The following is a 57,671-nucleotide window of genomic DNA, read 5'->3' as shown; positions in this document are numbered from 1 at the left end:
TCGAAATTAAAAAGCTTAGTGATTCAGGAAAGATTTTACCAAATGTTGAATTCACAGTCTTCACTGAAGATGGAAAAGAAGTGAAAAAAGTAGTAACAAAAGAAAATGGAATTGCAAACGTTGAAGGTCTTACGTATGGTAAATATTATTTCTTAGAGACAAAAACACCTAATGGATATATTGGAAATAAAACAAAGTATCCTTTTGAAATTAAAGAGCACAATAAAACACTTACTTTTACAGTGGAAAATACCGAAGTGAAAGGTAGTGTAAAATTACTAAAAGTAGATAATGAAGATATTAGTAAAAAATTAGAAGGTGCAGCATTCGAGCTAAAAGATGCAAGTGGAAAAGTAGTTGGGGAATATAAGACAGATAAAAATGGTGAGATTAACGTCAAAGATTTAGCGTATGGTAAATATTCATTTGTAGAAAAGGCTTCTCCAAATGGTTACGTTCTTGTTAAAGAACAGATTGTGTTCGAAATAAAGGAAAATGGAAAGATTATTGAGCTATTGGCAGTTAATCATCTTATCAAAGGTGATCTAGAAATTACAAAGGTAGATGTAGCTGATGGAAATAACAAGCTTCCAAATGCAGAATTTACGATTTATAACGAAGCAGGAAAAGAAGTAGTAAAAGGAAAAACAGACGATAAAGGAATCGCTAAATTTGAAAAGTTACCATTTGGAAAATACACATATAAAGAAACTGTTGCACCAAAAGGTTATGTATTAAATGAAGAAACGTTCTCTTTTGAAATTAAAGAGAATGGTCAAATCATTAAACACATTGTCAAAGATGAAAAGATTCCTTCAATAGAAACAAAAGCTACTGATAAAACAGATGGTACAAAAGAAATGCACACGTCTAAGTCTGTAACAATCCAAGATAAAGTGGAATACAAAGACCTACAAGTAGGCAAAGAGTATACTTTAAAAGGTAAATTAATGAATAAAGAGACTAATAAACCATTAGTTGTAAATGGTAAAGAAGTAACTGCTGAAACGAAGTTTACACCAAAAGAAGCAAATGGTTCTATTACACTAGATTTCACTTTTGATGCAACTGGTTTAGAAGAAAAAGAAGTAGTAGTATTTGAAGAGTTACTGAAAGACGGAAAAGTTGTTACGACACATGCTGATATCAATGATAAAGGTCAAACAGTTAAGTTCGTTAAGCCATCAGTAAAAACGACAGCAACAAACAAAGCTGATGGTTCTAAAGAGTTAGACGCTTCTAAATCTGTAACAATCCAAGATACAGTGGAATACAAAGACTTAATTGTGGGTAAAGAGTACGTTGTAAAAGGCAAACTAATGGATAAAGCAACAAACAAGCCATTATTAGTTGATGGTAAAGAAGTAACAGTAGAATCTAAGTTTACTGCTAAAGAGAAAAATGGTTCTATCACACTAGATTTCACATTTAATGCTTCTGCATTACAAGGTAAAGAAGTAGTCGTGTTTGAAGAACTGTATCAAGATAATATATTAGTAGCTATTCACGCTGAAATTGAAGATAAGGGACAAACAGTGAAATTTAAAGAGGTAAAGCCGGAACAACCTAAACCAGAACAGCAAAATTCAGATAAAAATACGCCAACACCAGAGCAGCCTAACGAGCAAGTAAAAGAACAACCACAACCTAAGCAAGAAATTCAATCTAAAATTGGATGGTTACCGCAAACAGGTACTAATCTTACAAGTTGGATCTCTATGGTTGCAGGCGCATTACTGTTAATTGTTGGTGGAGTTATTTTCTTGAAACGTAAAAATGCATAGAAATTAAAAAATAAGCACATCTGTTTTTTAACAGGATGTGCTTATTTTTTTACATATCTTTGATTTAAAATACAATTTTTGCAGGATCAATTAAATTGATTTCTTGTTATGCAAACACATTTTCAGCGAAAATAACGTCTTCACTATTTTGCGCAGGACAGACTTTATAAAAAATGGCTACGTTTCCTGATTTTGAAATAATCTTCTCAAATTGCAATCCTGCTTTTCTAAAAGCTTTACTGCATCAACAATAGAAGTAATTGCTAAAAAGGTTATTCAAATGAAATTTATAAAAGCTTGATAGGCGATACCAAGTGAAAATACCGTAGCTACTATATGTGCAGTCCATTTGGGCATATTTAATTTCAATACGGTATTGTACAAGATTCCATATACGATACAAATAATTAATATAAATGCAATGAATTGAAGAACTAATAAAAATAGCGGTTGTCCCATTTATTTTCACTTCCTTTATTTAATATATTAATATAATTTATTTAGAAGTGAAAGTTTTATTTCTATGAATTTCCAAAAATGTGATATGAAAGGAATAGTGGTAATCACAAGAATTACTGCAAAACTATAATGTAACTAAAAGTATTATTACGAGATCAGTAAAGTAGTAAAAAAGGTCGCCATTCAAGGCGACCTTCTTTACTATGCGTTATACCCAAATAATTTTAAATCTTCTCCTGAATCTGAAATGATTTTCTCAAATCGTAATCCTACTTTTTCTAAAAGCTTTCCTGAGGCAATGTTATCTATAGAAGTAATTGCTACAATTCGTTTCATGCCGAGCTTTTGTACACCGTATTCGATTATCGCAGAAGCTGACTCGTAGCCATATCCTTTTGAACGGAATGTTTCTAAAAAGGCAAATCCGATATCAACGTCTTCTAATGAATCTCTTTTAATAAGGCCACACATACCAAGTGGAGTGAGATCTTCTTTTCGTTCTACTAAGTAAAGGCCAAATCCGAGTTTGTTATACATATCGATGGGACCGTTTACAATATAATTTTTTGCATCTTCTAAGTTTCTAACCCCTTTGTCACCGATAAACTGAATCCATGCAGGATCGTTTACTAACTCAAGAATAAAAGAAGCGTCTTTTATATCAAACCAACGAAGATTTAGACGTTCGGTTTCAAGAACTATCAATTATTACACCACCTTTAAAAAGTTATAACAATTAGTATGGATTGTGTAAAACAAAAGTGCAACATATTTTAATGGGGGTGTTTGTTCACATAAAGTTCGTTTGTTTTGTATAGAGAGATATTTTATAATTAGGATTGATTGTAAAGAGTGAGATACTTATACAATGACTCCTAGGTGACTAGGAGTTTTTACTATATAACTATCATTATTACTAAATATGACACACTACACATTCTACTCAAGGAGGTACATAATGAAGAAATTATATAATGCATCGTTTACGTATTTGATTATCGGTTTATTATCAGGGATTTTCGCTAGGGAGTATGGTAAGTATAAAGGGATTTTAGGATCTACTTTGTTAAATCTTTTGCATACACATACACTTGTACTTGGCTTTTTCTTCTTTTTAATTGCTTTAGGATTAGCAAAAGTATTCGCGTTTCATGAAGTGAAAGGGTTTAATAAGTGGTTTGTTTTACATAACATTGCATTAACATTAATGTTAGGTTCGCTAGCAGCGAGAGGGCTTCTTCAGTTAAATGGAGCTGACTTTAAAGGGTTAACTTATATTGTAGGGTTTTCTCATTCGTTGATGGCAGTTACTTTAATTTGGTTTATGTTGTTAGTAAAGAAATCGTTTAAAATGTAGTAAAAAAGAACTTGTAGCGTGTGCTGCAGGTTCTTTTTTGTATGTTCAAATTTAATAATCTTATTTTTCTAATTATTTAGTATAAAGATGGTATACTTGTTTTAAAATTAAAAAGGAGAGTTGATTATGGAAATAACAATTGAACATGTAGTAAATGAATTAAAAGGCATACTTCCTGAAGATCGAGTAGTAATAAATATGACAGTACGAGAGTTACATAGTAAAGATGAATCTTACCATAGTAGTAGTTTACCTGATGTAGTTGTTTTTCCAAAAACAACCGAAGAAGTTAGCGCGATAATGAAAATAGCGAGTCAGCACGGAACAGCTGTCGTTCCATTTGGAGTAGGATCCAGTTTAGAGGGACATGTAATCCCTTACGAAAAAGGAATTACAATGGACTTTTCTCTTATGAACAAAATACTTGAAATAAGAGAAAAGGATTTTCTTGTGAGAGTACAGCCAGGGGTGACGCGCTCTCAGCTTAATAAAGAATTGAAAAAGTATGGATTATTTTTTAGTGTAGACCCAGGAGCTGATGCAACGTTAGGAGGAATGGCTGCTACAAATGCGAGCGGAACGACAGCGGTAAAGTATGGGGTAATGCGTGATCAAGTTCGAGATTTAGAAGTTGTTCTTGCTGATGGAGTAGTAATACATACCGGGAATTTAGCGGCGAAGTCATCATCAGGTTATCATTTAAATGGTATTTTCGTAGGCTCAGAAGGAACACTTGGATGTTTCACGGAGTTAACTTTAAAAGTATACGGTATACCAGAACATGTTATGGCTGCGAGGGCATCGTTTCAAACTATAAATGATGCAGTAGAAGCTGTAATTAACATATTACAAGCAGGTATTCCAATCGCGAGAATTGAACTCGTTGATGAATTATCTATGAAACAAGTAAATCATTACAATGAAACAAGTTACAGAGAAGAACCGACACTGTTTTTAGAGTTTCACGGCAATGAAGCAGGGTTAAAGCAAGATATTGAATTTACGAAAGAAATCGTTCTTGATCATAAATGTATAGAAATTGCGTTTGAGATGGAAACAGCAGCGAGAAATAAACTGTGGGATGCAAGACATAACTTAGCGTACTCTTACGTGCATAGTTATCCTGGTAAAAAGCTAATGAGTACAGACGTATGTGTGCCAATTTCGGAATTAGCTGGAGCGATTCAACATGCGAAAGAGGTATTAGATAAAGTAGGGCTTATTGGCGGTATTCTCGGTCATGTTGGGGATGGGAATTTCCATGTACTCTTAATGATTGATACAAATGATAAAGAGGAAGTAAAGAAGGCAGACGAAATAAATGAAAGTATCGTTCAGTATGCTCTTAAACGAGGAGGAACATGTACAGGAGAACATGGCGTTGGAATCGGAAAACGAAAGTATCAAGAAGAAGAACATGGGGCGGCATTATGTGTAATGGAGAAAATAAAGAAAGCTCTTGATCCGCAAAATATTTTGAATCCGAATAAGGTGTTTCAATTAAAAGATAGGGGCTGAGTGGATGAAAGTACTAGAAGCGATAAGTAATATAGCTGGAAAGTATTTTGCATTTTGGTGCTGCACTCCCAAGTGTATTAGCGGCAGTATGGCATAACATTGCAGGGCCAATATTAGCAACCATCTGGTTAAAAAATGCAAAGAATACTTTCAGCGATGAAAATGTATTAATAAATATAGAAAAATAGGAATGATAAATAATGCAAAAACGTATTGTACATTTCGAAGGAATGGTTGTATTTTTAGCCACGATTTATATGTATTCGATATATGAGTTTAGTTGGATTATATTTTTTGTATTCCTTTTAGCGCCAGATTTATCTATGTTAGCGTATGGGATCAATAATTATGTTGGTGCTAACATTTATAATTTATTTCACACATATATCATATCCATATTAATTGTTCTAATAGGTGTCTATTTTAAGATAGATACCGTTATAATGATTGGCTTAATATGGACAGCACATATTGGAATGGATCGGATGTTTGGATATGGATTGAAATATGAGACGGATTTTAAGGATACTCATATTCAAAGATTATAATTGCTTTTGAGGAGAGGGATACGTTGAAACAGAGAATTACTATCGAAGAATATAACATCAAATGGGAAAGTGAATTTAATAAGCTACAAACTCTCATTAACGATGTGATGGAAGACAGCATTTTATCCATTGAACATGTTGGGAGTACATCTGTTAAAGGGCTTGCATCAAAACCAATACTAGATATTGATGTTGTAATAGAAGAGTACGAAATTTTTCATGAGGTAGTAAAAAAACTTGAGAAGATAGGGTACTATCATCAGTTAGAATGGAGCTTTAAAGGAAGAGAGGCATTTGGAAGAAAGGATATGTTCGTTCCATGGAACGAGGGAAATACAGTTTGGATGGAACATCATTTATATGTGTGTGATAAAAATAGTGAAGAGTTGAGAAGGCATATAGCGTTTCGAGATTACCTTCGTGAACATACTGAAGTAGCTAATGAGTATGGAAACTTGAAGGAAGAGTTAGCAAGAGAGTCGAAAAATCGATCTAGTTATATTGAGGGTAAGACCGTATTTATTACAAATATATTAGAAAAAATAAACTAAGGTAGCATGGAATACATGCTGCCTATTGTTTTGAAATAGAAAGCTGCCATTATAAAACAAATACAAACTGGCCCTGTTGATTGATGCGGTTACTAAATATAATAGGAAATAAAATAGAAAAGAGCGGAAAAGAGGGAGCTTATGTACATACCAAAATATTTCGTAATACAAGATGAAGAGATGAAGTACGAAATAATGGAACAAAATAGCTTTGCGACATTATTTTCTCAACATAACGGAGAACCATATGCAACGCACTTGCCGTTGTTATTAAATAGGGAGACCCTTACTTTACATGGTCACTTCGCACGGCCGAATGAACAGTGGAAAGATATTGGGACTCAGCAAGTACTAGCTATATTTCAAGGACCACATAGTTACATCTCTCCGTTATGGTATGAAACAAACAATGCAGTACCAACATGGAATTACGTTGCAGTGCATGTATATGGTGAATTAGAAATTGTTGAGGATGAACAGGAATTAATTGACTCTCTTCAAGAATTAGTACATACATATGAAGATTCAAAGAGCACGTACTCATTAAACGATGTAGATCCGAATTATATGGCAGGATTAAGTAAGGGAATAGTTGGATTCAAAATAAAGATAAATAAAATAGAAGGAAAAGCGAAGTTAAGTCAAAATCATTCTGTAGAGAGACGGAATTTAGTTGTGGAGAAACTTGAGAAAGTTGGTAGTGAGGAGAGTAAGAGGATTGCGGAGTTGATGAGAAAATAAAGCCTACATCAAAGAGAAATATTCTAAATAAGCGTATTTAAAAAGACCTTCTTAATTGAAGGTCTTTCATTTTTTAAAGTGCTTTTTCAGTTGTTGTTGAGTTGTAGTCTTTACTTACGTCAACGGATTGAACAAGGTCAGGTCTTTGTGGTGCAGGGGTGTCCCCAATGTTTAATGCTACATATCCTAACTGTGTTTTCGGTGTTTCTGAGGTGAAGCTTAACCCAAGAGTTGTGATGCTAATAACAGCTAAGCCAATGATGCTCAATTTAATCTTTTTCATTATATCAAAGCTCCCTTTTCTTCATGTTTTTTTCTTGCTTGATTGGCCATGTAAAAGTATTGACTAGCTTTTATATGGTCTTCTTTTTCATAAAACATATTTGCTAGAACATCAGTGTACTCTTGTATACATTCCCAAAGGTTTTCTGTTTTAAAGTAAGAAATTCCTTCCAAAATTATCATTTCTAAATCATTTATAGAAGTTTTATTATTTAGTTCTCTTAAAATCATGAAACGATATTGAAACTCTTTGTTTTCTAGTTTATTTGAGATGTTTAATCCTTTTTTTATAAGTTCTTTAGCCTGGGTATATTCTCCAAGCTTGTAGTATTCACGTGCTTCAACAAAAAGTGCTTTAAAGTGATTTGGTTGCTTAGTTGTAACCTCTGAAATATGACGCATTGCTAACTCTGAAAGGTTTTGACTTGCATATAGCCAAGCTAAATTATGTCGTACTCTTAATGATAAAGTCTCCTCTGAATACTTCTGTAGAATATTTAATGCTGAATCAAGTCTAATTTCAGCTTGTTCAAACTGTTTTAAATCAATACAAGATAAACCAAAGATGTTATCACACAAAGCAACATTAATTTCACAGTTTATATGTTTTGAAAAAATCGCTTTAGCTTCATTTGCAGATTGGATTGCTACTAGTGGTTGATATGTTTGATAATAATAGGCAGCTAAGCGGTAGTTAAATTCAGCATTCTCTAGTTCGTCAGATACGTGTATTAGCAGCTTTTTAGCGTTCTCGAAAAGGTGTTTTGCTGCATTGTAGTTTCCAATAATTGTATTGTGAATAGCCTTAAAAAAATGATAATAATAAGAAAATAGCCCATTCTCTGGAAGTGGGAAAGAATCAATTTTATTAAAATCATCTTTATTAATATTTAAACCATCTGTTAAAATTTTGTATCTGAAATTAAAAAGTGAATAATACAATTGTAGGTTTGTATTTTCTTCTGAATTAGAGATGGTATTTTCAATATCTTTTTTTATTTTTGTTGCATGGGTAGTTTGATGCTGTAACATAGCTCTATACCAGTCATTAAATAATTTTGTAATTTGTTCATTACCTTGTAGTTGAACGTTCATGAAATCCCCTCACTTTTTGAATATTCTTATAAAATATAGTATCAAAAATAAAAATATTTAGAAATGATGTTTTATATTTCTCAATATTTGTTTAACAAGCTTACGAGTAAGTCTATTGGAATAGTGTAGAATTTGTTTTGAACTAAAGAAATGGCATCGGGGGATGTGCATTTTAAAGTTTTAGTTGAGTGGGGGGATATAAAAAAGGTGCGTTCACACAATTTATATGAACGCATCTTTTTACATATTAAACAATCAAGTGCCACAAAAAGTACGATAAGGGCGATTCGTCGGTGCAGGTGGAATGCAGTATTCTTCTTGATCTGTAGAATACGCATAAGGGTTTGATAAAGCTTCAAGAAGTTTCTCCATTACGCTATAGTCGTCATTTGTAACAGCTGCTTCTAATGCTTCTTCTACACGGTGGTTCCTCGGGATGATTGATGGGTTATTATTTTTCATCATCTCGTAGGCGTTTTCTTTCGATTGTTCTTGTCTGTCTAATCGAGATTGCCACAGTTTGTACCATTCTTTAAATTCAGGACTTTCAAATAGAGCTGTATTTTCGATAGCATCAAGAGTTAATGAACGGAATGTATTTGTGTAATCCGCTTTATATTTCTCCATCATTTTTAAAAGTTGCTCAATAAGTGAGTGATCTTGTTCTTCGTTGCTAAATAGTCCTAATTTCTTTTTCATTCCAAGGAACCACTGTTTTTCATACTGTACGCTAAATTTCGAAATTTCGTCTTGAGCGATTTTTAATGCTTCTTCTTCATCTTCGTGCAGAATTGGTATTAAAGATTCAGCTAGTCGTGCGAGATCCCATGCGGCCATATATGGTTGATTTCCATATGCATAACGACCTTGTGTGTCAATAGAGCTAAATACAGTTCCTTGGTCGTAATTGTCCATAAATGCACAAGGACCGTAATCAATTGTTTCGCCACTGATCGTTATATTGTCAGTGTTCATTACGCCGTGAATAAATCCAACAAGTTGCCATTTTGCGATAAGACTGGCTTGTCTTTTAATGACTTCTTGTAGTAATGCAGTATATTGGTTTTCATGAGATTCAATTTCTGGGTAATGCCTTTTTATCGTATAGTCAGCTAGTGATTTCAGGTCCTCTATTGAACCACGAGCTGCAGCATATTGAAATGTACCGACGCGAATATGGCTACTAGCTACTCTAGTTAAAATTGCTCCAGGTAACTTTGTTTCACGATAGGTTGGTTCACCGGTTGTGACAACTGCTAAACTGCGGGTAGTTGGAATATCGAGTGCATACATTGCTTCGCTAATAATATATTCACGTAGCATCGGACCGAGTGCAGCACGGCCATCTCCTCGGCGTGAATAGGGAGTAGGGCCAGAACCTTTCAGTTGAATATCGAAACGCTCACCTGAAGGAGTAATTTGTTCGCCAATTAAAAGAGCACGACCGTCGCCTAACATATTAAAATGTCCGAATTGATGGCCAGCATATGCTTGAGCTAATGGATGAGCTCCTTCTGGGAGTGCATTACCAGCGAAAATAGCAATTTCAGCTTCCTTTTTCAGTTCTTCAGGGGTCAAGCCAAGAGATATCGCTAATGAATGGTTTAGTTTAACTAACTCCGGTGAGCTTACGGGAGTAGGGGGGATTTCTGTATAAAATGATTGTGGTAAAGTCGTATAACTATTATCTAAATTCCAACCTGTTTCATTATTTTTAGTCATTGTATCTCCTCCTTTTTGTATTTTAAGTTATGTATTTGTACGTATGTATTCTTTGTAAAGTTAACTAAAAGTATAATATAATATTTCCCCTTGCAATCTATTGTAAGGACTTCATTGCACTATGTCTATTTAACAGCAAATTTAAAACCTCCATTTTAAGAAAATGGAGGTTTTATTATTATTTAATTTTTACAATTATTTTTCCTTTTGCTCTTCCAGACTCTGAATATTCCATTGCTTTTTGCGCATCTTCAAAAGGGAAAACTCGATCGATTACCGGTTTAATTTTTCCGGCTTCAATATAGTTTGCAATAGTACGTAATTGATCCCCGCTTGGCTTCATAAATAAAAATGAATATTGAGCATTATGCTTTTTTTCAAGTGCAGTAAGTTTTTTGCTGGCTAATGAAAATAAGAGAGTTTTAAAGAATCCTGAACCAAATTCTTTACCGAAGCGAGCATTCGGCATACCTGAAACGGAAACAATGTTTCCTCCGCTTTTTATAATATTGAATGATTTTTCAAGTGTTGCACCGCCGATTGTATCAAATACCGCATCATAATTTTTTAGTATATCTTCAAATTTTTCTGTTTTGTAATTAATAATTTCATCTGCGCCAAGAGACGTTACTAAATTTGCACCAGCTTCACTAGCAGTCGTTGTAACAGTAGCACCCATTATTTTTGCTAGCTGAATAGCGAAAGTACCAACACCACCGGATCCAGCGTGAATTAAAATCTTTTGTCCTTTTTGTAATTGCATGATGTCATGTAAAGCTTGATAGGAAGTTAAGCCAACGAGTGGAATCGAAGCCGCTTCCTCAAAACTTAGATTTTTTGGTTTTAAAGCAATATCATCTTCATGAATGTCTATATACTCCGCGAAAGTACCAATCTTATTTTTTCTTGGACGAGCATATATTTCATCACCGACTTTAAAACGAGTCACTTTTGATCCAACCTTCGTGATGACACCGGAAAAGTCATTCCCAAGGATTAGAGGCATTTCATATTTCAGTAACATTTTAACTTTTCCATCACGTATTTTAAAATCAATTGGGTTAATACTAGCTGCATGAATTTCTGCGAGCACTTCATACTCATTAATTTCAGGAGTAGGTACCTCTGCCATACGCATTGGGACTTTTCCATATCTATCAATTATCATTGCTTTCATTTCTTATACCTCCAAGTTTTAATAAAAGTTTTGCAATAGCTTCTCAATATCTAATACAAGATTTTTTAATAAACCTAATTTTGTACGTATATCAATATAATAAAAATTCTTTGTACCTTCTTTTCTCATTAAAATAATGCCAGCTTCTCGTAAAATCTTAAGGTGATGTGATACTGCTGGACGGGAAAGGTGTGTTTGCTTCGTGATTTCTCCTACACGTAATCCTGTTTGACATTCCGTTTCCATTAGTACTAATAAAATAGCTTGACGCGTTTCATCACCAATTGCCAATAATACTTTTTGAGAATCAATAAAATCTTTCTTTATAATATTTAATTGTTCTTGTTTATTCATTTCAATCACTTTGCCTCCAGGTAATTAGTCGAAAGGTTTAAGATGATGAACCATTACTTCGATACGGTAATGCTACATGATTGTTGTATGAGGTGCAATATTGAGAAAGAAAATCGAGACGAATGAATTTTTTATTGTTGAAAATTATAGGGAGATAGAAAAGGGATTGGAAGGACTACATAACACAATAGATGAGGTTTTAAAAACAAAAAATGATGTAACAATAAAATAAGCGGTCGTAACCTTGTATAATCCATAAGGTTACGACCGCTTATAATGTTTGTATTATTTTTGAATTTTACGATAGAACATGGTTCAACGTAAAGTACATTCTTTTGTTTTACACTTTCATACAGACACAATTCAGGTGGATTATAGATGTATGAAAAGGTAAAAGGAATTTTGGGGCGTAATCTATCTATATGATAATTCAAAATGAAATATAAGTCTATATTTTAATGTTTTTTTTGATTATATTTATGTCACTGAGCTCAGAACAATGATTTGGAGGGGAAATATATGAAATCGAATTATGTACCAGTTTTAATTGTTGGAGGGGGATTATCTGGGTTAGCGTCTGCGTTATTTCTTGCAAAACATAACATTGAGTACTTACTTATTGAAAGGCATCCCTCTACTGCCATTCATCCGAAAGCAGGCGGTCTTACTTTACGTACAATGGAGTTATTTCGAGAATTAGGCTTGGAAAAAAGAATTAAATTGGCAGGTAAAGCATTAGAGAACTGCCGAGGAAGAATAGCGGTTCATACAATAGCTGAGGCGAATAAAGAAGAATTGGAACAAATGAGAGCGACACAATACGGAAACGATGAAGAGTTACTTCAAAAAATAGAAAAGATTAGTCCATCAAAACAAACTGCATGTTATCAAATTATTTTAGAAGAGATGATGTTACAAGAAGCGAAAACATTAGGCGGGCAACTATCTTTTTATCATGAATTAGTTTCATTTGAACAAAATGAAAACGGGGTAAAAGCAAAGATTCGAAATCGTGAAACAGAAAAAGAAAGTGTCATACATTGTGACTATGTAATTGCAGCAGATGGAGCGAAAAGTAAAATACGTGAGCAGTTAGGGATTAAAACTGAGGGGCGTGGAACCATTGGTGGCTATTATATGAATATTTATTTTGAAGCAGACTTAAGTGAGTTTATACAAGGAGACGCATTCGGTTTTTCTATGGTACTTCATCCAGAGGTTCTTGGTGCACTGATCTCAGTAGATAACGTAAAAAAATGGATTTACCATGTAGCCTACGATCCATTAAAAGGAGAGGGACCAGAGGATTTCACGATGGAACGTTGTAAACAAATTATTGAAATAGCAATTGGAAGTACAAATGTTGAGTCAGAAATATTAAGTGTTTTACCGTGGGAAGCGGCCGAAAGTACAGCAATGAAATTTCAAGGAAATCGAGTCTTTCTAGTTGGAGATTCAGCACATATTATGCCGCCAACAGGCGGATTTGGTTCAAATACAGGAATACAAGATGCGCATAACTTAGCTTGGAAATTAGCGGCTGTTATAAAAGGGAAGGCAAAACCAAAATTGTTAGAAACATATCATGAAGAGAGACACTCTGTTGCAAAATTAACGACAGCTTATGCAAGTAGTTTACTGTTTCGTGCTGCGAATAGAGAGGAAGGCAGTTTGAATAATATGGATGGTTTAGCTGTTACAGTTGGATATCAGTATTGTTCAGAGGCAATTATAAATAATTCAGTCACTCCACATAGAATGGATAGCATAGAGTTGAACGGAAGACCTGGAACGCGAGCGCCACATTTATGGGGAACGTATGAAGGGAAGAAAGTTTCTACATTAGACTTATTCGGTAACAGTTTTGTATTACTTACAGGAGTAGAAAATAGTTCTTGGGCTGAGGCAGCACATACTGTTTCAGCTAAATTAGGAATAAATATAAAAGGGTATCGTGTTGGCTTAAGTGGAGACTTTATTGCTCCAGAAGATATTTTTAGCAAATTATATGGTATAGAGAATGGAGGTGCTGTATTAATTAGACCAGATGGCTTTATAGGATGGCGTTCAGAAAAAGCGGTAGTAAATCCAGATATAGTATTGGACGAGGTAATGGGAAATTTATTATGTGATTTTTAAGTAACTACGGAAATATTGTTTTATGTGCTTCACTGCACTGAAAAAAATATTCACAAATTTCAATAGGTTTGATATGATTAAATTCGACAAGTTAATAGAGGCCGGAGATATTTGAGAAAAGCCATAAATTTATTTAGGGATACAGGAGTGTAGCCTAAATAATTTATGGCTTTTTTTATTGAATGAACCGTACAAAATAGGGAGTTACATGTGAAAAGGAGGGCTATAGAAATTAAATAGGATAATACTAGTTTTCTATATTAATAATATAGAAAATATTTGTAAGATTGGAATTTTAATATAGGTTTATAAAAATAATGAAAGTGTGTCTTCTGTTTCGTGTAAATCTCATTAGCTTGTTGAAATTTGCAACGTAGGAAGGGTTAGAAGAATGAGAAAGATTATTAGCGTTTTAGTTATTTTCTTTATGACTGGAAGTATCTTTGCTGGGGGAGCTGTTCATGCGAAAGCAGAAGGAAAGCATGAATGGAATACGAATAAGTTTTTAAATATTGCACATCGCGGAGCAAGTGGACATGCACCTGAGCATACTTTTGCTTCTTATGATTTAGTGAAAAAAATGAAAGCGGATTATTTAGAGTTAGACATTCAATTAACAAAGGATGGCCAATTAATTGCAATGCATGATACAGCAGTTGATCGCACTACAAATGGAACAGGCGAAGTACGCGATAAAACGTTAAGTGAAATAAAGAGTTTAGATGCAGGATCATGGTTTAATAAAGCGTATCCAGAAAAGGCTAAGCATGAGTATGTTGGGCAAAAAGTTCCAACTCTTGAAGAAATTTTTCAAAAGTATGGAAGAAGTATGAAGTATTATATTGAAACAAAATCACCAGATGTGTATCCAGGAATGGAAGAGAAATTGTTGGCGTTGTTACAAAAATATAATTTAGTAGGTCAAAACATGTCTTCTAGCCGTGTTATGATTCAATCATTTAGTAAAGATAGTTTGAAAAAGATTCATAGTATGAATGAAAATATTCCATTAGTTCAATTGCTTTGGTATTATCCAAATGAAAACAATGAAATTGTTGAATGGTCTGGCATTACACAGGAACCGAAAAGTGTAACAAATGATGATTTTCAAGAAATTAAAAAGTATGCAGCTGGTATTGGACCAAACTTACGTAATGATAACGGGGAACTAATTATTGATGAGTCATATATGAAAATGGCTAGGAAAAATGGACTGTTAATTCACCCTTATACAATTAATGAGAAACCAGATATGAGACTGTTAATCAAATGGGGTGCTACAGGAATGTTTACAAATTATCCGGATCGATTACATAGTGTATTGAAGGAAAAATAAGTGGAACAGGGTATACCAGTGTTTTAGGTATACCCTTTTTAATCTAACTCTCCGATAAACAGAATCTCTTTTTCATAGCATTCATCTGCATCATAAATAATTTCTTGAAAGTGAAGCGTTTTGAAGGAATGACAAACTGACATTTCCCATGTCTCCCAAAAATCAATTTCATTTGAAAGAAGAATCCATTTTTGAAATTCACTATCTCTATTAAAGAAATTATGAAAGTAGTCCTCATTTTTAAATATAATGATTTGCGAATCCCAAAAATTATTTATAGAAATCAAAACAACAACTCGATATGTATGTGTATCCCTAGGTTTTATATTTATTAAATGATTTGCTTGATTTAATAAGGTTTGAATACATAATCGTTTTACTTTTCTAGCCGTTTTACAAGAATCTATAAAAGCTTGAGAAACTGGCAATAGCATATTCCAATATTCATCGTTATAGAAAGTAGAAGGGAACGGTTTTGTATGTTCCTCAATTCGCTTTATCATAGTGTTTGTTTTTCGTTTCATACCACGTATTTTCTTTTCACGCATTGTGAGTCATCTCCATAAATTTTTGTAATGCAGCAGAGTGATATATATCTTTTCTAGTAATAAAAGTAGTAGGAACTTTTTTGAAGCTATTTGGCAAAGGGTTGAATGATATGTCATGTTGATGACCATTTAAAATAGACTTCATCATAATTGCTATGCCTATACCTGATTTTACACATGCGAGAATCGCTTCAATTGTTCCAAACTCTAATACTCGCTTAGGTGAAATTCCTTCTTCTTGAAGCCAATCTTCTAATAAATTTCTATAATAGCAACCATGACTAAATGCAAGTAAATTCATGTCTCCTATGTCTTTAAAGGAAGATAAAGGCTTTTTGCTAATGAGAACTAATTCTTCTTCACGAAATATATTTGTATGAAGTTCAGCATGCTGAGTAGAGCCAGCTATAAACGCTCCGTCCAGTTTTCGTTCTAGTACAAGCCTAATCAATTGTTCCGTCGTATTTGATTCTAAAATCAATTCGACTTTTGAGTATTTCTCATAATAGGCCGTTAATATAGATGGAAGTCTTACAGCGGTTGTAGATTCTGTACATCCAATTTTTAAAGTGCCTCTTGGTTCGATCCCATTACTTTGAACTGCTTTAACAGATTGATCCATTAAGTAGATAATTTGTTTGGCGTATGTTAATAAAATCTCACCGTTAGAAGTTAAAGTTACACCTTTTCCGTTTCGGTAAAATAAAGGCACACCTAATTCGTTTTCTAGTTGTTTCATACGCATTGTTACGCCAGACTGTACATAGTTTAAATTTTTAGCTGCGTGAGATATGTTTTTTTCTTTCGCAACTTCGTAAAATACAGTTAAATCTTTTATATCCAAGTATCATCCCTCCAGAAAAGGTATCATTTTTTTTGATGAATTACATGATAAATCTTTATTTTATATGATATCAGAACTTTCATACAATGGAAGGGGATGGAGGGATTATTGTGTTAATGGAAGAAAGGGTGAATAGTACTTATAAGTGGGTTATGTTAATTTTTGCGACGGTTGCTCAAACAACAGCGACACTTATAACGTATGGTGTTGGAGCGTTTGCTTTATTTTGGAAAGAAGAATATACACTTACGAATACGGAGATTGGATTGTTAGTAAGTGTTGTAAATATAGGACCGCTATTTTGTATGCTTTTTGTCGGGCGGCTACTTGATCAATACAATGAAAAGTTGTTAATTTCGATAAGTTCATTTTTACTAGGAGGTTCGTTTTTACTGACTAATATGGTCAATGGATTTAATGGGTTACTCTTTGTACTTTTATTAGTAGGAACGTTTTATAGTGTTTCGCAGCCAGGAGGAAGTAAGGTGATAATGAAGTGGTTCTCAAAAGAAAATCGCGGGTTAGCGATGGGGATTAGACAAGCCGGTATACCGATTGGTGGTACATTAGCGGGAGTATTGATCCCGTTTCTTACAATAAAATATAATATGGCCTATGCGGTAAATAGTATTGCATGTATTTGTATAATTGGAGGGTTTTTATTTTTTATATTTTATAAGGAACCATATATTCAAGAGAAAGTTAAACAAGAACGTAGTAAACTTTCTTTTTGGATGCAGTTAAAAGAAGTGATGTGTAAAAAAGAGTTATATGCAATTTATATAACTGGCATTTGTATGATTTCATTGCAAATGGTGTTAGTTGCGCACTTTATAAAATTTTTAGTATTGGAACAATCAATCACGCCAATTTTAGCTGGAAAAGTATTTTCCGTTATGTTCTTTTCTGGAATGGTTGGTAGGGTTATATTAGCAGCTACTAGTGATTTATTTTATAAGGGGAATAGGCGTACCCTCTTATTTATAACTGTTTGTATTTCTATTTTCTTCATTCTAATATTAGTAATGAGCATACATACAATAACGAATGTATTGTATGGTGTAAGTGCATTGTTAGGGTTCTTTGCAATTGGATGGTTTAGCCTTTTCATAACTGAAGTTGCGGAATCAGCAAGTGAAGAATCGGTAGGGATGACAGTGAGTTTTGCACTTACATTAAATCAAATTGCCATTATTGCTGCGCCTGCTTTATTTGGTTATATTGTAGATAAGAAGGGATATACGTATGCGTGGTTATGCATAGTTGTATTACTTCCTATTTCAGCGGTTAGCTTATATAGGAAGTATAGAAAATGAAGGAATGTTAGCAATGTAAATTTTTTATGAAGAAAGTCTAAAGAAATGTTGAATGAGCGACATTTCTTTTTTTATTTGTTGTATAATCAAAATGTAAATGAGATTCGTTTTCAATTCCGTTCATTACCTCTTTTGAAATTACCTGTAATTTTAGCCATAATTAGCTGTTTTTCTTTATCGTTATTTGCATGATTTATTTTATTTAAAAATTTTTCAGCATCATTTCCTTTTAATACCATAATCTGTTTTCCGTAATATTCAATTAATACCATGTTGTTTTTTGTTATCCGATAATGAAACATCTTATCATCTAAACGATTGCGTTTATCGGTGTTTTTCATATTACATCTCCATTCTTTTTAGTATGTAACAAATGTTACAAAAGAATTTGAAATTATAGTGTAATGCATCCGATTGTATGTTGGAAATTTTGCAAGAAAGAAATACAATAGAGAGTAGTCAAAATTGAAAATGAGAAAAAGGAATCTAGTTTTAACAGAGTGAATATTAAATAATATTATAATATACTTGATAATTAAAAGATATAAAATAGAATGGATGTACGTTAAGTGAAACTAGATAAAAGAGGGTTCCTAGTATGTTAAAGAAATGGTTAATCGTTTTCTTTATTTTTGCAGTTTTTTGTGGAAGTATTGTTACACTAATACATGCAAATAAAGGAAAAAAATATGATGCAAAGGCATTTTCTAATGTAAATAGTAAGCAAAAAGATGTTAAGCAGGAAATTGATGCGAATGAGAAAAAGCGTTATGAAATTGCAGCTGGAAAACTAGATCAGTACTTAAAAGATAAAGGATTTAATGGGAGTGTTCTTGTAGCAAGTAAAGGTCATGTCATTTTACGAAAAGGCTACGGTTATGCGAATGTGAAAGATCAAGTATTAACAACGCCAAGAACGAAATATCGCATTGGTTCTATTACGAAAACAGTTGTTGCAATATCTATTATGCAACTAAAAGAAAAAGGGAAGTTGAACATTGAAGACAATGTAAATAAATATATCCCATCGTTTCCGGCAGATAAAAACATTACGTTACGAAACTTGTTAACACATACGTCTGGATTACCAGAACAGGGACAAGGTAGTGTTGACGCAGCATCACGGTTAAAATTAGTAACGTGGATTGGGGCACAAACGTTACAATTTCCAGCAGGGACAGGATGGAAATATACAGATTATAATTATATGGTGCTTGCATATATTGTAGAAAAAATATCGAATAAACCACTTGCTGAATATGTGAAAGAAAATATTTTGACTCCCGTTGAAATGAATGAATCTGGAATGGGCGCAACACTTCCAGAAGATATTTTCTTAGCAGAAGGGTATACGAAAAAAGATAATAAGTTAATAGCCACGCCGCGCTTAAAAATGAACTGGCTGTATGGTTGTGGTGAAATGTATACGACTGTTGAAGATATGAAAAAGTTAGATGAAGCTATTATGGATGGTAAACTACTTTCTAAACAAAGTGTATCAGATATGTTTTCTGCATCACCTGCAAGAAAATATGGATTTAGTTTCTATATTTACCCAGATTATTATCATAACCACGGTGTATTAGCTGGCTGGAACACTTTTAATAATTTTAACTGGGATAAACGAACGTTTGTCATATTATTTTCTAACGTCCAAAATGGTATGAATGACGCATTTAATCAAGAATTTAGGAAAATGGCGAATGATTTAATAGAAGGAAAATAATTATAAAAAATCGGTATTGATATGTAATTATCAATACCGATTTTTTTATTTTGTAAAGTTTTACTTACTGAATAAAGTGAAACTTTATTCAGTGGAGGGGCTTTGTTCATCCCCACTGAGTAGAAGCCCTCATCAATCGGGCTTTTACGGACAGCAGGGCCCCCACCTAACTTTTTTGCTTCCGCTGAATTTTGAGGTGAGGGTCTTACTGCACATAAATAGCGGGGTAAATAGGTAAGAAAGGTGATTGACATATGAATAAATCTAAATAGGTAGTTAAATGCTAAGTAATGCAAAGAACAATTGGTAATTTTTACATTGATAAAAAAGCTTGAGCTTCACACTATGTGAAGCTTTATATTATTGGAGACAAGAACAGGAGGTTGAAAAAATGAAAAAAGCAATAAAGTTTTGTTTAATAGCTACATTATCTACAACAATTATTAGTGGATGCTCTTTTGAGGGTAACAATGAAAATGTTAAAGGGAAAGAAGGGGAAAAAGTAGAGGTACAGAAAAATGCTGGGAAATATACGATGCCAGATGAAAAAGATAAACATGAAGGTACATGGCTGCAATGGCCACATGAATACACATATGGTGAAGAGTATAAGAAGGAAGTTGAACCTATTTGGGTTAAGATGGCAAGTGCTTTAACTGAGGGTGAGAAAGTCCACATTGTTGCATATGACCAGGAAGAAAAAGAAAGAATCAATAACCTTTTAACAGATGAAGGGTTAAATATGGAGAAGATTGATTTCTTTATCTCGCCTACTGATGATGTATGGGCGAGGGACAGTGGACCAATTTTTGTTTATGACAGCAATAAAAATCTCAAAATATTAGATCCAGCATTTAATGGTTGGGGGAAGAAAACACCTTATAAAAATGATGCTCAAATACGTAAGAATGTGAGTAAACAATCAGGAATTGAAAGAATTGATTGGGGGAAATTTGTCCTTGAAGGCGGCGCAATTGAATTAGACAGCAATGGGACTGCGTTATTAACTCGAAGTGCGGTAACGAATAAAAATAGAAATCCTGATTTATCAGAAAAGGAGATTGAAAAATATATAAGTGATCTTGGGGTATCAAACTTTATTTGGTTAGACGGAGTACCTAATTTAGATATTACGGATTTTCATATTGATGGATTTGCTAAATTCCATAATAAATCTACCATTGTAACGATGAAAGAAGATGACCTAGCTGAATGGGGTTTATCCAATAAAGATATGGATACATTGTTAGATGCCAAAAATGCTTCAGGACAGAAATATAAGTATGAATACTTGCCGCTTAGTAAAGAAAAGGTTGCTTTAGAGAATGGAAAAACTCTCGATTATAAGGGATCGTATATCAATTATTATATTGGGAATACAGTTGTATTAGTGCCTAATTATAATGATCCGAATGATAAAATCGCAAACGATACGATTCAGAAGTTATACCCAGACCGTAAAGTAGTCGGTATTGATGTGAGGGAGTTGTATAAAAACGGCGGTATGATACATTGTGTGACACAACAACAACCAATTGCATTGAAGTAATTAATTGTAATTTCGTTGTGCTGCTATATAGACAAAATAGGTGGAATCTTATTACCTATTTTGTCATTCCTTATTATTTATAAAAATAAATTTAAATATAATGATAAATGAATTGTAGTGTATATTCGCTTTTCGTTTTATATGGTAAAGGAGAAAAATGTTTGTGTTAAAGAATTTTAAAATAGTGTTTTCGTATTTCCCTATCGTTTTACAGTACATTTTAAATGTAGCTTTAATTTGCTTAGGGGTTGTTCTAAGTGTGTTTCTTATGAAAGAAGTCATTCAGTTTATGCAAGAACTGAAATTGGATGGTAATGAATCTAGTTATCATTTAATTGATAGTATCGTCGTATTCTTTCTGTACTTCGAGTTCATCGTAATGATTATAAAGTATTTTCAAATGAATTTTCATTTTCCATTACGATATTTTATATATATAGGTATAACAGCTATTGTGCGTCTCATCATTATAGATCACGATAGTCCGTTAGATTTATTGTTATATGCCTGTGCAATCTTTGTATTAATTAGTGCATTGTTCATTGCGAATTCTAAAATGATGCGTCGGGATTTAGAATAGTAAACATTTGTTGTTGAATTAAATAAGATATTTTATCTTTTTGCAAAAAAGGAGTAACGGTATTGAAAGAAATAATCTTAACCAGCCTCATAATGATAGGGTTTATGATTCTATTATTTAATTGTATACTTTCATGATTTAAAAGAATAAAAGGTTAATAGAGAAAGAGGTTTTTGTAAATATGGTTCATTACAATAATCAAAATAGTTTACATCAAATATTTACATTAAAAGGGACAATTATAAGAGATATTTTCCCACAAATCGTATTATATACGTGTATTTCAACGATAGTAGCTGTGATTAATTATTACTATACAGAAATAAATATAAATCAGACTCCTTGGGTAATCGTCGGAGGAGCTTTAGGATTACTATTAGTGTTTCGTACGAATACTGCCTATGATCGGTACTGGGAAGGTAGAAAGCTGTTTGGCGCGATTGGTGCTTGTACTAGAAATTTAGCAATTAGTTTTTTGTGTCATTGGGATTCTAAAGGGAAGAGTATGGAGCAGGAAAAAATAAAATTTTTACATCTATTAATTGCATTTCCAAAGTTAGCGAAAGGACACTTGAGAGAGGAAAAAGATTTATCTGAAGTGAAATCATTGCTTGCTGTCTGTTCTGAGAAGGAAAAAGCATTTTTGGTTGAGTCCAATCATTTACCGATTAGTATAGTTTTTATGTTGAAAACTATACTATCAAAAGGTTTGAAAACGGGGCAAATTCATCCAAATGCGATAATTAGTATGGAAACAGATTTGAATACGTTACTTACATCTGTGGGTGGATGTGATCGTATCAAAACAACACCTATTCCTTTTGCATATTTTGCTCATATAAAAATTTTATTGATTATATTTTGTGCAACTTTACCGATTGGTCTTGTTGATAGTCTCGGATGGTTTACAGTACTTGCGACTACGTTTATAAGTTTTGCATTCATAGGTATTGAAGCAATAGGGGTTGAAATTGAAGATCCCTTTGGTCAGGATCCAAATGATCTTCCGCTAGAAGGAATTTGTATAGGAGTAGAAGCGCATTTGGTGAATCTATATAATCAAAATGATCTATTAGAAGTAATGGGTTTGAATCTTGATAAAAAAATCATTTAATCATTTATTGTTGTTTTAAAATAGGTTATTTAAAAACTTGTCAAGAGTCAATTTAAGGCTTAACGTCAGCTTTATATTTTTTATATAAATATATAATATTCCTCCATGCTATAATCCATTCATGAAATGTACATGTTGCATGAGTTGGAATAAAAAAGACATGAATTGAGGATTAGTTGGCTTTGTGAAATCAATTATGTAACTACTATTAAAAAGCGAGGTAAATAATATGGAACAAAAACATAATGGCATTATTTTTACTGCAATACCAGACGAATCGAATGAATATTATCAACCATTTTATGAAGACTTGATTTACTTTAATGAATGTTTAAATGAAAAGAAATCAATTGCGGATCAACTTATATCTTTATCTGTTGAAGAACAAGACTTTCATACGAGCTGTTTTGAGTATGATGATATTTGGCTAAGAGATGTTGCACCGGTTGTCACAAATCATCTAGTTAAATTTAAATATCGACCAAATTATTTGCCAGATGATCAAGGGCGATATTTAGATCAACAGTTTAATAAATGGTTGAAAAAGAATGACTTTGAATATGTGAAATCCCCATTAATATTAGATGGTGGTAATCTTATTTGGAATAAAAAAGATACCGTAATATTAACAGAACGTATATTTGATGATAACGATGATTGGACAGAAGAGGAAATTATTGAGCAGTTAGAATGGGATTTAGATGTGAGCCGAGTTATTATTATTCCTGCTGAAGAAGGGGATGTACTAGCACACGCAGACGGAATGGTTAAATTTATTGATGAACATACAATGTTTATTAGTGATTTTTTAGGGGATCATGAATTTAGATATAGTGTTCAAGAGATTATTCAAGAACAAATGCCAGAAGCTGAATTTATAGTTGTTCCTTCATCATATACAGAGAAAGGACAATATGATCAAGAGATAGCATCAGCAAAAGGGTTGTATATAAATATGTTAGAATCATGTGATGCTCTTTATGTTCCTAAGTTTGGACTAGCTAAAGATGAGGAAGTTTTACGATATATTCAACAGTATACGGAGAAGCAAGTTATTCAAATTCATGTAGGAGAAATATCAACAATGGGAGGCGCAATGAATTGTTTAACGTGGTATTGTCCAAGCCATTTGTTACCTTCAAAAATGAGAAGATTAAAAAATCAGAATGAAGATTTTTCAATGAAGAAGATTTTTGATTGGTTTTAATAAATAAGTAATGAAAAGAAAATCTATTCAAGGAGTATTGATATGTATACCATCGCTGAGTTTTCTCGGATTTGTAAAATGAGTACGCGGATGTTAAGACATTATGACAAAGAGGAGATATTAAAACCGGCATATGTGAATCCGGTTAATGGGTATAGGTATTATGAACAAGAGCAGCTGGAAGTAGCGTTGAAAATCAAAAAGTTAAGGGAGTATAAATTTCCTCTTCCAAAAATTAAAATTGTTTTGCAGTCATCAGATCAAGATTCGTTTGTTCAACATATACAATCACAAATTATCGAGTTGTCTCATGAAGTGAAGCAAAATTTACAGGTTATTTCAGAAATGAATGAAATGGTAAAGGTGAATAGTAGTCTAAATATTGCTCGTCATAGAAATTACGATATATTAATGGGAATGAGGAATGAAGTAACGATAATTACTCAAAGAGTAAAAATAGATATAGATGATATGGATGATTATTTTTATGACTTATATGAAGAGGTACAAAAAAAAAATTTTCAAATAGTCGGTTCACCATCTGCAGTCTTTTATGATGAAGAATATATTCCAAGTAACAGTGATATTGAATTAAGAATCCCGGTTATGCAGGGGAATGATGAAGACGTAGCACAAGAGTATGAAATGAAACAACTAAGTCCACATCATATCGTTACTACTATGCATTATGGAAGTTACGACTATATAGGTTACGCTTATATAGCGTTAGAAGAATGGATTGAAAGAAATGGGTATGTGATAATTAATTCGCCATATGAGGTTTATATAAAGGGACCTGAATGTGATTGTTTAGCAGAAGAGTATGTGACACAAATTTGTTTTTTAGTTACGAAAATAGAATGAGAATAAGGATTGACATTAACATTATGTCAATCCTTATTCTATGTATGAAAGCAATTTATCATAATAAAAAGGAGAGAGAATATGAGAAGAACAATCATGATTATTTGTCTCGTTCTAAGTATGGTATGGATTTCCGCATGTACTGCTGGAGTAGGAGAAGGTGAGAGTGGTAGCGCTGTACTACCAAGTCAGTTACCTAAAAATGTAGTGTTTAAAAATGGTACAATCTATACTTCAAATGAAAAGCAAGACATCGTAGAGGCTGTAGCCGTTAAAGAGGGGAAAATTATATTTGTTGGTTCAAACAAGGATGTAGAGGAATTTATAAATGAAGATACGAAAGTGGTGGATTTACAAGGACGTTTTATCCTTCCTGGTTTTGTGGACAATCATAATCATATATTTGAAGCAAAATCACCAGCAGCAGGAAATTGTAGTGTCTCACCAGATGCTTCTCTGCAAAAACAACGCTCGTATTTAAAGGCTTGTAAAAAAGGTGTGAAAGATGGCGAATGGATAAGTGGAACGGGGTTCAGTTTGGAAGCGTTGTTAAAAGATATGGACGAAAAATCAGAGCAACAAACCCCATTACAAGTTCTTGATGAGTTATTTCCTAATAATCCAGTATTAATTATGGAAAGAACCTCCCATTCTGTATGGGTTAATTCAAAGGCACTCGAGTTAGCTGGAATAAATAAAGATACAAAAGATCCACAAGGTGGAAGGATTATTCGGGATTCCGAGACAGGAGAACCGTTTGGTATTCTTTATGATACAGCAGGAGATATCGTGATGGAAAAAGCATGGAATTCTCAACCAAATCTGTTTGAAAAAAATTATGAAGGTTTATTAGACGGTTTAGATGAGGTTGCAAAGAATGGTATTACTACAGTTGGTGATGGACGTCTTTATTGGAAGCGAGGCTGGTTAGACGTTTGGAATAAAGTAAATGACGAAAAAAAGCTAACGTCACGCGTAGTACTTCGACCATGGGTATATCCAAATTTAAACGAAGCAGAACAAATGGAGTATTTCAAAAAAATTAAGCGTGATGATGTGTCATCCCGTATGTTTATTAATCAAGTGAAAATGTATAGTGATGGAATTAGTATTAATAGCACTGCTAAAACACTAGAAAAATATAAATTTGAATGGTTTACAGGAACTCCGTATGGGTTGAATTATATTCCAGAAGAAAAAATGAAATGGTGGTTAACCGAATTAAATAAAATTGGTTACGGTGCACTTATTCATACAATTGGAGATGCTGGGGTAAGAGAGAGTTTAAATGCGATTGAAGCAGCGAAAAAAGAAGGTGCAAACCAGCCTTATACACTTACGCATGTGGAAATGGTAGAAGATAGTGATATAGATCGTTTTGCTAAGTTAGGTATTAGCGCTGATTTTCAAGTAGATCATGATTTTACGGAAGATCCAAAACAAAGCTGGGCAAGTACGTATTTTACAAATCAGCAAATGAAACGAATTATGCCGTTAGGGCGAATTTGGAAAACCGGTGCGAATGTATCACTTAGTAGTGATTGGGATGTAAACGAACTGAATCCACTTGTGACGATTTCAAATGCATTAAGCATTGATGAAAAGGGCTTGTCTGATGTATACGCAGCTATTGATGCCTATACAATTAAGCCAGCTAAAGCGCTAGGTCTTGATAACATTACAGGTTCGATTGAAGTAGGCAAATCAGCTGATATGGTATTACTAAATGAAGATATTACTAAAATGAGTGCCGATAAGATTCCGAATGCGAAAGTTTTAGTGACGGTTTTACAAGGAGAAGTAGTGTATCACAAGGAGAAATAAAGAGTCACCTTATAAAGTTGCTACAAGTAAATGAATATATTCCTGTTGACCTTAACACGATGTCAAAGTATAGACTGGACATACATTCATATAAGGGGTGAACACGTATGAGAAATATAGAAAATAGTTTGTATTATATGCCTGCGGAATGGGAGAAACATGAAGGTACATGGCTCCAATGGCCACATGATAAAACACATAGGGGTGAAGGTTACAGAGCTAAGTTAGATGATATTTGGATATCGATGGCAAAGGAGCTTCACTATGGAGAAAATGTCCATATTGTTGTATGTGATGAAGAAGAAAAAATACATGTCCAATCGAAGTTAATGGAAGCTAACGTGAATATGAATAAAATTGATTTCTTAATTCAAGAAACTGATGATATTTGGATAAGAGATAACGGACCAATCTTTGTAAAAGATAAAGAAGGGAACCGCTATCTAACGCACTGGATATTTAATGGTTGGGGAGATAAATACCCGTACGAAAACGACGCTAATATTCCGAATAAAATAAGTGAAATGTATCGCATTCCAAAAGTTGAATCTAGTGTCTGTCTAGAGGGCGGGGGAATTGAGATAAACGGAAACGGGACCTTAATGGCGGCGGAAACGTCTATTATAAATGAAAATCGAAATCCTACACTAAGTCAGAAAGAAATTGAAATGGAGTTAACGAAATATTTAGGAGTAACGAATTTTATATGGATAACTGGTATACGCGGAGAGGATAATTATGATGAAGATACAGATTATCATATTGATGGCGCGGCACGGTTTGTAAATGAAAATACGATATTGTATGAATACGATCCTTTCGGTGAAGGAGAGTCATATCTTTTGGAGGCGTACGAAAAGCATTATCAAGAATTGCGACAAGCAAGAAATATAGATGGCAAGCCATTTCAGCTCATTCCAGTACCAGTAACAAGAAAATTGGTAAAAGAAGCAGATTGTAAAGGATCGTACTTAAATTTTTACATTGGTAATGAAGTTGTATTGGTACCTATATACGGTGATGAACATGATAAATTAGGGCTTCAAATCATTGAAGGTCAATTTCCAGGGAGAAGAATTGTCGGTATATATGTTAACGAATTGTATGCATACGGTGGTATGATTCATTGTGTGACGCAGCAGCATATAGAATAGAGTAATTCAAATAAAAAGCATGCAGAGCATATACTCTGCATGCTTTTTATAATGTTGAAAACTCCTCAACAAGTTGAGTGAATTGTTTCAATGCACTTTCAATCGGTTCTGGCGTTGTTAAATCGACGCCAGCTTTTTTCAATAAGTTTAATGGGTAGTCTGAACTTCCACCTTTAAGGAATTCAATATAATTTTTCTGAGCATTCGGATCACCGCTTAATAGTTTATCAGCGATTTGAATGGCAGATGCGAATCCAGTTGCATATTTGTATACGTAAAACGGGCGGTAGAAATGAGGGATTCTAGCCCATCCGTATTTTACTTCTTCATCAAATACAAGTGAATCACCGTTATATTCTTTAAATAGTTTTTCATAAATTTCACTGAAGACTTGTGCATTTAATGGTTTACCTTGTTCCGCCATTTCATGTGTGATTTTTTCAAATTCTGCAAACATAATTTGTGTAAAGAAAGTACCTTTGAATTTTTCAATAAAATGGTTAACTAAATAGTTACGCACGTTCGTTTCTTTTGCTTCTTTTAATAAATAGTGAATTAATAACACTTCATTTACTGTAGAAGCGACTTCTGCCACAAAGATAGAATAATGTGCAGAAATTCTTGGTTGGTATCCATGTGAATAGTGCGTATGCATACCGTGCCCGCATTCATGAGTAAGAGTGAACAGGCTATTTAAATCATCGTGATGATTTAAAAGAATGAAAGGATGAACACCATATACACCAAAGTTATAAGCACCAGAACGTTTTCCTGGTGTTTCTCTTACGTCTATATATCGTTTATCTTTAAAACTTTTTAATGTCTCAATATATTCTTCTCCTAAAGGAGCTAGTGATGCAATCATAATGTCAAATGCTTCACTATATGGGATGTCTTGTTTTGCACCTTCTACTAAATCGACGCCTAAGTCGTATTGTCTTAGTTCATCTACGTTTAATTTTTCTTTTCGAATTTCATTGTATGTATGTAATGTTTGAATGTTTTTTTTCGTTGTATCAATAAGGTTTTCATATACTTCTTTCGGAACCATATCGCCAAATAATGATTTCTCTAGCGCTGATGGATAGTTTCTTAGCTTCGAAACGGTAACATTATTTTTAATAGCAGCGGATAAAGTAGATGCGATGGAATTCTTTAACTGAACATATGGTTTGTAATATGCTTTATAAGCTTCTTTACGCTTTTCACGATTCGTATCTTCTATTAACTTTGCATACATTCCGCGTGTTAAGTTCACTTTTTCTCCATCGTCAGTCGTCACTTCACCAAATAATATATCTGCATTATTTAACATACCAAATGTGTGCTGTGGAGAAGAAAGAGCTTCACCCATCTGTGATAAAATTTCTTCTTGGTCCTTATTCAATACGTGTTTTTTATAACGGTATAATTCAAACAAGTCTTCTTTATAATATTGTAAGCCTTCTGTTTCTTCTATGTAAGAATGTAATGTGCTTTCGTCTATGCTAAGTAAGAAGGGGGAAAAGAAAGATTTAGCTGCACTTACTTTTACGTGTAATTGTGATACTTTATCGACAAGAGATTGCGCGTCAGTATCGCGTGTATCAAGGTCAGATTGTAATCGTGCATAAGCGAACATTAAAGATATTATGCTAGAAATTTCTTCACTCTTCGTTAAATAAGCTAATAAACTATTGCCATCGTGAATATTGCCATTAAACTCGTGTAATTCCTTCGTTAATACTTCAATTTTATGAAAATCACTTTCCCAATCTTCAATTGTATGGTAAATGTCTGTTAAATCCCATTTTTCTATATCAGCTACTTGTAATCGATCTTTAAGTTCTGTCATAATCATTTCCTTTCTAAACATGTAGTTATATTTCTATATAACTATGAAATACAACAAATTGCAAAAAATCCCTGCTGAAAATTGAAAAGCCTTGCTAAAATAACAAGGCTTACATACTTATAGTGTAATTCCAAATTTTGAATGTAAAAGGTTTGTAAATTGCATGTCTGTAACGGTTTCTTTCGTTTTTCTACCATTTTTCGCTACTGTAAGGCTATTTTTCGTTAAAGAGGCATGCCCATCTTCAGTTAGTTTTACAATAAGAGGTAGTTTATTAAAGGGTGACCCTTCATGTTCAACGATAATTTTTTGTGCTGTATTTGCTTTTTCTTCATCCACTTCTTCTATATAAAATGCATAGCCTAACGTCCAATCATCAGCAGAAGATTGATCCAAGAACTCATTGTTTTTCCGCATCTCTAAAATGTAGTTTCCCTTTTCGGTCATTTCTTTACGAATACGATAATCTCCTGTAACAGAGTGAATGACTTCACCTGAGAAAGGGACAGGGGCAAGAGGTAAGTATGATCCGAATCCTACTTCAATTAAATAAAGTTCATTATGATGTGTTAAAACGGTTGCGATATGGCCAGAATCAACAGCCCATATGGAGTTTGCAGCGTTATAAACTGTTCCTGAAACGAGATGAACATCGAATCCAGCATCTTTCAGGAAGTAATACATAGTAGGATTGAGTTCATAACAAAGACCGCCACGGTTATTTACTAAAATTTTCTCTTTCAAATTTTCTTTTGATATTTCTTTAAAATTCTTTTCGAGAATATTTAAGTTTTCAAAAGGAACAGTTTGTGCCATTGCGTACATAATGTTAGATAAATCTTCAAATGAAACTGTGTCTTTTTCTTCTATATGTAATCGTGCGAAAAATTGTTTTTGAAAGTCTGTCATCGAAATCCCTCCGTTATGCTTTTATAGGTAAATTGTAAACAATCTTGAATAGGATGTGAAATTAAAACTACGTTGAACATTTGAAATTAGATTAAAAATAATATGGGAGAGTGAGAGATTGCTACTTTACTAACGGTGGGACGAATATTATAATAATTCTGATAAAATATGCAAACGCTTTCTTGGAAGGGGATGGTGTACAGATGTTTAAAAGAATAACAATAGTCGGATTGTCGGTTGTTATGTTTTTACCTAGTATATATGAGGGGAGTAAAGCATATGCAGACACAGTTAACAATGGAACGTTAATGCAGTATTTTGAGTGGTATGCTCCGAATGATGGAAACCATTGGAATCGTTTGCGTACTGATGCTGAAAATTTAGCGGAAAAAGGAATTACATCTGTTTGGATACCACCTGCATATAAAGGAACTACGCAAAATGACGTAGGATATGGAGCATATGATTTATATGATTTGGGGGAATTCAATCAAAAGGGAACAGTGCGGACGAAATATGGGACGAAAGCACAATTGAAATCTGCAATTGACGCTTTACATAAGAAAAACATCGATGTATACGGTGATGTAGTTATGAATCATAAAGGTGGGGCTGATTATACAGAAACTGTCACAGCAGTTGAGGTAGACCCGAGCAATCGAAATGTTGAAGTATCAGGTGATTATGAAATTAGTGCGTGGACGGGATTTAACTTTCCAGGACGTGGAGATTCTTATTCTAATTTCAAATGGAAATGGTATCATTTTGACGGAACGGATTGGGATGAAGGAAGGAAATTAAACCGAATTTATAAATTTAGGGGCATAGGTAAAGCATGGGACTGGGAAGTGTCTAGCGAGAATGGGAATTATGATTATTTGATGTATGCGGATCTTGATTTTGATCATCCAGATGTTGCGAATGAAATGAAAAAATGGGGAACGTGGTATGCGAATGAATTAAATTTAGATGGTTTTCGTTTAGATGCTGTTAAACATATTGATCATGAATATTTGCGCGATTGGGTAAATCATGTTAGACAGCAAACAGGGAAAGAAATGTTTACAGTAGCTGAATATTGGCAAAATGATATCCAGACTTTAAATAATTATTTAGCGACGGTTAATTATAATCAATCTGTGTTCGATGCACCACTTCATTATAATTTTCATTATGCTTCAACAGGAAATGGAAATTATGATATGAGAAATATTTTAAAAGGAACGGTAGTTGCGAATCATCCTACACTTGCGGTTACTCTAGTTGAAAATCATGATTCACAGCCTGGTCAGTCATTGGAATCTGTAGTGAGCCCTTGGTTCAAACCGCTGGCATATGCATTTATTTTAACGCGTGCAGAGGGGTATCCTTCTGTTTTCTATGGTGATTACTATGGTACAAAAGGAAATAGTAACTATGAAATTCCAGCGTTAAAGGACAAAATTGATCCGATTTTGACGGCACGAAAAAACTTTGCATATGGTACGCAGCGTGATTATTTTGATCATCCGGATGTGATTGGCTGGACAAGAGAAGGTGATAGTGTACATGCTAATTCTGGTTTAGCAACATTAATCTCTGATGGACCAGGAGGGGCGAAGTGGATGGATGTTGGAAAGAATAACGCAGGGGAAGTATGGTACGATATTACGGGTAATCAAACAAATACTGTAACAATTAATAAGGATGGTTGGGGACAATTCCAAGTAAGTGGAGGATCAGTTTCCATATATGTTCAGCAGTAATTTGGTGATGAAAAAGAAGAGGTAGACTGAAATATAAGTCTACCTCTTCTTTTTATATTGTGCATATTTATCCCGCTATTTGTGGTCAGTCCGATTGGTGAGGGCTTATTAAAGTTTCACTTTATTTTTCCTGAATCTTTATTGTAATAAAAGAGTTAGTCGACCTTTATAACAACAAGAGAGGCATTGGAATATATAATGTCACCCGTGGCTTCTCTTATTCGTACTCGAAGAACGTCCCCTTGATTTAAAGGTAGTAAATCAGTTCTGGCGGATGTAGCTCTCACCCCAGAAGCACCACCAACTCGCGTTTCAATTGCGAATTGAATGGAATCGTTTATTGTAAGATTTAATATACTAGACGATATAGCTTGTATTACAAATACAATTGAAAAGGATACAGAGTACACGCCAGTGGTATCAATTGTAATAGAATTATTTAATGGATTTAGGGTAGTTCCACTAGCAGGTCCTGGAATGGTAAAATTAATATTTGTATTAACTACTGCTGAAAAACCGATTCCTACTTCAGAAGTTATTGTGCCAAATATGGGAAGAATCCCTAAACCGGTTGCGCCAGTAGGACCAGTTATTCCGATTCCGGTAGAACCTGTAACCCCAGTAGGACCAGTTATTCCGATTCCGGTAGAACCTGTAACCCCAGTAGGACCAGTTATTCCGATTCCGGTAGGACCTGTAACCCCAGTAGGACCAGTTATTCCGATTCCGGTAGGACCTGTAACCCCGGTAGGACCAGTTATTCCAATTCCGGTAAAACCTGTCGCGCCGGTAGGTCCTGTGATTCCAGTAGGTCCGGTGGGGAATGTAAATGGTGGAATTGATGGTAGTGTGGGACCGATTAAATTTGGTTCCAGAGCAGGTCCGTGTAAAATACTATACTCTTCATTCATATAGTAAACCTCCTATCATTGCTTGTCATAATTATTAAATGTATTTGGGGAAGGAAATGACATTCGCAATAGCGGAGGCGCTTCTTATAATTTCTCTTCAGCGAATATAGACCTAATTTAAGCAATATTGAAATTTATAGTTACGTACTACTAAAGTATGACACCTTTACTTCTCACGTAACATATAGTATGATGATTTCAATAAATTAGATTTCAATGACTATAATATAAATTAATGAGAGGTGCTTTTTGTGAGTGCGGTAGGTATTAAATAGGAAAAATTTAATGAAATAAATCGGATAAGACCAGGGGATTTTTATGTACATCATACCCCTAATTTTGTCATGCATTTATTTCAAAACCTATGAAGATACCTACAATACTTTATAAAGCGTGTAATAAGGGACTGCCATCTATTTTTTATGGCTTATTTCCTCATACGTTATTACACATGCCTTGTAAATGTAAAAGCTGCGGTATCCCCGCAGCTTTTTTGTATATGTTTTTATTGTATAATTATGGAATTTTATATATGACTCATTGGAATCTAATGAGTAGGTATCTTCATTTATGATAAAAATCAATCATAGTGAGGAGAAACAAAATGAATACGATGACTTTTGAAAAGTTACAATATAACGAATTAAAGGATATAGTGAAATCTTATTGTGTAAGTGGATTAGGTAAGGAATTATTAAACAAATTAGAGCCGAGTACGAGTATAAAAGTAGTGAGAAATCGGTTGAATGAAACGACAGAAGCACGAGCTATATTAGATGCAGAAGGGCATGTTCCTTTCTTCGGCATTTCTAATATTGCTAGTACAATTCAAAAATTAGAAAAAGGGATGATTTTAGATCCAGAAGAATTAGTAAGTGTTTCAGACTTTTTACGTGGGTGTAGAAAGATTAAAAAGTTTATGTTAGATAAAGAATTTTTTGCACCAGTATTAGCTTCTTATGCAAATTCAATGACTGAATATAAAAGTATTGAAGAGGAAATTAACTTTTCAATTAAAGGAAATAGTATTGATGCAGCTGCAAGTAAAGAGTTAAAACGAATTCGAAATAATATCGATTCTGTAGATGGGAAAATAAAAGAACGTTTAACGAAGTTTTTAAATAGTAGTGCAAATAAGAAATTCATTCAGGAATTCTTTATTAGTAAAAAGGATGACCGTTATACGATTCCAATTAAATCTTCCTATAAAAACCAAGTTGCCGGAAGTATTATTGAAGCCTCGGCAAAAGGTTCTACTGTATTTATAGAACCGCATACGGTTACGAAATTGAATGCAGAACTAGCAGGTTTGAAAGCAGAAGAAGCGGTTGAAGAATATCAAATTTTAGCGACTTTATCAGGGATGGTATTAGAAAATATTTATAGTATAAAGATTAACATGGAGCTAATTAGTCAGTATGATATGGTATTTGCGAAAGCGAAGTTTAGTAAATCGATTGATGGAATAGAACCGAAGTTAAATGATCATGGCTACATTCATTTAGTGAATTGTAAGCATCCACTTTTAACAGGGCAAGTTGTACCCTTGAATTTTAAAATTGGTCAAGAGTATCGTAGTTTAATTATTACAGGGCCGAATGCGGGCGGAAAGACAATTGTGTTAAAAACGATTGGATTGTTAACATTAGCTACAATGTCAGGTCTTCATATTGCAGGAGATAAAGGGACAGAAATCGCTATTTTTGAAAATGTATTTGTAGATATTGGTGATAATCAAAGTATCGAAAACGCACTAAGTACATTTTCATCTCATATGAAAAATCTTTCTGAGATTATGAGGATGTCAAATAATAATACGTTACTTTTATTTGATGAAATAGGGAGCGGTACAGAGCCAAATGAAGGTGCAGCACTTGCAATTTCTATTTTAGAAGAGTTGTACTTTGCGGGATGTATTACCGTTGCGAGTACGCATTACGGAGAAATTAAACGATTCTCAGAAATGCATGATGACTTTATGAATGCAGCGATGCAGTTTAATAGTGAAACGTTAGAGCCGCTTTATAAATTAGTTATCGGAAAATCAGGAGAAAGTAATGCACTTTGGATTGCGAATAAAATGAACGTAAAAGAACATGTACTGAAAAGGGCGAAAGAGTACATGGGAAATAAAGAGTACGCTTTAGAAAAAGTGAATGAAAGTAAAATTAGAAAACCGAAATTCGTACAAGAAAAAAGAGAATCTCATTATGAGTACAAAATAGGCGATCGTGTTAATTTATTGGATCATGATGATTTTGGTATCATCTATAAGGAAAAAGATAATTTTTATAACGTTGTTGTATATTATAACGGTGAATTCGTTGAAGTAAATGTAAAACGTATTACTTTAGAAGTAGCAGCGAAGGAGTTATATCCAGAAGGATACGATTTAAATACACTATTTGTTGATTATAAAGAAAGAAAAATGCAACACGATATTGAGCGCGGATCGAAAAAAGCACTGCGTAAAATTCAAAAAGAAATAAGAAAGAATAGAGGATAAGTTAAAATGGTAACGATTAGACAAGAACAAAAAAATGATTATAGAAAAACAGAAGAAGTCGTAAAAGAAGCATTTTTAAAGGAAGAATTTAGTGATAAAACAGAACATGAACTTGTAAAACGTATTAGAGAATGTGACGCGTTTGTTCCAGAGTTATCAATTGTTGCGGTAGATGAAGATATAGTTGGTCACATTATGTTATCGAAAATTACAATAGAACAAGATGGAACTTCTGTAGAATCGTTAGCGCTTGCACCAGTTTCAGTTGCTAGGGGTCATCAGAAAAAAGGAATTGGTGGAAAACTGATTGTAGCTGCATTAGAAAAAGCGAAAGAACTTGGATACGGATCAGTTGTAGTATTGGGACATCCAGAGTACTACCCGAAATTTGCTTTTAAGAAAGCAAGTGAGTGGAATGTAAAAGCACCGTTTGAAGTGCCTGAAGAGGTATTTATGATAATGGAATTAACAGAAAATGCTCTTCGAGGTGTAGAAGGAATTGTACAATATTCGAGTGCTTTTGCTGAGTAGGAGTACCGGTTAAGAAATGTAATCATAAAAGGTGCTATCTTTTTGTATGGATATACAGAAAGATAGCTTTTTTTATTAAGCGGATCTACTGACGTATATTTTGCTCAATGAATAATTGAGGTGGTAAAATTGATATAGAAACGTAAAGGGAGAGAATGAAATGAATAAGCGAGAAACAGATAGCAATGAGAATGTAGTGACGTTATATGTTACAAGACACGGTAAAACAATATTAAATACGAATCATCGCGCGCAAGGTTGGGCAGATTCTCCTTTAGTAGAAAAAGGTGTTGAAGTTGCCACAAATTTAGGAACAGGATTAAAAGATATTCATTTTATGAATGCATATAGTAGTGATAGCGGCCGCGCAATTGAAACTGCTAATTTAGTATTAAAATATAGTGAGCAATCAAAATTAAAACTTGAGCAAAGAAAAGATTTGCGAGAATTAAATTTCGGTATTTTTGAAGGTGAAAAACTTGAGAATATGTGGGATGTGGTTGGAAAAGCTGCAGGCGTTGCATCACCAGAAGAACTTATGAAGTTTTCTATTCAAGAAGTGATTAATCTTATTAGAGTAGCAGATCCTACGAAACAGGCGGAAGATTGGGACTTATTTTCTACTCGTATAAAAACAGAGATAGATAAAATTAGTGAAGAAGCTGCTGGAAATGGTGGCGGTAACGTTTTAGTTGTCGTTCATGGGCTTTTGATTACTACCTTAATAGAAATGTTAGACAGTAGCAAAACAAAACTTGGAGTGGAAAATGCTAGTGTGACGAAAATTGTATATCAAGATGGAACATACACAGTCGAGTCTGTTGGAGATATGAGTTATGTTGCAAAAGGGAAAGAAAGTGTTGAAATATAATTAAATCTCCAATAGAAATAAGAAAAGGAAGGTAGAGAAATCTAACTTCCTTTTCTTATTGGAATGATTATGGAATTAATAAAATCTTTCCTGTACTTTTTCTGCTCTCTAATAATTTATGTGCAAGAGCACCATCTTGTAAGGCGAATGTAGTAGGACTCGCGATATTTACTTTTCCACTAGTGATCCAATCGAATAATTGAGTAGAGCGCTGCTTACGTTCTTCAAAAGTAGTAAGCACGTTCCAAAGGTCTCCACCAGTTAAAGTTTTTGAAGTATCCATAAGCATACGCGGATCAACTGGCGCAGGATTACCACCAGCCATTCCGTAAAATACGACAGTACCGCCAATTTTAGTAGCGTTAAAACTTTCCCCTAATGTAGAACCTACTGATTCATACACAACATTTACTCCAGTTCCATTAGTCATTTCAAGTACTTTCATATGCCATGCTTCGGTATATAAAAATACGTGATCGGCACCAGCTAATGTAGCTATCTTTGCTTTTTCTTTTGATGATGTAAGACCAATTACTGTTCCGCCCTGTAGTTTAATCATTTGAATAAGAAGTTGACCGACGCCACCAGCTGCAGCGTGTACTAAAGCTATATCACCTTGTTTTAGTTGATAGCTATCGTGCGTTAAATAATGTGCAGTTAATCCTTGTAATAAGACAGAAGCGGCTGTTTCAAAAGAAATAGAATCTGGTAGTGGGATTACTTTTTCAGATGGAACGGCAACTAGTTCTGCATTTGCAAATGGGACGTCCGCAAATGCAATACGGTCTCCTAGGTTGATAGTAGTAACGTCAGCTCCTACTTTTTCAACAATTCCAGCTCCTTCATAACCTAATACATAAGGCGGATTGCCAGCAAGATGATAATCGCCGCGGCGTCTATAAATATCAGCGAAGTTTAATCCGATTGCTTTCGTGCGGACAAGAATTTCATTTGGACTTATGATTGGATCGTGTATTTCTTTATAGTGTAGAACATTAGCGTCTCCGAATGTTTCGAAACAAAGTGCTTTCATATGGAATACCTCCATTTATATTGTTTATAGATGTTCTTTATCATACAATACAAATATCAATAGACAAAGAGGATTATTTCGATGGAATCAATCGGAAATATCGATTGAAAAGAGGGATGATAAATGGAGATAAAACAATTAATTACCTTTAAAATAGCCGCGGATACTTTGAACTTTACACAAACTGCGAAGAAATTAAACTTTGCTCAATCGAGCGTAACAGCGCAAATTAAAACGTTAGAAGCTGAGCTAGGTACGCCGTTATTTGAAAGATTAGGAAAACGTCTTTTCTTAACTGAAGCAGGGAGGAAGTTTCAATTATATGCTGATAAGATGATTGGACTTAGTAACGAAGCGAAAATGGCTGTGAAAGATGATGAAGAAATAGCTGGTACGTTAACGATTGGTGCACAAGAAAGTCAGTGTACATATAGGCTTCCATCTATATTAAAGAGATTTAAAGCACAATTTCCTCAAATAAAACTTATATTTAAACCAGCACATTCTAATAAAGATGCGAAGGAACAATTAATGGAGGGAAAAGTCGATCTTGCATTTATTTTGGATGAATGTAAAACAGAAGATGCTTTACATGTGGAGCCGCTTATGAAAGAAGAATTAAAAGTAGTAGCTGCTCCAGAGCATCATTTACTCCAGCAAACTTCCGTTTCTATAAAAGATTTAGAGAAGGAAACACTTTTATTAACAGAACTAGGGTGCTCATATCGGACTTTATTTGAGGAGTTATTTCGTGCGAAAGACATATATCCAGCAAATAAGATTGAGTTTGTTAGTGTCGAGGCAATTAAACAATGCGTCATTGCAGATTTAGGTGTTGCTGTGTTACCAACCATAGTAGTAGAAAAAGATATGCGAGAAGGGACGATAAAGGAGTTAGTTTTAAAAGAAACAATTCCTCCGATTTATACGCAAATCGCTTGGCATAAAGACAAATGGATGACAGTGCCACTGCAGCAATTTATTGATGTAACAAGAGAGTTTTTTACAACGGATTAAGTGGAGAAATATTTGTTTTCTATAAAAGAAAAAATAGCAATTTTGTATAAAGAACCGATGCTTGCATGTAACAAGTATCGGTTCTTTTATGTTTGAAATAAAGGATGCTATAAAATGTGTATTTCTCAACTTTTTTTCTTAAAAGGATAAGTAAATTTCTTTGTATATTCCAATAAACGTAAGGGAATTTACAACATTTTTTCGTTTCTGTAAGATGCCTCTAGGAAGCATGAAAGGAGGGGCGTACATAGGGGGATATTGTCTTTATTATATGTACTTATTTTGAGGGAGGAGATTTAAAATGTTTAAAAAGTTAATGAAAGTATGTGTGTTAAGTGTAGCGAGTGTAGGGGTATTATTTACTTTTCAAGGAAGCACATTTGCAGCTACCGATCTGAGTAGTTATTATGACGGAAAAAATCCAGCAACAACGAAAGTATACGGAGGCAGTACAACATGTGATGCAGATGGATTTAATGCAAAGTCTACAGCGGTGTATGAAGGGAGTAAAAAGGTTGGGACAGTGTATTTACGTTATAGCAATAGATGTCATGCAGCATGGGCTAAGTTTGTATTAGATCAACCAGCACCAGCTGTTTCTGGAGGAGTGTATGCGTACGCTGTTGTGAATAAATATAAAAATGGTGTATTCCAAAAATCAGTCACTTCTAATCAGGGGAACGGCACAATAAAAACAGGTCAAACGAGCACGTATACAGGAATGGTATTTGATTTAACTGCAGATTTTGGATACACAGCAGATGCTGAAGCGGTTACGTTTAATAACGGTTACGGAAAAACAGCACGTTATTAAGAAAGGAGTGAAATGATATGAAACTTTTAAAAAAGACGAGTGCATGTTTATTGCTATCTTTACTCATTGTAACTAGTATGTTTAGCACGACTAATAGCGATAAAGTATACGCAGAAGATCATTCATATGATGGGAAAAGTCCTTACTATAACAGCTGTGATCAATCCGCAGTAACGAAAGAAAAGAAGTGGATTGATTCAAATTCTTATGTAGAATTAAAATTTAGCACGAAGTGTAAAACAGCGTGGGCAAAAGTTACTGTAACTCGCCTGGCAGTTTATAATAATGAAGCTGATGCAAGGATTGTTAGAAAAACAGATGGAAAGGCATACACTTGCGGAAGTGCTGGAGGAAATGGTGTTGTAAATAAAGGGCAAACATCATGCTATACACCAATGGTATATGATTTAGATCCAAGAAAGGCACAAGCACAAGGGAAACATGCAATTCCGAATAGTGATGCATATAATTATGCGGAGACTATTTGGTATTAATACGATTATACATGTTTTAAGAGCTGTTATTTGATATAAAAATGAAAGAGCCTTACTGCATTTTATTGTGGTAAGGTTCTTTAAATTTGTTTAATAGATTAACTGCATCCATTTACAAAGGTCTCTCTATATAATCGCTTTTAAGTATGGCCATAATAATTTCATCTGAGTATGTATCGTTATAAAATAAAGATTGACGTAAGGTTCCTTCTTTTACAAAACCAACTTTTTCATAAGCTTTAATTCCGCGTAAATTATGGCTAAATACTTCTAACTGTAAACGATTTAATGATAGTTGTTCAAAAACAAATCTTAAAACTATTTTAATAGCTTCCGTTCCATAGCCTTGTCCTGTTAATGCTATTGAAAGTATTGATATTCTGAATCCTGCTCTTTTGTTCTCCTCATCGATATCTAAAATCGACAACTCTCCAATCATCTTGTCAGTACTTTGTAAACAAATAGCGAAATCATAGCGACTTGAATAATTATTTATATGATCTATATGTTTCGTAATTTGCTCCAATGAAAAAGTGGACTTAGTTCCAGTCATATATCTTATTTCATCATCCATTGTACTTTCTAATATAATAGGAGCATCTAGCTGACAAAGAGGCCTTAAATAAATTCTCTCGCTCTCTAATCTCATTATAATTTTCTCCTTTAGTTAGTAATTGAATGTATAAATACTTAACTTTCTTCAATGAGTTACATAAAAAATATGAATCTTAATTCGATGTTACATGAATTTTATAATGGCATGGTATACCTAAAACAAATAATAAATGTTTTATACACAACAAAATGTATCAACGAGTTTTTTGATCATACTATTATTCTTGCTGCTCATTCCGCTTTTAAATGAACACGAATGTATTAACTAAGGTCTGTATTAGGAGGAGTATATCCAAGGTGACGAGCCATAGATACAATTTGTCCTTTATGGTGAAATTCATGCGTCTCCGTATGAGTTAAAAGCCATAGCGGAGTTGTGCTCCAAGGTTCTTTTTGCCATTTCACTTCATTTGCTATATTTTCGAGCCAACGGTCATTGTATTCATCTAAAAAACGTTGTACAGTCTCATCTACTAACTTAAATCTAGCGCGAACTTTTTCCACATTTGCATGCTCAATTTCGTAATCGCTAGCAAATGAAAAATCTGCTCTTTTTTGCTTGAATGCGAATGATCCAAGCCAGTATCGATAGCAATCGGCTACATGAATATGAGTCTTTATAATGCTACCGCTTCCGAAATTAGAAACTGTGCTATGTAATTTTTCTACTGGGATTTCTTCCAAAAACGAAAATAGAGTTTCTCTTGTAGAGCTAATAAGATTATATTGTTGTTTTAAAATATGTAACATGCAAGTACACTCCTCTTTTATTAACATAGTAAGTAATTCTATATTTACGAGGAGTGAACCTTTTTATTATTTTTAATAAGCATATTAGATGTATTTCTTATTTGTTTCTGATAGATTAAACAAGGTGAAACTTTAATAAGTTGAACATTCTTAGTTCATAATAAATTGTACATCAAGAAGGGGAACGATAAAATGAATAGACTAGTGGGTTTAAAACAATTTGAAATAACGCGCGGGGCGTTACTTAAATTTATGGAAACGTTAGATGATAAAACTGTGGATACGCAGCCAGAGGGTTTTAACAATACAATTCGTTGGCATATCGGTCACGTGTTAACAGCAGCAGAGACTTTCATGTTCGGAAGAGAATTTAAACAATTGCCAACTGAATATCCAGGTATGTTTGGATATGGATCAAGACCATCTAAATGGACGACAGAAGGACCATCGTTAGAAGTGTTAACGGCTCAATTAAAAGAACAAGCAAAACGTATTAACGAAATTCCAGCAGAAGCATTTGAAAATAAACTGCCAGAGCCATTCCTAGGATTGGAAACAGTAGGGGAGCTTTACGGTATGATGCTTTATCATGAAGCTGATCATATTGGGCAAATGAAGGCGATGGAACGTATTATTAAAGCTCTTTAGTCTTAATTGCATATAACAAGCAATACAGTTGTAATGTTAAATAATATATACAAAAAAGGTAGATAAATTATTATCTACCTTTTTTGTATAACTTCTTGAAGGATTAGAGAATTTTATAATTTTTTATGTTGTGATTATTATACGTATATTCCTAAATATGGAATATACGTATAATAATAGAGAAGAACTAGAAATAGGGGTGAATACTATGATTACATTAGAGCAAAAGTTGGAGCAATATAAACATACATATGTACAGTTAAAGGGAGAACTAAAATGGAAAACGAGTGATTCTCGAACAGGAATGATGATTGCTGCTATGTATGCAGGTAGTGATAAATTGTTTGATCTCGGACGTTTTTTAGAAATTAGTAGTTATATTAAGAATCAGGTAGGGATGTTTTCATACTTAAAGTCTTATCATCGTTTTGTAGTGGCCGCAACATTAGATATTCACTTTACAGATTACAAGGAAGCTTTTCGGAAGTTTTTAGATTTATATGAACAATTGGTCACTGGTGGCTTTAGCCGGAGTATATTTACTTATCTCGCAGCAGCTGTGCTTTTAACAGAAGAAAATGAACAGCATGGCGCGCACATTCAGCGTTCGATGCAAGTATATAAACGCATGAAAAAGGATCACCTCTTTCTTACAAGTACAAATGATTATCCGCTCGCAGTTTTATTAGCAGGACAATCAGAGCATGTAGAAACACTTATGGACCGAGTGGAACGTCTTTATCAGAAACTAGCGACAGCTGGTTTGCGTAAAGGGAATGATCTTCAATTTTTGAGTCATATTCTTTCACTAAAGAAGGATGTCAGGGAAGAACTATTAGTTGCAAAATATACAAATATATGGAATTTGTTAAAGCAAGAAAAGGTAAAAGTAAAACAGATGCATTACCCAGCTATCGGGCTACTAGCGTTACTCGAGGACGGAGAAAAAGAGATTCATTCTATTCGAGCATTTATTGAAAAATTGCAGGGGGATAAATTGTTCCGTTGGCATACAGATACAACTATTCTTATTGCTATTCAACTGTTCGTAAGTCAGAAAGGTGAGGAAAGTAAAGCTACTAACACAGGTTTACAAACAATGATAGAAGTCCTCATACAAGCACAACAGGCAGCCATGATGGCAACGATTGCCGCTTCATCTGTAGCAACATCTTCTGCCAGTAGCAGTTCATAATGTGTAATTGCTTATACTCTTGTAAATTATAACTCCCTTGATAAGGACGGTTTAAAAAATATTACTAAAAACAGTTAGCCCATCACTCTCTAATGAGTGATGGGCTAACTGTTTTTACATAATCAGCATTATCTTTTTGATTCCTTCAAATGTTTGAGCTGCGTGACAATCATAATGCTAATAACAACGAGTAAAAACCATGAACTAATTTTGCTTAAGTGAACGAGATTCCATGCTTCCCGTTGATTTGGATATTGCCATGCTCCGAAAAATGTTGCGATGTTCTCTGCAATCCAAATGAAGAAACCGATAAGGAAAAAGGAGAGAACGAGTGGTATTTTATATGTAAAGCCTCGTAATGAAAATTCCACAAATGTCCGAAAGAAAACGATGAATAGAAGTAAAGTTAAGAACCATCTAAAATCGTATAGAAAATGATGCGTGAAAAAATTGAAGTAAATCATTGCTCCTAATGGCACGGTAAAAATAGCTTTCGGCCAATAATGCATTTGTAAATGTAACCTTCTCCACGCTTGGCATATGTAACTTGCGACACTTGCGTACATAAAGCCGCTGTAAAGCGGAACTCCAAAAATCTTTGAATACGCCTCTTCAGGATAACTCCATGAACCGAAATGAACTTTATATATTTCTAGTAAAAGGCCGATGAGGTGAAAGACAGTAATTACTTTTAATTCGTCTTTCGTCTCAAGTCCAGTCTTGTACATAATCCACTGCATAAGAAGACATGCGATGAGTATGAAATCATAGCGATATAACCCTGGAATAGAAACGATTTTTGAAAGGGCTAGTGTTAAGAAAATAACGACTGGGAATAAGCAAGATAATGCTTGCTCGTAAGTGAAGTGTAGTAGTTGTTTTATATAGAACATTGTGTCACCTTCGGGATTTTTATTAGAAAAATCAAAATAATTAATAAGTATACTACAATTTAAAAAATAATCCAGTAGTCTATTTTGCATGTATTTGTAAGTTTTAGAAGGGAATTGTAATGAGTATTTTAATATTTAGCGAAGTGAAAAAATAGTTTGCTATTTAAAAAAAGTGGGGATATAATATCTAAATGAAAATGATAATTATTATCAATAATAATTATAAATAAAAAATAATTATAAAAAACAACTGAATATAAAGGATGAAATGAAACATGTTACATAAGTCTACTGTACATGCTGGTAATAACCGCTGGATACATATTAAGTTCATATGTTTCATGAGCTTAACAATTTTATGTTTAATTGGATCTATATTTTTAGCCATTTCATTTGGTGCAAAAGATATTCATTTACAAACGGTGTGGGCAGCGATTTTGAATTACAATCCGAAATTAACGCAGCACCAAATTATTTATGAATTAAGGCTCCCGAGAGTAATTGGTGCAGCAGTTGTAGGGGCAGCTTTTGCGGTTGCTGGTGCTGTTATGCAAGGTATAACACGAAATCCTTTAGCTGATGCAGGTGTACTCGGAATAAATGCAGGTGCGATGTTTGTAGTGGCACTTAGTTTTGCTTTTTTTCCGCATATGCCGTATTCCTATTTAATGATTGTTTCCTTTATTGGAGCAGTCTTAAGTACAGTACTTATTTTTGTTATTGGATCAGCAACATCAGGCGGGTTAACACCAATGAGATTAACGATTGCTGGAGCAGTTATGGCAGCGCTTTTACATTCATTAAGTTCAGGTGTTGCGATTTATTATGATTTAAGCCAAGATTTAGCGTTTTGGTATGCTGGTGGTGTTGCAGGGGTTAAGTGGGAACACTTGAAATTTTTAGTTCCTATTATTCTTATAACGATTATTTTCGCGACAATGCTAGGGAGATCTATTTCACTCATATCAATGGGGGATGATGTTGCTACAAATTTAGGAGTGAAAACGAACCGAACGAGAATACTAGGGATGATTATAGTAGTTATTCTGGCAGGTGTTTCTGTTTCAGCTGTTGGTTCTATTGGATTTGTAGGACTAGTTATCCCGCACATTGCTAGAAAATTAGTTGGTGTTAATTATAGACTCATTATTCCTATGTCAGCATTATTAGGAGCTATGTTATTAGTTGTAGCTGATTTAGGGGCAAGAACAGTAAATCCTCCTAAGGAACTTGCGATAGGGATTATGGTAGCTCTTGTTGGAGTTCCGTTCTTCCTCTATATAGCACGTAAAGTTGGGAGGGAGTTATAAATGAAAGATCTTTTTAACACGGATAAAAAGAGAGCTATTACTGTAACTACAATCTTCGGATGTATAAGTATCGCTGTAATTTTAATTAGTTTAAATACAGGGACACTGAGTATAGCGCCACTTAGAGTAATTGAAACACTTTTGGGTTATGGTAATTTTGAGAGTGCAACCGTGCTATATGATTATCGTATGCCAAGAATAATAATCACGATGTTAGCCGGTATCGGTCTTGGTATTTCCGGTGCGATTTTGCAAGGGTTATCACGTAATGCACTTGCAGATCCTGGTATTTTAGGGTTGCATTCAGGTGCATCTTTCGGTCTTATCGTATTTGTTACTCTCTTTCATTCTATTAATGAGAGTGCATCCATTTTAATACCGTTATTTACATTTGGCGGAGGAGTATTAGCTGCATTTCTTATTATTTTACTTGCGAGTGATCGGTCAAAAGGTTTACTTCCCATTAGACTTATTCTCGTTGGTATTGCAGTTTCAGCTGGCTTTAGTGCAATTTCGCTATTTTTCTCTCTCAAGTTAAATGATGAGACGTATACATTCGCTTCTAGATGGCTAGTTGGTAACGTGTGGGGAAGGGATTGGATTCATGTCCTTGCATTATTACCTTGGATTTTCATACTAACCCCTTATGCGTGGCTAAAATCTAAAACGTTAAATGCATTGTCACTAGGTGATAGTGTAGCAGCAGGACTTGGTGTTTCTGTTCAAAAAGAACGGTTATTACTTTTAGCTACAGCGGTTGGATTATCTTGCACAAGTGTATCGATGGCAGGAGGAATTGGTTTTATCGGTTTAGTTGCTCCGCATATCGCAAGGAAGTTAGTAGGTACTACATATCAACACTTTCTTCCTTTAGCTGGCATTATCGGAATGATTATTTTAGTGCTAGCAGATACGATAGGTCGTTCTATATTTGAGCCAAATTCTATTCCAGCTGGTGTAGTAGTGGCAGCTTTAGGAGCACCGTATTTTCTTTATTTACTTACAAAAACAAAATAAATACTTCAAAGAGGAGAACATATGAAAAAGAAACTTACTATTTTATTTAGCATGATGTGTATTTTAGTATTAGCAGCATGTGGTCAAACGAAAGCTAATGAAGAGGCAACGAAAAAAACGGAAAAAAGTAATGATCCAAAAATTGCTTCAATGTCTATTCATTTAACGAATGATTTACTTGCATTAGGAATTACACCAGTAGGTTCTGTTATTGGTGGAGATTTAAAAGATTTCTTACCGCACGCTAAAGAGAAGTTGAAAGATACGAAGAAGCTTGGTGTTGTAACAGATCCGAATATGGAAGCGTTACTTCAATTAAAGCCAACTGACATTTATGTTGATGAAAAATATGCTGGTAAAGATGTAGCGAAATACGAAAAAATTGCAAAAACACATTCTTTCAATTTAGATGAAGGTACGTGGAGAGAGCATTTAAAACAAGTTGGTAAACTTGTAAACCGTGAGAAAGAAGCAGATAAATATATTCAAGATTACGAAGAGCAATCAAAACGAGTAAAAGGTTTAATAGATAAAGAGCTAGGTAATAACGAAAAAGTAATGGCAATTCGCGTTACTGCAAAAGAATTGCGTGTATTTAGTACGAAAAGACCGATGGGACCAATTTTATTCCAAGACCTAGGGTTACAACCTGCAAATGGTGTAGAGAAAATCGATGTAAACCGTCCTTTCGAAGTCATTTCACAAGAAGTATTACCTGACTTTGATGCAGATGCTATTTTCGTTGTTGTAAACAGAGACGATAAAGCAAAAGCTGCATTTAAACAACTTCAAGAAACACCAATCTGGAAAGACTTAAAAGCAGTTAAAGGCAAGCACGTATACATTATCAATGACCAACCATGGCTTGACTATTCTGCTTTAGGAAACAAAATGGCAATGGATGAAGCGGAGAAAATGTTTACGAAATAATATCGATTCGTCGTTAGGAAGATCCTCTAAATTTAGAGGGTCTTTTTTTATTGTTAGAATAAATGAAAAATTATACAATGAATTTAATTTAACGTAGAGGAGATGTGCCAATGTCAGCGCTTATTGTAAGTATCCCGTTTATAAAGCAGTTTATGGAACAAGGGGATAAATAGGCTAAAATAAGTATCCCCGTTATTAAAAAAGGGGGAGTTTGAAATGACAATGAATCTTTTTCGAAATAAAACGATTAAATTATCAGCTATGAGAGAAACAGATGCTGAAGTAATGGCTATGTGGCAAGAAGATAGTGAGTATTTAAGAAATGTTGATACAGATGTAGCATTCCCGCAATCTTTAAATGAAATAGCAAGTGATGGGTTATTAAAAGGACGAAGATCGAATAGTGTTTCTTTCATGGTAAGGGCAGTTCAAGAAGATCGCTTAATTGGTTTTGTGGCGATTCATGGTATAGAGTGGAATAACAGAACAGGTTTATTAGCCATTGGTATAGGAGATGCGAATGATAGAGGAAAAGGATATGGGAAAGAAGCAATACATCTTATTTTAAAGTATGCTTTCTATGAATTGAATTTACACCGCATCGGTCTCGATGTTATTTCGTATAATAAACCTGCCATTGCATTGTATAAAAAGATGGGTTTTGAAATGGAAGGCTGTATGAGAGAAGCGGTTCAAAGAGATGGGAAGTGTTTTGACCGTATCATTATGGGGATATTGCGGGATGAATGGATAGAGCGGCAAGGTTAGAAAGTACATTCGAAATTATATATGTAGTATGCAGGAGATATAATGGTAATTGGCGAAAATTCACAGTGTGTAGATTGAATTTATAAGGAGTCATGCAAAATGAATTTAGAAAAGGAAAAACCAGTAAATGAAGAGGTCGCCGAATTAAAAGAACTTATTAAAGAGTTACACGGAAGTGTGCACCAACTGCAAAGTGAAGTGCAGCAACTAAGGCACGAAAGACCAGTTGTTGAAGTGAGAAAAGGTGTTCAATTATCACCAACAATTGTCGGACAAATTGGTGGTATGATTTTAGGCGGTTTAGCAATTATCGGTATATTTTGGTGATGAAAAAAGGTTTGCAGCACGGATGCTGCAAACCTTTTGTATTTGACGATATAATTTCATGCAATACAACTTTTACATTAAATAACGTAAATATATATAAGCATGTGATAACAAGAGTGCAACAATAGTTAATGGTAAACCGATTTTTAAGAAGTCCATATAAGAGAAAGCATGTCCTTCACGTTTTGCAATACCAGCAACGACTACGTTTGCAGATGCTCCGATTAGCGTTCCGTTTCCTCCTAAGCAAGCTCCAAGAGATAACGCCCACCATAGTACTTCGATTTGCGGAGAATCGACAGATAGTCCGAGTCCTGTAGCTAAGTCTTGAATAAGAGGGATCATCGTTGCGACAAATGGGATGTTGTCGATTGTTGCAGATGCGATGCCAGATACCCATAAAATAAGTATAGCTGCAAATCCGATGTCACCGTTTGTTACGTCGATTACTTCTTTTGCAAGTGAAGAGATAAGTCCGATATCAATTAACCCGCCAACGAGAACGAATAGTCCGGCGAAGAAGAAAATGGTTACCCATTCAACGTGGGCAAATACATCTTCAATATCATGTTCTTTCACGCCGATTAACATAAGAAGTGTAGCGCCTGTCATCGCTATAACGGCAGCGTCTACATGAATAATCGAATGAAGTACGAAGCCTAAAATAGTTAGTCCTAAAATCGAAATAGATTTTAAAAGGAGGCTTTGATCCTTAATATAATCTTTTTCATTTAATGCCATTAGTTTTTCGATTTGTTCAGGTGTTGTTTTTAGTTTGTTACGGTACATGAAGTAAATAATGCCAAGTGTCACAATAGAAATAATAATTACGATTGGAGCTAAGTTAAGTAAAAAGGCGTTAAAGTCTAAATGCTTGTTTGCTGATCCAATCATAATATTAGGTGGATCACCGATTAATGTTGCTGTTCCGCCTATATTTGAAAACAGCACTTCTGAAATCAAATAAGGCACAGGATTTACTTTTAAAATACGTGTAATGGATAATGTAACAGGAACGATTAATAAAACAGTCGTTACATTGTCCAAAAATGCTGATCCGACAGCAGTTAATAGGGATAGTAATAATAAAATGCGAATCGGTTTTCCGCCAGCTCCTTTTGCCGCTTTAATGGCCACAAATTCAAAGACGCCTGATTGACTCGTAATATGTACGAGAATCATCATCCCAATTAAAAGGGTAATCGTTTCCCATTGAATATGTGATGTGAAAGCAGTATGTAAATCTACAACTCCAAAAATAATCATAATAGCAGCACCGAATAGTGCGATTACAGCACGATTCAATTTCTCAGAAATAATAAATCCGTACGTGATTAAAAATACGGCAATTGCAAAATAATATTGCCAATTTGCTACTTCATGTGCTGACTGTTCCAATCATGTCACCTTCTTTAAATTATGTATTCAATTGTCGAAATGTATCTCGCTGCAATAATACGGGATAAAATATATTGTAGCAAATTCAAAAAAGAAAGAAAACTATTTAACAAAGTGAAGGAAAAAATGTATTTTTTACATATCATATAAAAAATATAAAAAACACAGTGCAAATTATTAGGAAAAGTGAGCGTTGTCCTCTAATATAGAGATAGCAATTTACATTATTTTTGCGTAAAATGGTTTAAAGAGGTGAATTCCGATGGAAATAGTAAAAGATAGTTCTCTTATTCAAAATGAAATTGAACGTTTTGTAAATAAAGATGTATATATTCATTTAGAAACGACAAACGGAGCGTATGCATCACACATAAATGAAAAGATGATGACAGTTGGTGCTTTCATTCGAAATGCGATTATCCGTTTTGAACGCGGGAAGATAACTGGAACAAATCCATACCGAGTTGGTCTGAAAATGGATCACGGTTGGGTATATGCTGAAGGTATTACGCACTGGGAAGTAGACGATCAAGAGCGTTTATTATTAGCTGGACATGATAATTTAGGTCGTCTAGCAGTTGCACTTGAGTTAAGCTTAACACCATTTAAGTAAGAAGGAGGGAAACTTATGGAGAGACATGTACTTGTTGTATTTCCGCATCCAGATGATGAAGCATATGCTGCGGGAGGGACAATTCGCTTATTAACAGATCAAGGAGTACCTGTAACATATGCATGTGGTACTCTAGGACAAATGGGACGTAACATGGGTAAGAACGTATTCGCTAACCGTGAAACGATTCCACATATCCGTAAGAAAGAATTGAAAGATGCTTGTGAAGCGATGGGTATTAAAGATTTAAGAATGCTTGGCTTCCATGATAAAACGTTAGAATTTGAAGATGTTGATTTCGTTGCTGACAAAATTGAAGCAATCATTCAAGAAGTAAATCCATCTCGAATTATTACATTTTATCCAGAGCACGGTGTACATCCAGATCATAATGCATTTGGCCGCGCTGTCGTTCGCGCTGTATCACGTATGCCAAAAGAAGAGCGCCCAGTTATTCATGCTGTTGCGATTACGAAAAATCGTGAAGCAGTATTAGGAGAACCGGATGTTGTAAATAACATTAGTGAAGTATTTGATCATAAATTAACTGCATTAGGTGCGCACCGTTCACAAACAGAAGCAATGCTTGAAGACACGCATGCAAAAATAAAAAACAAAGATGCAGCAACATTAAAATGGCTGCAACTTGAACAGTTTTGGACTTATAAATGGGAGTAGGCTAGAAGGATATCTTCTAGTTGCTCTTACATAGAAAAAGCGCCGTCACTTGTGATGGCGCTTTTTCTTGTTGAAGACTATATATTTTTTAGGGTGCTTCAAAATTTTTAAATTAACGTGCAGTATAGCCTCCATCAACAAGAAGTGTTGTGCCGTTAACAAAACTAGCATCATCACTTGCTAAAAATAAGACAGCTTTAGCGACTTCTTCTGGTGTTCCAAGTCTGCCTTGTGGATGAAGTGAAGCTAAATATTCTTTCTGTTGAGGATTAACACTACCTAGTAAAGGGGTGTCAATATAACCAGGGCACACCGCGTTAATACGTATTCCATATTTAGCGTAGGCAGTACATAAATTTTGAGTTAATAGTTTCACACCACCTTTTGCAGAGGAGTATGCTGTTGGTGTAGGTAATGAAACAAAACTATGAATCGAACCAGCGTTAACGATGACACCACCTGTACCTTGTTTAAGAAATTGTTCAATCGAATATTTATCAGAAAGGAATACCCCAGACAAATTAATATCAATAGTTCTTTTCCACTTTTCATAGGATAATTCGTTTGCCGGTGCATCATCAGCAACGCCGGCATTGGCATACATAATATCTAATTTACCGTATGTACTTACTGTCTCATGAATTAGCTGTTTAATATCTGCCTCTTTTGTTACATCGGTTTTAATAAATAATGTATTATATCCATGTGCATTCAATTCATCTGATAGTTCTTTTCCACGTTCAGAAAAGTCAGCAATAACTACTTTTGCACCTTCTTCGATAAAAAGACGAACAGTAGATTCGCCAATTCCACTTGCACCACCAGTTATGATTGCTACTTTGTCTTTTAATTTCATATAAACCTCTCCATTCATTAATGAATTTAAGTCGAATTTTTAAATCTTGTTACTAAACTATTAACCTTAAATAGTAAGTAGATAGAAGAAAAAAGCTCGCGTTTACTTAATCGTGAGAGTGCTATTTTTTCTTTAGTGTACTTTTTGATACAGTTATGGATGAAAATATTAATTTGGTCAATTTTATCATTAGATTGAATATTTGGTAAAGAGCTCTCGAACAGAGCGAGTAAGGATGTTGAAAAAGTAAAATAAACATTCAGTATTATTTGTAGGGTAAGGAACAAAGGGGAGAGATGCATAACGAAAACTACTACTCTAGTTAAATAGGAAAAAGCCTTGCAGGGGGGCAAGGCTTTAAACAGGGTATTAAAAATGATTGATTTATTAAGAATAACTTCTTCTTGTGAATAAACTAATTTTAGCATAATAACTCATATATATGTGTTACGAATTTGTGAATAAAAACTCAATGATAAAAGTATGAGTGAAAGGAAATAATGTATTTGAAATATGCATTATTACACAAAGTTAAGTTGAAATAGGGGATTTGTATATGTAATTTCTTTTTGCATTTAATTCTTTAGAACTGATTTTTAATAATGTATATGAGAAGCGTATATTTTGAATTATTTAATAGAATAATATATATTTATATTGATTTAATGATTTTAGTTTGTTAAAAATGGGGAAATCGATATGAAGGTTAAATTTGCCGTAATAAAAGATGAGAATTTTGATTGTAGTTTATTGGAAACAAAATTATTGAAAACTTTTAAAGAAGTAGATTGTGAAGCAGATATTGTAAAGGTTGAGGATGAAATTTTTGAAAACAATGATATACAAACGTATTTATCAGAAATAACCATTCATGTTACCGGAAAAAATATTGGATATAGATCCGTTTCAGCCAGTATATTTATTGTTCTAGAGAGTTTATCAATACAGCTATTTCGTATTCATATTAGTATACTTTAAACAGTTCAAAAAGTGGCTTCTTCAAAAAATCATACTGATTATATGGAGTTGTAAATATGAAAACAATAGAAATTATCGTAGGTGCTCCCGAATGTTGGATTGCACCTTGTTTGTTGTTAAATAAACAAGGGATTCCTTTTTTAATTTATCTTAACGCTGATTTATATAGAAGATAGGAAACATATGAATAATTCAATTAGATTGTACAAATAATTTGGTACGCGGATGTACGCAATGTATTCACAGGTAAGAGGGTTGTCTCATAATATATATAGATTTTTCTATTAAGATGAACAGAGGGTGTGAATATATGGAAGATGTTTACGCTAAAATTGACAGTCTCAAGGCGGAGCAAAAAGAAATTATGAGAGACATTCGTGCTTTAGAAACGCGTACTACTATTAATGAGAAAGATATAGCAACAATCAATAAGCAATTAGAAAAAATAAGTACAAACACAACTTGGATTTTGCGAATTATTATTAGCGCGATAATAATGTCAGTTTTAGGATTGATATTAAAAGGGATGATTTAAAAGAAAGAGGGGAGCTCCCTCTTTCTTTTATGTAAATGAGAAACTATAAATTTTCCGTTTCTCCTTCATCTGCATACTTATCCTCTAAGGAAATTAATAGAGGGATTGATATAGTTACAAGAATGATTAAAGTAGTTATAAAAGATTTAGAAAGAGAAAAAGAACCTTCAATTAAAGGTGATAAAAACTTGAATGAAAGTATGCTTGTTATTAAGGAAATTACTAAAAAGCTCAAAAGAGATATATTTTTATTCTTTATAGATGTCTCTATAAAGTCTTTAACACAGGTTATTACGACAAATATAGTTAATATGATAAGAGAAACAAAATAATGTGTTAAATTCGTCATACTAATAGTAGGATCGTCTATTATGTAAGCAAGTAACTTAGATACTAATATTCCTCCAAACAATAAAATAATAAAAGCAAGTAATCCTTCCGATATATAAGTGCTGAAATTGCCTTTCTTGTTAAAGAGTTTATAGTTTAGAGTAGATTGGGTTATTTGAATTAGGAATAGGGTAATAATCCATACATAATATACAAATGGTAATTCTCCTGAGAATAGAGAAATTAGAAAGTTTACTACTGTCCTTAAAATTTCAATCATTACGAAAGGCCTCCAGTTTGTAAGCTTGTGACATTAAAATATGCTAGTCTATCGTTTAATAATTAAACTTACGAATTCAAACTATTTCTAATTATTCCATAAAAAGGTGACTGCATCAAGTTATCTTTTTAACAATCCTCCAAGGCCGAGCACTAGTAAAAGAAACGCAGTATGTAATATAATTGAAAAAGTATATTTAAAAATCGATGTTAATATTACCCTCCTATAAGTATTAACATACGTAATTGAGGTGTTTTCTTTGTTGTTTTATGAACGGATTTCTATAATGGCCCCTCCTGTTCCGTAGCTAAGGAAAGTCTTTTTATTTCTGAGATTTTCAAAGTTATAGGAGGGTATGAAAAATGAAAAAAGTCTCAGTACCATCACTTTTGTTAATGATTGTTCTTGTCGCATTTCCGCAAATTAGTGAAACGATTTACACACCGTCGTTACCTGATATTTCAAAGGCGTTACATGTAAGTAATAATGAGGTGCAGTTAACACTTAGTGTGTATTTTGCTGGTTTTGCGTTAGGTGTATTTTTTATTGGGTGGTTATCAGATATAATTGGTCGTCGCCGGGCGATGTTACTTGGAATTGTCGTATATGGCGCTGGGAGTTTCTTATGCTATATTGCAAATTCCATTGAAGTTTTATTGGTAAGTCGTTTTATTCAAGCGTTTGGAGCAAGTGCAGGATCAGTTGTGACGCAAACGATTCTTCGTGAAAGTGTAGAAGGGCATAAGAGGCATGTTATGTTTGCTCAAATCTCGGCAGTCATTGCTTTTACACCAGCGATAGGACCGTTAATTGGTGGCTTTCTTGATCAAATGTTTGGATTTAAAATAGTATTTTTAAGTTTAGTAGTTATGAGTATCGGTATTTTTCTGTATACGTTTGTTTCTCTCCCTGAAACAAAAACGGTCTCAGTAACGAATAAAATAAATGTATTTTCAGTCTCGAAGAGGTTAATTACAAATCCGAAAGTGGTAACATATGGGCTGTTAATTGGAGGAGCAAATGGTGTTTTATTTAGCTATTATGCAGAAGCGCCGTTTATCTTTATTGAATATTTTCAATTATCGCCTAGTATGTATGGATTTCTAGGAATTGTTGTTGCATCTGCTTCTATTGTTGGAGCGAAAATTTCAAAACGTTTACTTGCTACTTATAAACCAGAGAAAATTATATATATCGGTTGTCTCGTAATGACAGGGGGAGCTATCCTTTTATCTGTTATTACGTTTATTGGATTAAATCCGAATGTAATATATATGGTTGTATTTTTAATAGCAATGTTTATATTGTTATTAGGGATTGGAGTAGCGTTACCTAACTGTTTAAGTTTAGCGTTAGTAGATTTTCAAGATGTCATTGGTACAGCAGGTGCATTGTTTAGTTTAGGGTACTATGTAATTGTAACGATGACAATTTTGGGAATGAGTCAGCTGCATACAGGCTCGTTACTAGTGATGCCACTTTATTTTTTGGTTATTGTAGTTATAATGGTAGTGTTTACTAGGGTATTTATCTTTGGTAAGCAAACTTCGAAATCGATTTAAATATGAAATTGTAAAAGAGTCTCATTTTTTAATGAGACTCTTTTATATTTTGGCTGGGGTAAAGAAGTTAGTAGTTTATTAATATATTAAATTTCTCATTGGTATATAAATCGAATGTGTGGGGAATTACGTTATTAACTATAAAGGTTGAAGTATTGAGATATGAAACCGAGGAAGAAATACTCTCCTCGGTTATTTATATTGTAATAATATACATGCCGGAATCATATTGAATAGATGTATTTTATTGTTAATTTAGTTAAAAATTAATCAGACTTATGTATAATAATTTATTGAAAAAATAATTGAATTTTTCAGATTAATGAATTAATATAAGGTAAGTAATTTTAAGATTTATAGAATATTGGAAGATGAAAGGTTTTGAGAATTTTATTAGGAGCGCAAAACGATTTTAGGATAGCTTTAAAGCTAGTGTAAAATGACGTTTGCTTCATCATTTTCAGGGCCGAAAGGAATTAGGGGAAAGCATCTTGTGTTAAAATGCGGCTATGAATCATCTAAGAGGGGGAAGTGAAGTGGCAAACAAAGAATTGAAAAGAGGTTTAGAAGCACGTCATATTCAAATGATTGCTTTAGGCGGAACGATTGGTGTTGGTTTGTTTATGGGGTCAGCCAGTACAATTAAATGGACAGGTCCGTCAGTAATGCTTGCTTATGCAATTGCAGGTATTTTCATCTTCTTCATCATGCGTGCCATGGGAGAAATGTTGTATATGGAGCCAAGTACAGGCTCATTTGCGACGTTCGGTCATAAGTATATTCACCCGTTAGCTGGTTATATGACAGCGTGGAGTAACTGGTTCCAGTGGGTAATCGTTGGGATGTCAGAAATTATTGCGGTTGGAGCATATATGCAATATTGGTTCCCGGACTTACCAGCTTGGATACCAGGTGTAATTGCAATGGTTATTCTTGGCGCAGCTAACTTAATTTCTGTTAAGTCATTTGGTGAATTTGAATTTTGGTTTGCGATGATAAAAATCGTTACGATTCTATTAATGATTATTGCGGGATTTGGACTTATTTTCTTTGGAATTGGTAACGGCGGAGAAGCGATTGGTATATCAAATCTTTGGTCAAATGGCGGTTTCTTTACAGGTGGTTTTTCAGGATTCTTCTTTGCTTTATCACTTGTAGTGGGAGCATATCAAGGTGTGGAATTAATCGGTATTACTGCTGGTGAAGCGAAGGATCCGAAGAAGACACTTACAAGAGCGATTCAAAGTACAATTTGGCGTATTTTAATTTTCTATATTGGTGCTATTTTCGTTATTGTAACTGTGTATCCGTGGGATCAATTAAGTACAATTGGTAGTCCGTTCGTAGCAACTTTTGCGAAGGTTGGTATTACGGCAGCAGCTGGACTTATTAACTTTGTTGTTATTACAGCAGCAATGTCTGGTTGTAATAGTGGTATTTATAGTGCTGGTCGTATGCTTTATACGTTAGGTGTAAATGGACAAGCACCGAAATATTTTACGAAACTTTCTGGAAATGGTGTACCTTTATTTGG

At 34.0% G+C, this 57,671-nt stretch carries 58 protein-coding genes and 1 pseudogene (2 of these 59 cut by a window edge); 39 read left to right on the top strand and 20 right to left on the bottom strand.

Features of this window, described 5'->3' with window-relative positions; all coding sequences use genetic code 11:
• Nucleotides 1-1,784 carry the 3' portion of a SpaA isopeptide-forming pilin-related protein gene (locus ACTFO4_RS19920; protein WP_326234624.1) on the top strand. It extends 1,129 nt beyond the left edge of the window, so 1,784 of the gene's 2,913 nt are visible here — the last part of the coding sequence; its start codon lies off the left edge, out of view; it ends in the stop codon at nucleotides 1,782-1,784.
• 276 nt (nucleotides 1,785-2,060) lie between these two features.
• Here the strand turns inward: ACTFO4_RS19920 and ACTFO4_RS19915 are convergent, their stop codons facing one another.
• Both ACTFO4_RS19915 and ACTFO4_RS19910 read right to left on the bottom strand, forming a co-directional pair.
• Nucleotides 2,061-2,243 (bottom strand): hypothetical protein, encoded by a 183-nt coding sequence (locus ACTFO4_RS19915; protein WP_000531430.1) that lies wholly within the window; start codon nucleotides 2,241-2,243, stop codon nucleotides 2,061-2,063.
• 201 nt (nucleotides 2,244-2,444) lie between these two features.
• Nucleotides 2,445-2,948: a GNAT family N-acetyltransferase gene (locus ACTFO4_RS19910; RefSeq protein ID WP_000636213.1), complete on the bottom strand. Its 504-nt coding sequence runs from the start codon at nucleotides 2,946-2,948 to the stop codon at nucleotides 2,445-2,447.
• Nucleotides 2,949-3,201: 253 nt separating this feature from the next.
• On the opposite strand from ACTFO4_RS19910, the gene ACTFO4_RS19905 reads away from it, so the two are divergent.
• From ACTFO4_RS19905 to ACTFO4_RS19880, 6 genes and pseudogenes are all read left to right on the top strand, one after another.
• On the top strand, nucleotides 3,202-3,600 hold the full coding sequence (locus tag ACTFO4_RS19905) for a DUF2871 family protein (RefSeq protein ID WP_000737893.1): 399 nt from the start codon (nucleotides 3,202-3,204) through the stop codon (nucleotides 3,598-3,600).
• A gap of 126 nt (nucleotides 3,601-3,726) precedes the next feature.
• Nucleotides 3,727-5,118 (top strand): FAD-binding oxidoreductase, encoded by a 1,392-nt coding sequence (locus tag ACTFO4_RS19900; protein WP_017673139.1) that lies wholly within the window; start codon nucleotides 3,727-3,729, stop codon nucleotides 5,116-5,118.
• A 50-nt stretch (nucleotides 5,119-5,168) separates the two neighbouring features.
• Nucleotides 5,169-5,306 (top strand): annotated as a pseudogene (locus ACTFO4_RS19895) (bile acid:sodium symporter family protein); the annotation flags it as partial.
• A gap of 12 nt (nucleotides 5,307-5,318) precedes the next feature.
• The gene (locus ACTFO4_RS19890) at nucleotides 5,319-5,666 is read left to right on the top strand and encodes a DUF4260 domain-containing protein (protein WP_017673138.1); all 348 of its coding nucleotides are present in this window, start codon (nucleotides 5,319-5,321) and stop codon (nucleotides 5,664-5,666) included.
• A gap of 23 nt (nucleotides 5,667-5,689) precedes the next feature.
• Complete coding sequence (locus ACTFO4_RS19885) at nucleotides 5,690-6,217, top strand: GrpB family protein (RefSeq protein WP_000813613.1); 528 nt, start codon at nucleotides 5,690-5,692, stop codon at nucleotides 6,215-6,217.
• 141 nt (nucleotides 6,218-6,358) lie between these two features.
• Complete coding sequence (locus ACTFO4_RS19880) at nucleotides 6,359-6,958, top strand: FMN-binding negative transcriptional regulator (protein ID WP_000275839.1); 600 nt, start codon at nucleotides 6,359-6,361, stop codon at nucleotides 6,956-6,958.
• Between the two features lie 73 nt (nucleotides 6,959-7,031).
• Here ACTFO4_RS19880 and ACTFO4_RS19875 read toward each other — a convergent pair whose 3' ends face one another.
• The 5 genes from ACTFO4_RS19875 to ACTFO4_RS19855 all read right to left on the bottom strand — a co-directional run bounded on the left by ACTFO4_RS19875 (nucleotide 7,032) and on the right by ACTFO4_RS19855 (nucleotide 11,597).
• Nucleotides 7,032-7,241 (bottom strand): hypothetical protein, encoded by a 210-nt coding sequence (locus tag ACTFO4_RS19875; protein ID WP_000721431.1) that lies wholly within the window; start codon nucleotides 7,239-7,241, stop codon nucleotides 7,032-7,034.
• Complete coding sequence (locus tag ACTFO4_RS19870; RefSeq protein WP_001102733.1) at nucleotides 7,241-8,335, bottom strand: hypothetical protein; 1,095 nt, start codon at nucleotides 8,333-8,335, stop codon at nucleotides 7,241-7,243. The genes ACTFO4_RS19875 and ACTFO4_RS19870 overlap by 1 nt, the downstream gene beginning before the upstream one ends.
• 255 nt (nucleotides 8,336-8,590) lie before the next feature.
• Nucleotides 8,591-10,057, bottom strand: coding sequence for a protein adenylyltransferase SelO (locus ACTFO4_RS19865; RefSeq protein WP_000164915.1), 1,467 nt, complete (start codon nucleotides 10,055-10,057; stop codon nucleotides 8,591-8,593).
• A gap of 178 nt (nucleotides 10,058-10,235) precedes the next feature.
• Complete coding sequence (locus tag ACTFO4_RS19860) at nucleotides 10,236-11,234, bottom strand: NADP-dependent oxidoreductase (protein ID WP_061457549.1); 999 nt, start codon at nucleotides 11,232-11,234, stop codon at nucleotides 10,236-10,238.
• Between the two features lie 18 nt (nucleotides 11,235-11,252).
• Complete coding sequence (locus tag ACTFO4_RS19855) at nucleotides 11,253-11,597, bottom strand: ArsR/SmtB family transcription factor (protein WP_000571870.1); 345 nt, start codon at nucleotides 11,595-11,597, stop codon at nucleotides 11,253-11,255.
• Nucleotides 11,598-11,688: 91 nt separating this feature from the next.
• Here ACTFO4_RS19855 and ACTFO4_RS19850 point away from each other — a divergent pair, with 91 nt between their 5' ends.
• The 3 genes from ACTFO4_RS19850 (at nucleotide 11,689) to ACTFO4_RS19840 (ending at nucleotide 15,063) form a co-directional block, all read left to right on the top strand.
• Complete coding sequence (locus tag ACTFO4_RS19850; protein ID WP_001227549.1) at nucleotides 11,689-11,820, top strand: hypothetical protein; 132 nt, start codon at nucleotides 11,689-11,691, stop codon at nucleotides 11,818-11,820.
• A 287-nt stretch (nucleotides 11,821-12,107) separates the two neighbouring features.
• Nucleotides 12,108-13,727 carry an FAD-dependent oxidoreductase gene (locus tag ACTFO4_RS19845; protein ID WP_017673137.1) on the top strand — a complete coding sequence of 540 codons (1,620 nt, stop codon included), beginning with the start codon at nucleotides 12,108-12,110 and terminating at the stop codon, nucleotides 13,725-13,727.
• Between the two features lie 391 nt (nucleotides 13,728-14,118).
• Nucleotides 14,119-15,063 (top strand): glycerophosphodiester phosphodiesterase, encoded by a 945-nt coding sequence (locus ACTFO4_RS19840; RefSeq protein WP_001226333.1) that lies wholly within the window; start codon nucleotides 14,119-14,121, stop codon nucleotides 15,061-15,063.
• Between the two features lie 38 nt (nucleotides 15,064-15,101).
• On the opposite strand, the gene ACTFO4_RS19835 is transcribed toward ACTFO4_RS19840, so the two are convergent.
• On the bottom strand, nucleotides 15,102-15,611 hold the full coding sequence (locus tag ACTFO4_RS19835; RefSeq protein ID WP_001208333.1) for a DUF3916 domain-containing protein: 510 nt from the start codon (nucleotides 15,609-15,611) through the stop codon (nucleotides 15,102-15,104).
• Nucleotides 15,604-16,455, bottom strand: a complete 852-nt coding sequence (locus tag ACTFO4_RS19830) for a LysR family transcriptional regulator (RefSeq protein WP_000351689.1) — start codon at nucleotides 16,453-16,455, stop codon at nucleotides 15,604-15,606. The genes ACTFO4_RS19835 and ACTFO4_RS19830 overlap by 8 nt, the downstream gene beginning before the upstream one ends.
• Nucleotides 16,456-16,541: 86 nt before the next feature.
• Here ACTFO4_RS19830 and ACTFO4_RS19825 point away from each other — a divergent pair, with 86 nt between their 5' ends.
• Nucleotides 16,542-17,771, top strand: a complete 1,230-nt coding sequence (locus ACTFO4_RS19825) for an MFS transporter (RefSeq protein WP_061457547.1) — start codon at nucleotides 16,542-16,544, stop codon at nucleotides 17,769-17,771.
• A 110-nt stretch (nucleotides 17,772-17,881) separates the two neighbouring features.
• Here the strand turns inward: ACTFO4_RS19825 and ACTFO4_RS19820 are convergent, their stop codons facing one another.
• Nucleotides 17,882-18,112 carry a hypothetical protein gene (locus ACTFO4_RS19820; RefSeq protein WP_000798794.1) on the bottom strand — a complete coding sequence of 77 codons (231 nt, stop codon included), beginning with the start codon at nucleotides 18,110-18,112 and terminating at the stop codon, nucleotides 17,882-17,884.
• A gap of 257 nt (nucleotides 18,113-18,369) precedes the next feature.
• Between ACTFO4_RS19820 and ACTFO4_RS19815 the strand changes: the two genes are divergently transcribed.
• The 8 genes from ACTFO4_RS19815 (at nucleotide 18,370) to ACTFO4_RS19780 (ending at nucleotide 27,789) form a co-directional block, all read left to right on the top strand.
• The gene (locus tag ACTFO4_RS19815; RefSeq protein ID WP_000915192.1) at nucleotides 18,370-19,497 is read left to right on the top strand and encodes a serine hydrolase domain-containing protein; all 1,128 of its coding nucleotides are present in this window, start codon (nucleotides 18,370-18,372) and stop codon (nucleotides 19,495-19,497) included.
• Between the two features lie 391 nt (nucleotides 19,498-19,888).
• Nucleotides 19,889-21,046: an agmatine deiminase family protein gene (locus ACTFO4_RS19810; RefSeq protein WP_000709185.1), complete on the top strand. Its 1,158-nt coding sequence runs from the start codon at nucleotides 19,889-19,891 to the stop codon at nucleotides 21,044-21,046.
• 163 nt (nucleotides 21,047-21,209) lie between these two features.
• A complete protein-coding gene (psiE, locus tag ACTFO4_RS19805) occupies nucleotides 21,210-21,626 on the top strand; it encodes a phosphate-starvation-inducible protein PsiE (protein ID WP_000916574.1) in 417 nt (138 codons plus the stop codon).
• Between the two features lie 181 nt (nucleotides 21,627-21,807).
• Nucleotides 21,808-22,740: a bestrophin family protein gene (locus ACTFO4_RS19800; protein WP_000233820.1), complete on the top strand. Its 933-nt coding sequence runs from the start codon at nucleotides 21,808-21,810 to the stop codon at nucleotides 22,738-22,740.
• A 229-nt stretch (nucleotides 22,741-22,969) separates the two neighbouring features.
• Nucleotides 22,970-23,947 carry an agmatine deiminase family protein gene (locus ACTFO4_RS19795; RefSeq protein ID WP_000435519.1) on the top strand — a complete coding sequence of 326 codons (978 nt, stop codon included), beginning with the start codon at nucleotides 22,970-22,972 and terminating at the stop codon, nucleotides 23,945-23,947.
• Nucleotides 23,948-23,989: 42 nt separating this feature from the next.
• Complete coding sequence (locus tag ACTFO4_RS19790; RefSeq protein ID WP_086401974.1) at nucleotides 23,990-24,811, top strand: MerR family transcriptional regulator; 822 nt, start codon at nucleotides 23,990-23,992, stop codon at nucleotides 24,809-24,811.
• Between the two features lie 81 nt (nucleotides 24,812-24,892).
• A complete protein-coding gene (locus tag ACTFO4_RS19785; protein WP_440014134.1) occupies nucleotides 24,893-26,635 on the top strand; it encodes an amidohydrolase in 1,743 nt (580 codons plus the stop codon).
• A 107-nt stretch (nucleotides 26,636-26,742) separates the two neighbouring features.
• A complete protein-coding gene (locus tag ACTFO4_RS19780) occupies nucleotides 26,743-27,789 on the top strand; it encodes an agmatine deiminase family protein (protein ID WP_017673133.1) in 1,047 nt (348 codons plus the stop codon).
• A gap of 46 nt (nucleotides 27,790-27,835) precedes the next feature.
• Here the strand turns inward: ACTFO4_RS19780 and pepF are convergent, their stop codons facing one another.
• Both pepF and ACTFO4_RS19770 read right to left on the bottom strand, forming a co-directional pair.
• Complete coding sequence (pepF, locus tag ACTFO4_RS19775; RefSeq protein WP_061457539.1) at nucleotides 27,836-29,623, bottom strand: oligoendopeptidase F; 1,788 nt, start codon at nucleotides 29,621-29,623, stop codon at nucleotides 27,836-27,838.
• A gap of 117 nt (nucleotides 29,624-29,740) precedes the next feature.
• Entirely contained in the window at nucleotides 29,741-30,532 is a 792-nt protein-coding gene (locus tag ACTFO4_RS19770) for an arylamine N-acetyltransferase family protein (protein ID WP_326234626.1), read from the bottom strand.
• Nucleotides 30,533-30,735: 203 nt separating this feature from the next.
• Between ACTFO4_RS19770 and amyS the strand changes: the two genes are divergently transcribed.
• Nucleotides 30,736-32,277 carry an alpha-amylase gene (amyS, locus tag ACTFO4_RS19765; RefSeq protein ID WP_440014136.1) on the top strand — a complete coding sequence of 514 codons (1,542 nt, stop codon included), beginning with the start codon at nucleotides 30,736-30,738 and terminating at the stop codon, nucleotides 32,275-32,277.
• Nucleotides 32,278-32,432: 155 nt separating this feature from the next.
• Here the strand turns inward: amyS and ACTFO4_RS19760 are convergent, their stop codons facing one another.
• Entirely contained in the window at nucleotides 32,433-33,188 is a 756-nt protein-coding gene (locus ACTFO4_RS19760; RefSeq protein ID WP_440014138.1) for an exosporium leader peptide-containing protein, read from the bottom strand.
• A 604-nt stretch (nucleotides 33,189-33,792) separates the two neighbouring features.
• Here ACTFO4_RS19760 and ACTFO4_RS19755 point away from each other — a divergent pair.
• From ACTFO4_RS19755 to ACTFO4_RS19745, 3 genes are all read left to right on the top strand, one after another.
• Entirely contained in the window at nucleotides 33,793-35,694 is a 1,902-nt protein-coding gene (locus ACTFO4_RS19755; protein WP_001095187.1) for an endonuclease MutS2, read from the top strand.
• A 6-nt stretch (nucleotides 35,695-35,700) separates the two neighbouring features.
• On the top strand, nucleotides 35,701-36,225 hold the full coding sequence (locus ACTFO4_RS19750; RefSeq protein ID WP_440014140.1) for a GNAT family N-acetyltransferase: 525 nt from the start codon (nucleotides 35,701-35,703) through the stop codon (nucleotides 36,223-36,225).
• 160 nt (nucleotides 36,226-36,385) lie between these two features.
• Nucleotides 36,386-37,096, top strand: coding sequence for a histidine phosphatase family protein (locus tag ACTFO4_RS19745; RefSeq protein ID WP_016123107.1), 711 nt, complete (start codon nucleotides 36,386-36,388; stop codon nucleotides 37,094-37,096).
• A 67-nt stretch (nucleotides 37,097-37,163) separates the two neighbouring features.
• On the opposite strand, the gene ACTFO4_RS19740 is transcribed toward ACTFO4_RS19745, so the two are convergent.
• Nucleotides 37,164-38,129 carry a quinone oxidoreductase family protein gene (locus ACTFO4_RS19740; RefSeq protein WP_017673074.1) on the bottom strand — a complete coding sequence of 322 codons (966 nt, stop codon included), beginning with the start codon at nucleotides 38,127-38,129 and terminating at the stop codon, nucleotides 37,164-37,166.
• A gap of 123 nt (nucleotides 38,130-38,252) precedes the next feature.
• Here ACTFO4_RS19740 and ACTFO4_RS19735 point away from each other — a divergent pair, with 123 nt between their 5' ends.
• From ACTFO4_RS19735 to ACTFO4_RS19725, 3 genes are all read left to right on the top strand, one after another.
• Nucleotides 38,253-39,146 carry a LysR family transcriptional regulator gene (locus tag ACTFO4_RS19735; protein ID WP_017673075.1) on the top strand — a complete coding sequence of 298 codons (894 nt, stop codon included), beginning with the start codon at nucleotides 38,253-38,255 and terminating at the stop codon, nucleotides 39,144-39,146.
• 301 nt (nucleotides 39,147-39,447) lie between these two features.
• Nucleotides 39,448-39,960, top strand: a complete 513-nt coding sequence (locus ACTFO4_RS19730) for a YjfA family protein (RefSeq protein ID WP_000473760.1) — start codon at nucleotides 39,448-39,450, stop codon at nucleotides 39,958-39,960.
• A 17-nt stretch (nucleotides 39,961-39,977) separates the two neighbouring features.
• A complete protein-coding gene (locus tag ACTFO4_RS19725) occupies nucleotides 39,978-40,454 on the top strand; it encodes a DUF2690 domain-containing protein (protein WP_061457535.1) in 477 nt (158 codons plus the stop codon).
• A gap of 112 nt (nucleotides 40,455-40,566) precedes the next feature.
• Here the strand turns inward: ACTFO4_RS19725 and ACTFO4_RS19720 are convergent, their stop codons facing one another.
• Both ACTFO4_RS19720 and ACTFO4_RS19715 read right to left on the bottom strand, forming a co-directional pair.
• The gene (locus ACTFO4_RS19720; RefSeq protein ID WP_326234630.1) at nucleotides 40,567-41,103 is read right to left on the bottom strand and encodes a GNAT family N-acetyltransferase; all 537 of its coding nucleotides are present in this window, start codon (nucleotides 41,101-41,103) and stop codon (nucleotides 40,567-40,569) included.
• A gap of 227 nt (nucleotides 41,104-41,330) precedes the next feature.
• Nucleotides 41,331-41,819: a DinB family protein gene (locus ACTFO4_RS19715; RefSeq protein ID WP_061457534.1), complete on the bottom strand. Its 489-nt coding sequence runs from the start codon at nucleotides 41,817-41,819 to the stop codon at nucleotides 41,331-41,333.
• 192 nt (nucleotides 41,820-42,011) lie between these two features.
• On the opposite strand from ACTFO4_RS19715, the gene ACTFO4_RS19710 reads away from it, so the two are divergent.
• Nucleotides 42,012-42,467, top strand: a complete 456-nt coding sequence (locus ACTFO4_RS19710; protein WP_001081123.1) for a DinB family protein — start codon at nucleotides 42,012-42,014, stop codon at nucleotides 42,465-42,467.
• 157 nt (nucleotides 42,468-42,624) lie between these two features.
• Nucleotides 42,625-43,662: a DUF4003 domain-containing protein gene (locus ACTFO4_RS19705; RefSeq protein WP_031312125.1), complete on the top strand. Its 1,038-nt coding sequence runs from the start codon at nucleotides 42,625-42,627 to the stop codon at nucleotides 43,660-43,662.
• Nucleotides 43,663-43,790: 128 nt separating this feature from the next.
• Here the strand turns inward: ACTFO4_RS19705 and ACTFO4_RS19700 are convergent, their stop codons facing one another.
• The gene (locus tag ACTFO4_RS19700) at nucleotides 43,791-44,555 is read right to left on the bottom strand and encodes a DUF817 domain-containing protein (protein ID WP_017673080.1); all 765 of its coding nucleotides are present in this window, start codon (nucleotides 44,553-44,555) and stop codon (nucleotides 43,791-43,793) included.
• Between the two features lie 275 nt (nucleotides 44,556-44,830).
• On the opposite strand from ACTFO4_RS19700, the gene ACTFO4_RS19695 reads away from it, so the two are divergent.
• The 5 genes from ACTFO4_RS19695 to ACTFO4_RS19675 all read left to right on the top strand — a co-directional run bounded on the left by ACTFO4_RS19695 (nucleotide 44,831) and on the right by ACTFO4_RS19675 (nucleotide 48,907).
• A complete protein-coding gene (locus ACTFO4_RS19695; protein ID WP_017673081.1) occupies nucleotides 44,831-45,865 on the top strand; it encodes a FecCD family ABC transporter permease in 1,035 nt (344 codons plus the stop codon).
• Nucleotides 45,866-46,882 carry a FecCD family ABC transporter permease gene (locus ACTFO4_RS19690; RefSeq protein WP_017673082.1) on the top strand — a complete coding sequence of 339 codons (1,017 nt, stop codon included), beginning with the start codon at nucleotides 45,866-45,868 and terminating at the stop codon, nucleotides 46,880-46,882.
• 21 nt (nucleotides 46,883-46,903) lie between these two features.
• Nucleotides 46,904-47,812 (top strand): iron-hydroxamate ABC transporter substrate-binding protein, encoded by a 909-nt coding sequence (locus ACTFO4_RS19685; RefSeq protein WP_078421638.1) that lies wholly within the window; start codon nucleotides 46,904-46,906, stop codon nucleotides 47,810-47,812.
• 216 nt (nucleotides 47,813-48,028) lie between these two features.
• The gene (locus ACTFO4_RS19680) at nucleotides 48,029-48,580 is read left to right on the top strand and encodes a GNAT family N-acetyltransferase (RefSeq protein ID WP_326234632.1); all 552 of its coding nucleotides are present in this window, start codon (nucleotides 48,029-48,031) and stop codon (nucleotides 48,578-48,580) included.
• 99 nt (nucleotides 48,581-48,679) lie between these two features.
• Nucleotides 48,680-48,907, top strand: coding sequence for a hypothetical protein (locus ACTFO4_RS19675; RefSeq protein ID WP_017673084.1), 228 nt, complete (start codon nucleotides 48,680-48,682; stop codon nucleotides 48,905-48,907).
• 72 nt (nucleotides 48,908-48,979) lie between these two features.
• On the opposite strand, the gene ACTFO4_RS19670 is transcribed toward ACTFO4_RS19675, so the two are convergent.
• Nucleotides 48,980-50,305 carry an ArsB/NhaD family transporter gene (locus ACTFO4_RS19670; protein WP_017673085.1) on the bottom strand — a complete coding sequence of 442 codons (1,326 nt, stop codon included), beginning with the start codon at nucleotides 50,303-50,305 and terminating at the stop codon, nucleotides 48,980-48,982.
• Between the two features lie 262 nt (nucleotides 50,306-50,567).
• On the opposite strand from ACTFO4_RS19670, the gene ACTFO4_RS19665 reads away from it, so the two are divergent.
• Entirely contained in the window at nucleotides 50,568-50,918 is a 351-nt protein-coding gene (locus ACTFO4_RS19665; RefSeq protein ID WP_000407045.1) for a YojF family protein, read from the top strand.
• Nucleotides 50,919-50,933: 15 nt separating this feature from the next.
• Nucleotides 50,934-51,596, top strand: a complete 663-nt coding sequence (gene bshB2, locus ACTFO4_RS19660; RefSeq protein ID WP_000439483.1) for a bacillithiol biosynthesis deacetylase BshB2 — start codon at nucleotides 50,934-50,936, stop codon at nucleotides 51,594-51,596.
• 112 nt (nucleotides 51,597-51,708) lie between these two features.
• Here the strand turns inward: bshB2 and ACTFO4_RS19655 are convergent, their stop codons facing one another.
• On the bottom strand, nucleotides 51,709-52,452 hold the full coding sequence (locus ACTFO4_RS19655; protein ID WP_000768018.1) for an SDR family NAD(P)-dependent oxidoreductase: 744 nt from the start codon (nucleotides 52,450-52,452) through the stop codon (nucleotides 51,709-51,711).
• 699 nt (nucleotides 52,453-53,151) lie between these two features.
• Between ACTFO4_RS19655 and ACTFO4_RS19650 the strand changes: the two genes are divergently transcribed.
• Both ACTFO4_RS19650 and ACTFO4_RS19645 read left to right on the top strand, forming a co-directional pair.
• Nucleotides 53,152-53,430, top strand: coding sequence for a hypothetical protein (locus ACTFO4_RS19650; protein ID WP_000865005.1), 279 nt, complete (start codon nucleotides 53,152-53,154; stop codon nucleotides 53,428-53,430).
• 310 nt (nucleotides 53,431-53,740) lie between these two features.
• Complete coding sequence (locus ACTFO4_RS19645; RefSeq protein WP_000390461.1) at nucleotides 53,741-53,965, top strand: hemolysin XhlA family protein; 225 nt, start codon at nucleotides 53,741-53,743, stop codon at nucleotides 53,963-53,965.
• A 43-nt stretch (nucleotides 53,966-54,008) separates the two neighbouring features.
• Here the strand turns inward: ACTFO4_RS19645 and ACTFO4_RS19640 are convergent, their stop codons facing one another.
• Nucleotides 54,009-54,575: a DUF5823 family protein gene (locus ACTFO4_RS19640; RefSeq protein WP_000570045.1), complete on the bottom strand. Its 567-nt coding sequence runs from the start codon at nucleotides 54,573-54,575 to the stop codon at nucleotides 54,009-54,011.
• Nucleotides 54,576-54,937: 362 nt separating this feature from the next.
• On the opposite strand from ACTFO4_RS19640, the gene ACTFO4_RS19635 reads away from it, so the two are divergent.
• On the top strand, nucleotides 54,938-56,137 hold the full coding sequence (locus ACTFO4_RS19635; protein WP_326234633.1) for a multidrug effflux MFS transporter: 1,200 nt from the start codon (nucleotides 54,938-54,940) through the stop codon (nucleotides 56,135-56,137).
• 536 nt (nucleotides 56,138-56,673) lie between these two features.
• Nucleotides 56,674-57,671, top strand: partial view of an amino acid permease gene (locus ACTFO4_RS19630; RefSeq protein ID WP_326234634.1) — the 5' portion only. It continues 394 nt past the right edge of the window; the window shows 998 of its 1,392 coding nt (coding positions 1-998); the start codon lies at nucleotides 56,674-56,676; its stop codon lies beyond the right edge, outside the window.

Source organism: Bacillus cereus group sp. MYBKT14-1, assembly GCF_051915185.1.
GTDB lineage: Bacteria > Bacillota > Bacilli > Bacillales > Bacillaceae_G > Bacillus_A > Bacillus_A cereus.
This window is presented reverse-complemented; position numbering and strand designations above follow the sequence as displayed.

Coding starts and splice junctions, on each gene's coding strand:
- ACTFO4_RS19915 (WP_000531430.1), bottom strand. CDS start 2,243: ATGGGACAACCGCTATTTTTATTAGTTCTTCAATTCATTGCATTTATA.
- ACTFO4_RS19905 (WP_000737893.1), top strand. CDS start 3,202: ATGAAGAAATTATATAATGCATCGTTTACGTATTTGATTATCGGTTTA.
- ACTFO4_RS19900 (WP_017673139.1), top strand. CDS start 3,727: ATGGAAATAACAATTGAACATGTAGTAAATGAATTAAAAGGCATACTT.
- ACTFO4_RS19890 (WP_017673138.1), top strand. CDS start 5,319: ATGCAAAAACGTATTGTACATTTCGAAGGAATGGTTGTATTTTTAGCC.
- ACTFO4_RS19880 (WP_000275839.1), top strand. CDS start 6,359: ATGTACATACCAAAATATTTCGTAATACAAGATGAAGAGATGAAGTAC.
- ACTFO4_RS19875 (WP_000721431.1), bottom strand. CDS start 7,241: ATGAAAAAGATTAAATTGAGCATCATTGGCTTAGCTGTTATTAGCATC.
- ACTFO4_RS19870 (WP_001102733.1), bottom strand. CDS start 8,335: ATGAACGTTCAACTACAAGGTAATGAACAAATTACAAAATTATTTAAT.
- ACTFO4_RS19865 (WP_000164915.1), bottom strand. CDS start 10,057: ATGACTAAAAATAATGAAACAGGTTGGAATTTAGATAATAGTTATACG.
- ACTFO4_RS19860 (WP_061457549.1), bottom strand. CDS start 11,234: ATGAAAGCAATGATAATTGATAGATATGGAAAAGTCCCAATGCGTATG.
- ACTFO4_RS19845 (WP_017673137.1), top strand. CDS start 12,108: ATGAAATCGAATTATGTACCAGTTTTAATTGTTGGAGGGGGATTATCT.
- ACTFO4_RS19840 (WP_001226333.1), top strand. CDS start 14,119: ATGAGAAAGATTATTAGCGTTTTAGTTATTTTCTTTATGACTGGAAGT.
- ACTFO4_RS19835 (WP_001208333.1), bottom strand. CDS start 15,611: ATGCGTGAAAAGAAAATACGTGGTATGAAACGAAAAACAAACACTATG.
- ACTFO4_RS19825 (WP_061457547.1), top strand. CDS start 16,542: ATGGAAGGGGATGGAGGGATTATTGTGTTAATGGAAGAAAGGGTGAAT.
- ACTFO4_RS19820 (WP_000798794.1), bottom strand. CDS start 18,112: ATGAAAAACACCGATAAACGCAATCGTTTAGATGATAAGATGTTTCAT.
- ACTFO4_RS19815 (WP_000915192.1), top strand. CDS start 18,370: ATGTTAAAGAAATGGTTAATCGTTTTCTTTATTTTTGCAGTTTTTTGT.
- ACTFO4_RS19810 (WP_000709185.1), top strand. CDS start 19,889: ATGAAAAAAGCAATAAAGTTTTGTTTAATAGCTACATTATCTACAACA.
- ACTFO4_RS19800 (WP_000233820.1), top strand. CDS start 21,808: ATGGTTCATTACAATAATCAAAATAGTTTACATCAAATATTTACATTA.
- ACTFO4_RS19795 (WP_000435519.1), top strand. CDS start 22,970: ATGGAACAAAAACATAATGGCATTATTTTTACTGCAATACCAGACGAA.
- ACTFO4_RS19790 (WP_086401974.1), top strand. CDS start 23,990: ATGTATACCATCGCTGAGTTTTCTCGGATTTGTAAAATGAGTACGCGG.
- ACTFO4_RS19785 (WP_440014134.1), top strand. CDS start 24,893: ATGAGAAGAACAATCATGATTATTTGTCTCGTTCTAAGTATGGTATGG.
- ACTFO4_RS19780 (WP_017673133.1), top strand. CDS start 26,743: ATGAGAAATATAGAAAATAGTTTGTATTATATGCCTGCGGAATGGGAG.
- pepF (WP_061457539.1), bottom strand. CDS start 29,623: ATGACAGAACTTAAAGATCGATTACAAGTAGCTGATATAGAAAAATGG.
- ACTFO4_RS19770 (WP_326234626.1), bottom strand. CDS start 30,532: ATGACAGACTTTCAAAAACAATTTTTCGCACGATTACATATAGAAGAA.
- amyS (WP_440014136.1), top strand. CDS start 30,736: ATGTTTAAAAGAATAACAATAGTCGGATTGTCGGTTGTTATGTTTTTA.
- ACTFO4_RS19760 (WP_440014138.1), bottom strand. CDS start 33,188: ATGAATGAAGAGTATAGTATTTTACACGGACCTGCTCTGGAACCAAAT.
- ACTFO4_RS19755 (WP_001095187.1), top strand. CDS start 33,793: ATGAATACGATGACTTTTGAAAAGTTACAATATAACGAATTAAAGGAT.
- ACTFO4_RS19750 (WP_440014140.1), top strand. CDS start 35,701: ATGGTAACGATTAGACAAGAACAAAAAAATGATTATAGAAAAACAGAA.
- ACTFO4_RS19745 (WP_016123107.1), top strand. CDS start 36,386: ATGAATAAGCGAGAAACAGATAGCAATGAGAATGTAGTGACGTTATAT.
- ACTFO4_RS19740 (WP_017673074.1), bottom strand. CDS start 38,129: ATGAAAGCACTTTGTTTCGAAACATTCGGAGACGCTAATGTTCTACAC.
- ACTFO4_RS19735 (WP_017673075.1), top strand. CDS start 38,253: ATGGAGATAAAACAATTAATTACCTTTAAAATAGCCGCGGATACTTTG.
- ACTFO4_RS19730 (WP_000473760.1), top strand. CDS start 39,448: ATGTTTAAAAAGTTAATGAAAGTATGTGTGTTAAGTGTAGCGAGTGTA.
- ACTFO4_RS19725 (WP_061457535.1), top strand. CDS start 39,978: ATGAAACTTTTAAAAAAGACGAGTGCATGTTTATTGCTATCTTTACTC.
- ACTFO4_RS19720 (WP_326234630.1), bottom strand. CDS start 41,103: ATGAGATTAGAGAGCGAGAGAATTTATTTAAGGCCTCTTTGTCAGCTA.
- ACTFO4_RS19715 (WP_061457534.1), bottom strand. CDS start 41,819: ATGTTACATATTTTAAAACAACAATATAATCTTATTAGCTCTACAAGA.
- ACTFO4_RS19710 (WP_001081123.1), top strand. CDS start 42,012: ATGAATAGACTAGTGGGTTTAAAACAATTTGAAATAACGCGCGGGGCG.
- ACTFO4_RS19705 (WP_031312125.1), top strand. CDS start 42,625: ATGGAATATACGTATAATAATAGAGAAGAACTAGAAATAGGGGTGAAT.
- ACTFO4_RS19700 (WP_017673080.1), bottom strand. CDS start 44,555: ATGTTCTATATAAAACAACTACTACACTTCACTTACGAGCAAGCATTA.
- ACTFO4_RS19695 (WP_017673081.1), top strand. CDS start 44,831: ATGTTACATAAGTCTACTGTACATGCTGGTAATAACCGCTGGATACAT.
- ACTFO4_RS19690 (WP_017673082.1), top strand. CDS start 45,866: ATGAAAGATCTTTTTAACACGGATAAAAAGAGAGCTATTACTGTAACT.
- ACTFO4_RS19685 (WP_078421638.1), top strand. CDS start 46,904: ATGAAAAAGAAACTTACTATTTTATTTAGCATGATGTGTATTTTAGTA.
- ACTFO4_RS19680 (WP_326234632.1), top strand. CDS start 48,029: ATGACAATGAATCTTTTTCGAAATAAAACGATTAAATTATCAGCTATG.
- ACTFO4_RS19675 (WP_017673084.1), top strand. CDS start 48,680: ATGAATTTAGAAAAGGAAAAACCAGTAAATGAAGAGGTCGCCGAATTA.
- ACTFO4_RS19665 (WP_000407045.1), top strand. CDS start 50,568: ATGGAAATAGTAAAAGATAGTTCTCTTATTCAAAATGAAATTGAACGT.
- bshB2 (WP_000439483.1), top strand. CDS start 50,934: ATGGAGAGACATGTACTTGTTGTATTTCCGCATCCAGATGATGAAGCA.
- ACTFO4_RS19655 (WP_000768018.1), bottom strand. CDS start 52,452: ATGAAATTAAAAGACAAAGTAGCAATCATAACTGGTGGTGCAAGTGGA.
- ACTFO4_RS19650 (WP_000865005.1), top strand. CDS start 53,152: ATGAAGGTTAAATTTGCCGTAATAAAAGATGAGAATTTTGATTGTAGT.
- ACTFO4_RS19645 (WP_000390461.1), top strand. CDS start 53,741: ATGGAAGATGTTTACGCTAAAATTGACAGTCTCAAGGCGGAGCAAAAA.
- ACTFO4_RS19640 (WP_000570045.1), bottom strand. CDS start 54,575: ATGATTGAAATTTTAAGGACAGTAGTAAACTTTCTAATTTCTCTATTC.
- ACTFO4_RS19635 (WP_326234633.1), top strand. CDS start 54,938: ATGAAAAAAGTCTCAGTACCATCACTTTTGTTAATGATTGTTCTTGTC.